Raw genomic sequence first — 55452 nt, 5'->3', positions numbered from 1 at the left:
GACCTCGTCGCGGAACATCTGCTCGGGCCACGCGTCGACCGGGAACAGGGCACGCTCGAGGGCGTGGACGGCGGGCACGTCGGCGTCCGTCATGTCGCGGAGCACGACGCCGGCCGGCAGCCGGGCGGCCATCTCGCCGTTCACAGGGCTCGCTTCCGGGGGCCGGGGACCTGGGCGTCGGACTCGCGCAGGTACAGCGGCGTGGTGTCCAGCAGGGGCGCGCCGGCGGCGAGCCGGGTGGCCGCGACGAGTCCGAGCGAGGCCGCGGTGGGCTGGGCCTGGGCGAAGGCCTCGTCGACGGCTGCCCCGGCGTCCTCGAGCTGCCACCGGTAGAGGCCGGCTCCGGCGCCGTATGCGGGGAGGCTGGGAAGCTGCTGGGGGGCGGTGACGTGCGGGCCGTCCACGAGGGTGCCGTCGGCGGCGTACCGGGCCCAGTAGAGCTCTCGGCGCCGCGCGTCGATCGCCACGGTGAACCCGTCCGCCGGGGCGCCGGCCTGGACGGCGTCCCAGGCGAGGGCGTCGAGGCTCATGACCCCGTCCAGCGGCACGCCCCAGGCGAAGGCGAGCGCGCGGGCCGTCGCGATGCCCGAGCGGAGGCCGGTGAACGGTCCGGGCCCGACCCCCACCACGATCCGGGCGATGTCCGCCCCGGCGAGCTCCTGCTCGGCCAGCAGGGCGCGGACGCCGGGGGCGAGGACCTCGGCGTGGGAGCGGGTGTCCTCGGTGGCGAAGGAGGCCAGCACCGCCGCGCCGGCGGCCTCGGGGGCGAGCGGCTCGTGGCAGCGGATGAGCGCGGCGGAGGCGACCGCCGAGGTATCGATGGCGAGGATGATCACCGGTCCCCCTCCGTGGTGTCGGTCCCTGCCTGGCCGGCGCCGAAGCCGGCGCCGAACTCTGCGTCGCCGACCTGGGCGGGGTCCACGCGCTCGACGGCGGGCCAGTGCACGCCGGGGTGCTGGGCCCAGCGGGGGCCATAGGCGCGGATCACGACGAGGCGGGGCTCGTCGTCGTCCTCCGCCTCGAAGTCGAGGGTGGGCGCGGCACCCACGGCGGGCGCGGCGTGCGGCCGGCGCAGCTCGATGTCGAGGCGGCTGTCGGAGAGGTCCTCGACGAGCCCGCGGCCCCACTCGACGACGGTCACGGCGGAGTCGGCCCAGTTCTCGAGGTCCAGGTCGGTGACCTCGCCGTGGCCGCTGAGCCGGTAGGCGTCGACGTGCACGAGGTCGGGGCCGCCGGGACGGGGGCCGTAGATCAGGTTCGGGTGGATCCGGACGAGCACGAACGTCGGGGAGATGATGCCGGGCCGGACGCCGAGGCCCTCGCCGAGCCCCTGGGTGAAGGTCGTCTTGCCGGCGCCGAGCTCGCCGGTGAGCACCACGAGGTCGCCCGCGCCGAGCAGGCCGCCGAGGGCCGCCCCGAGGGACCGGGTCTCCTCCGCGGAGGCCGGCGCGAACGCGGCCTCCCACTCCGGGGCGCCGCTCATGCGCCCTCCCCCACGTAGACCCGCGGGACGCGCTGGCTGATGCGCGTGACGATCTCGTAGTTGATGGTGCCGGTGGCGCGGGCCCAGTCGTCCGCGGTGGGGCCGCCGTCGGCGCCGGAGCCGAACAGGACGGCCTCGGCGCCGGCGAGCTCGGCCGGGTCGGCGGAGGGGCCCAGGTCCACGACGATCTGGTCCATCGCCACGCGGCCGGCCACGGGGTAGGTGCGCCCGGCGATCCGGACCGGCCCGCGGTCGGAGGTGCGCGGGACGCCGTCGGCATAGCCGAGGGGGACGAGGCCGAGCGCGCCGGCGGACGCGGTGCGGTAGGTCAGCCCGTAGCTCACGCCCTGCTCGGCCGGGACGCGCTTGGCCTGGGAGAGGGTGGCGCGCAGGGTCATGGCCGGGCGGAGGCGCAGGTCCGCGGAGGTCTGCTCGGCGAACGGGGAGAGGCCGTAGATCGAGATGCCGGCGCGCACGAGGTCGAAGTGGGCGTCCGGGCGGGAGAAGATCGCGGGCGAGTTGGCGATGTGGCGGACGTCGAGGTCGCACCCGGCGTCCTCGGCCAGGGCCACGGCCTCGCGGAACGCGTCGAGCTGCGCGTCGGTCTCGGGGCGCTCGGGCTCGTCGGCGACGGCGAGGTGGCTGAAGACCCCGGCCACGCGCAGCAGGCCCTCGTCCTGGTACTCCACGGCCTCGCCGACCACGGCCTCCCACCGGTCCGCGGTGACGCCGTTGCGGCCCAGGCCCGTGTCGATCTTGAGGTGCACGCGGGCGGGGCGCTCCTGCTCGCGGGCCGCGGCCACGATGGCGTCGAGCTCCCAGCCCGAGCAGCCGAGGTCGATCCCGGCGGCGACGGCGGCGGAGAAGTTCGAGTCCGGGGTGTGCAGCCAGGCGAGGATCGGCGCGTCGATGCCCGCCGCCCGCAGCGCGAGGGCCTCGCTGATGTGCGCGACGCCGAGCCACGAGGCCCCTGCCTCGAGCGCCGCGCGGGCCACGGGGACGGCCCCGTGCCCGTAGCCGTCCGCCTTCACCACGGCCATGACCCGGGCCGGCTCCGCGACCTTGCGGATGACCCCCACGTTGTGGCGGATCGCGTCGAGGTCGATCACGGCGGCGCGCTCCGGGAGGCGGGTGCTGGGCATGGCGGAAGGGACGGTGGCGGGCTCGGAGGTCACCCCCCGAGTCTACTCGGGGCGCACGACGGCGCCGGGCCGGCTCGGGCGCTCCGGCCGGGGCCACGTAGCCTAGGGGACGTGCAGCACCGTGACCGCGTGGCGATGATCTCCCTCCACACGTCCCCCCTGGAGCAGCCGGGTGCCGGGGACGCGGGCGGGATGAACGTCTATGTCGCCCAGCTCGCGCGTGCCCTCGCGGCCGGCGGCGTGGGCGTGGACATCTACACCCGGGCCACGGCGCCGGGGCAGCCCGCCGCGGTGGACCTCGTCCCGGGCGTGCGGGTGCACCACCTGGCCGCCGGGCCCGTACGGCGCCTGGCCAAGGAGCAGATGCCTCCGCTCGTGGAGGAGTTCGCCGCGGCGATGCTCGCGAGGATCATGGACGCGGCCGCAGCCGGGGAGCAGCTGCCCCGGATCGTGCACAGCCACTACTGGGTCTCGGGCCTCGCGGGGCTGGAGGTGGCCGGCGCGCTCGGCGTGCCGCTCGTGCACACCATGCACACGATGGCGCGGGTCAAGAACCAGCACCTGGCCGCCGGCGACGTCCCCGAACCGAGCAACCGCGAGCGCGGGGAGCAGCGCCTGGCCGAGGAGGCGGCCCGCTTCACCGCCAACACCGCCGCCGAGCGGGACGAGCTGGTGAGGCACTACGACGTGGACGACGACCGCATCGACGTGGTGTCCCCCGGCGTCGACCTGGCTGTGTTCCGCCCGGCGTTCCGGGGTCGGTCCCGGCGCGGCCGCGGGATCGGCGCCGAGGAGTTCCATGTGCTCTTCGCGGGCAGGATCCAGCGGCTCAAGGGCCCGCAGGTCCTGGTCGCGGCGGCGGCGGAGCTCCGGCGTCGGCGGCCGGACATCCCCCTGCGCGTCACGATCATCGGGGCGCCGAGCGGGTCTGCGGGGCTCGACCTGGACCTGCTCGCGCGCAGCGAGGGGGTCGGGGCTGCGGTCCACCGCCTCCCCCCGGTGCCGGCGGACGAGCTCGCGGAGTGGTACCGCTCCGCCGACGCGGTGGCGATGCCGAGCTTCTCGGAGTCGTTCGGGCTCGTGGCACTCGAGGCGCAGGCGTGCGGCACTCCAGTGGTCGCCGCGCGGGTGGGGGGCCTGACGCGGGCCGTGTGCGACGGCCGGACGGGCTTCCTCGTGGACGGCCACGAGCCGTCGGCGTGGGCCGCGGTCCTCGAGCAGCTGCACGACGACCCGGAGACCCGCGGCGACCTCGGTCGCGCCGCCTCGATCTACGCCGAGCGCTTCGGCTGGGAGCAGACCGCCGAGGGCACCCGCGCCGCCTACCGCACCGCGCTCCACGAGCTGGCGGGGCTCCGCCTCCCCTGACCCCCGAGGTCACCCCGCAGGAGCGCGAGGTCACCCCGCAGGAGTCGCACACTCGTGGGTGCCACGGCCGGCTCCGCTCGGCCGCCGCGCCTGCGGGGTAGGGTGTCGCCATGACCGCTACGGCACCGTCGCCCAGCGCCAGCGCCCAGGGCCCCCACGTCCGCTCCGACCTCGAGATCGCGCGGGCCGCGACGCTCAGGCCCGTCGTCGAGGTCGCCGCACAGGCGGGCATCCCCGAGGACGCCCTCGAGCTCTACGGGCGCCACAAGGCCAAGATCGACCTCTCCCAGCTGGGCGCCGGCGACCGGCACGGCCAGGTCGTCCTGGTCACGGCGATCTCCCCCACCCCGGCCGGCGAGGGCAAGTCCACGCTCACGGTGGGCCTCGCGGACGCCCTCGCCCGCGCCGGGAAGCGGACCATGATCGCCATCCGGGAGCCCAGCCTGGGCCCGATCCTCGGCATGAAGGGCGGTGCGACGGGCGGCGGCCTCTCGCAGGTGCTGCCGATGGAGGACATCAACCTCCACTTCACCGGCGACTTCCACGCCATCACCGCCGCGAACAACGCACTGTGCGCCCTGATCGACAACCACATCTTCCAGGGCAACGCCCTCGACATCGATCCGCGCCGCGTCACGTTCAAGCGCGTCATGGACATGAACGACCGGGCGCTGCGCGGCATCGTGATCGGCCTCGGCGGCCCGGCGCAGGGCGTGCCGCGTGAGGCCGGCTTCGACATCACCGTCGCGTCCGAGGTCATGGCCGTGTTCTGCCTCGCGTCCTCGGCGGCGGACCTCAAGGAGCGGCTGGGCCGCATCACCTTCGGCTACACCTACGGCCGCAGGCCGCTCACGGTCGCGGACCTCGGCGCGGCCGGGGTCATGGCCATGCTCCTGAAGGACGCGATCAAGCCCAACCTCGTCCAGACGATCGCCGGCACCCCCGCGCTGGTCCACGGCGGCCCGTTCGCGAACATCGCCCACGGCTGCAACTCGGCCCTCGCGACGACGACGGCGCGCCGCCTCGCCGACGTGGTGGTCACCGAGGCCGGGTTCGGGGCGGACCTGGGGGCCGAGAAGTTCATGGACATCAAGGCCCGGTACGCGGACGTGGCGCCCTCCGCGGTCGTGGTGGTCGCGACGGTGCGGGCCCTCAAGATGCACGGCGGCGTGCCCAAGGACGCCCTCACCGCGCCGGACGTGGAGGCGCTCGAGCGCGGCTTCGTGAACCTCGCCCGGCATGTGGAGAACGTCCGGAAGTTCGGCCTCGAGCCCGTGGTGGCGGTCAATCGGTTCGGGACGGACGCGCCCGAGGAGCTCGACGCCGTCGTGCGCCTGTGCCGCGGGGCCGGCGTCCGCGTCGCAGTGGCGGACGTGTGGGGCCGCGGCGGCGGGGGCGACGGCGGCGACGACCTCGCGCGCGAGGTGCTCGCCGCGCTCGAGGCGCCGGGGACGCTCAAGCACCTCTACCCGCTCGAGATGGGCGTCGAGGAGAAGATCGCCACGGTGGTGCGCGAGGTCTACCGTGGCGCCGGGGTCGAGTTCTCGGACCAGGCCCGGCGGACGCTGCAGCAGATCCGCGAGAACGGCTGGGAGGACCTGCCGGTGTGCATGGCGAAGACGCAGTACTCGTTCTCCGACGACCCGTCACTGCTCGGCGCGCCCGAGGGCTTCACCGTGCACGTGCGCGAGCTGTGGCCGCGCACCGGTGCCGGGTTCATCGTCGCCGTGACGGGCTCCCTCATGACCATGCCGGGGCTTCCGAAGCAGCCTGCTGCGCTGCGCATGGACCTCGACGACGAGGGCCAGGTCACCGGGCTGTTCTGACACGGCCCGGCGCAACCCGGCGCCGCGGCGCCCCCGCCCCCGTCGGGCGGCGGGGTCAGCTCCGCGAGAACCAGCGCGGACCGAGGAGGTCCTCGAGCCGGGTGCGGCGCTCCGGGCACAGCCGGCCGCCGTGGTCGGCGCGGCGCTGCGCCTCGATCCACGAGCGGAGGCGCGCCTCGTCGGGCTCCTTCGCGGTGCGTTCCGGGACCCGGCCGCGCTCCCCCACGAAGGCCTCGAGCCGCCCGAGCAGTGCGGCGAATTCGCCGTCATCCGGCTGCTTCGGCTCGTCGATCCCTGCGATCTGCCTCGAAAGGCTCCGCCACATCGCGTTGTCCACTTCGCCCCCCATGACGCTGTAGCTTCCCGTATAGACTCATTTTACATGTAAAATACGAGAGCTGGCCATGAATTGTTACTGGGCCCCCGGGTCCGAGGGAGCGCCCCCCATATTCCATAAAACGCTCCCTCGGACCCGCGGGCTCAATTACTCAAAATAGTGGGGTTATGTTCGGAGGCGCCACCAAGAGAGTGGCAGGGCCTGCAGCTATCCAATCCGCCCTCCCCCCCCGGGCGCCCAGGAAGGAGGCCCGATGAAGCTGGCCGAACTCGCCGCGCGGACCGGGACGCCGGCCGCGACGATCAAGTTCTACCTCCGCGAAGGGCTGCTGCCCGCCGGCAGGGCCGTCAACGCCACGCTGGCCGACTACGGGGACCCGCATGTGCGCAGGCTCGGCACGATCCGCGTGCTCCGGAAGGGCCTGGGGCTCAGCGTCGCGACGGTGCGCGCGATCGTGGACCTCATCGACGGCGGCGAGGACCGCATCGAGGTGATGAAGGCCCTCCGGTCCGTGGTCCTGGGGCTCGGGTCGCCGCAGCCGGGGCGCACCGAGGCAGGCACCCGCATCGTCCGCGAACGCGGCTGGCCGGATCTGCCGACAGGGGCGCGCGCGGCCCTGGACGACCATCTGGAGGCCATGGAGCGGCTGGGCGTGCCCGTGGCGGAGAGCGTGCTCAGCGCCTACGCCGAGGCCGCGGACCTCATCGCCGCGGCAGACGTGGCCGACGTGGACGGGGCCGGAGACCTCGAGGACCTCGTCTCCCGCGCCGCCGTCGGGATGCACATGAACCGCCAGCTCATGCTGCGCCTCGTCGCGCTCGCGCAGGCGAGCCGCTCGATCCTGCACTACGGGCCCACCATGTCCGGCCCCAGCCGTCTCTCCCCGCCCGAGCCCGGCCGCGCCACAACCCCGCATCAGGACATGCCGCAAAGACGCCCGCATCACGGCATGTCCTGATGCGGCGTTCGGCAGGGACTCCGAGGCTGTGGATAACTTCGGACGCCTTCCCCGGATCTCGGGCACGATGGCCCCATGCGCACGCCACGCCCGCTCCCCGAGGGCCTGCCCAGCGGACCCTTCACGGTCGATGAGGGCCGCAATGCCGGACTGGCCTACAGGCGACTGCGCGCAGCGGACCTGGACCGCGTGGGCCGAGGGCTGTACGCGGTGCAGGAGGGCGGAACGCACGACGGCGGCCGCCTCCTCGCGCTGGCACGTGCCGTCTGCGCGGCGAGCCCTGGCGCGTGGGTGTCGCACGAGTCAGCGGCCGCACTTCTCGGCCTTCCGGTCCCACCGCATCTGGGGACGGGACTCCCACTGCATATCAGCAAGCCCCGTTCACTTCCGCAGGCCCGGCGCGAGGGCGTCGTGGCACACAACGTGACGGCCTTCCCCGAGGAGATCACCCTGGTGCACGGTGTGCCGGTCGCGACGGCACAGCGGACGTTCTTGGACCTTGCTCGGAAACTCTCCCTCGAAGACCTCGTGGCGCTGGGCGACCACCTCATCCGGCTGCCTCGGCCCGAGCTCGAGGGTCGTTCTGCTCCCCTGACGACCCTCCCAGCGCTCCGGGCGCTGCTGGCGCGCCACAGCAATCTCCAGGGGATCCGGAAGGCCAGGCTGTCCCTCGACCTCATGCGCGTTGGGGCCGACTCAGTGCCGGAGACGAAGCTGCGGCTCGCGCTGGTCGCCGCGGGGCTGCCGGAACCGCAGCTGCAGGTCCCGCTGCGTCCCTGGGACCGCTATTCGCCGAGCGTGGACGCCGCCTATCCAGAATCCCGTGTGGGTGTCCTCTACGAGGGCGAACATCACCTGACGCCGTGGCAGCAGTCCACTGACATGGAGCGGGACGCCCAGTACACCGAGGCCGGCTGGATCCTCATCAAGGCCAACCGGCACGATCTCAGGAACAGGTTCGCACGCACCATCTCGCGGGTTCGCAACGCCTTGGTGAGTCGGGGCGCCGTGCCGGGAAACGGCGTCGTGCGTCCCGCAAACGAAACGCCGCATCAGGACATGCCGTAAAGAACGCTGAATAGCGGCATGTTCTGATGCGGCGTTCGCCGCCGGCGGGGCGCCGAGGGGGCAGCGTGCCTAGCGCTCGAGCTCGCCGCGGATGAACGCCTCGACGTCGGCGCGGGCCAGGTCGTCGGCCTTCTGCACGGGCGGGGACTTCATGAAGTAGGCGCTCGGGGAGGTGAGCGGGCCGCCGATCCCCCGGTCGAGGGCGATCTTCGCAGCGCGCACGGCGTCGATGATCACGCCGGCGGAGTTGGGCGAGTCCCACACCTCGAGCTTGTACTCGAGCGACACGGGCGCGTCGCCGAAGTTGCGGCCCTCGAGGCGCACGAACGCCCACTTGCGGTCGTCGAGCCACTGCACGTAGTCGGACGGGCCGATGTGCACGTCACGCTCGGCGAGCTCGGCCTCGACGTTGGAGGTCACGGCCTGGGTCTTGGAGATCTTCTTGGACTGGAGCCGCTCGCGCTCGAGCATGTTCTTGAAGTCCATGTTGCCGCCCACGTTGAGCTGGTACGTGCGGTCCACGGTGACGCCGCGGTCCTCGAACAGCTTGGCGAGGACGCGGTGGGTGATGGTGGCGCCGATCTGGCTCTTGATGTCGTCGCCCACGATCGGCACGCCGGCCGCGCGGAACTTCTCGGCCCACTCGGGGGTGCCGGCGATGAAGACGGGCAGGGCGTTGACGAAGGCCACGCCCGCGTCGATGGCGCACTGGGCGTAGAACTTCGCGGCCTTCTCCGAGCCCACGGGCAGGTAGCAGACCATGACGTCGACCTGGGCCTCGCGCAGGGCGGCGACCACGTCGACCGGCTCCTCGTGGGACTCCTCGATGGTCTCGAGGTAGTACTTGCCGAGGCCGTCGAGGGTGTGGCCGCGCTGGACGGTCACGCCCGTCGGGGGGACCTCGGCGATCTTGATGGTGTTGTTCTCGCTCGCGCCGATCGCGTCGGCGAGGTCGAACCCGACCTTCTTGCCGTCCACGTCGAACGCCGCGACGAACTCGAGGTCGCTGACGTGGTAGTCGCCGAACGTGACGTGCATGAGGCCGGGGACGGTGCCCGCGGCGTCGGCGTCGCGGTAGTAGTGCACCCCCTGGACGAGGGAGGCGGCGCAGTTGCCCACGCCCACGATGGCTACTCGGATCTTCTTCTCTGGCACGGTACTCCTCATCGCGTAGAACGGCGGAGCCGGTCCACGGGCTCCGCTGCTCGGCTCATCCTATCCGCGTGGCACTCCCCCGCCCGCGGCCCGGTCCCTAGACTGGCGGAATGGGACGCAAGAAGAACAAGAAGAAGTGGTCAGAGCTCAGCGGCGGCCAGCGCTTCGGCGTGGTGCTGGGCGCCCTCGTGCAGTTCGCGCTCCAGGGCGCCGCGCTGCGGGACCTCGCCAAGCGGCCGAAGGACCAGGTCAACGGTCCGAAGGGCGCGTGGGTGGCGGCGAGCTTCATCAACACGATCGGCCCGATCGCGTACTTCCTCCTGGGCCGCAAGCACAGCCCGGCGCCGGCGGCCAAGGGCTCCGGGACGAGCGCGGCGTCCTCGGGCCTGAAGACCTCGATGGGGGTCTCGATCGGCAAGAAGATCGGCTGAGTCGCCCTCTGCAGGCAACGCACGACGCCGGGAGCGCACCTCGCGCTCCCGGCATCGCCGCCCTGGGGGTCACCCGGAGGATCGCATGACCACGCTGTGGGAGGCCAGGAGCGCCCTGAGGGCGCCCGGCTCGATCCGTGACAGGTCGAAGGCGCAGAGGCCGGTGATCAGCGTGGACTGCATGAGCACGTCCACCTGGCCCTCCCAGGCGAGCCACGCCGCGAGCCGGTCCGGACCCTCGACCAGGCGCGTGTTGTCCCCCGCGATGCGCAGGCCCGTGTAGCCGAGGCGCAGGGCGTCGGCGAGCAGGGCCTCCAAGGTGGCGCCCAAGGAGACCGGGTCCACGATCCGCGTGGGGCCGTAGGCCTCGTCGGTGCCCAGTACCACGAGGTCGCCGCTGCGCAGGAGGTCCTGCGGCCACAGCGACCGGCGCGGGTCGTCGGTGATGACGACCTGACGCTCCCCGCGGGCCTGGCCCTCGGCGAGGAAGGACGCCGCGCGCCCCTCGAATTCGGGGCGGCCGGCGTAGGCCCAGAGGAAGTGTCCCAACGGCCAGCGAGCGGCCCGGCGCGGGCGAGGGATGTCCTGGTTCATTTCCGCAATCACTTCCGGGAACAAGATTCCTGCCCCAGAGGATACGGCGCGCCGGCCCGTTGCGCCTAGGCCGGTCAGGCCCCCTGCGGCGCCCGCACGGTGAGCGCGCCCTGGTCGACGCGGACGGTGAAGACCGTGCCTTGGCCGAGGTGGTCGCCGTCGAGCTGGATGTCATGCGCGTGGGCGCTGGTGAGCCGGACGCGCTTGCCCTCGAAGTGCCCGAGGTCCGGCGGCGAGTGGCGGCGGAACCGGCTCAGCAGCGCGCCCACCACCCTGAACCAGCCGCGGAAGCCGCTGGGCGCCACCGCGAGGACGTTCAGGATGCCGTCGTCCACCTTGGCTCCGGGGAAGACCTCGACGTTGCCCTGGATCCGGCCGCAATTGCCGATCATGACTCCCCGCTGGCGCCGCTCCATGGCGAGGCGGCCATCCACGTCGACCCGGATGCGGTGGGACTCCCCCACGATGTTCTGCGCGGCGGAGACCACGTAGGCGAACCAGCCGGCCTTGGCCTTGAGGTCGTCGTCGGTGTTGGCCATGACGGTGGCATCGAGCCCCAGGCCGGCCATGACCACGAAGGCGAGCTCGTCGCCGTCGTCCATCCGGGCCCAGGCCACGTCGATGCGCCGCTCCGCCCCGCCCATGGCGGTGTCCAGTGCCGCCTCGGGGTCGTCGATGGGCAGCCCGAGGTTGCGGGCCAGAAGGTTGCCGGTGCCCAGCGGCACCACCCCGAGCGGGGTGCCCGTGCCGGCGAGCGCCCCGGCGGCGGCACGCACGGTGCCGTCCCCGCCGGCCACCACCACGAGCTGGGCGCCCTTCTCGAGGGCCTCGCGCGCCATGCCGGCGCCCGGGTCCTCCACGGTGGTCTCGAGCACGAGCGGTTCCGCCCCCCGCCCGGCGCAGCGGGCACGGAAGGATTCCACGACCGCCTCCGCGCCCTGCTTGACGGGATTCACGATCAGCGCCTCCACGGGGCCCCCTCATCCTCTGCGTTGCCTGAGGGCCAACGTTACCGAACCGTTCCCCGGTAAAGATGCGGCAACGGCATGCCCGCGCGCCGTGACCCCGCGCGGCGGGCGTGCTACTACAGAGGCAGCTTGGCTTCCACCGCAAGCGAAGAAATCGAACATGGTCGCACCACACAAGGAGTTGACATGGGATTTTTCGGGTTCCTCATCCTCGGACTCATCGCTGGGGCCATCGCCAAGGCCATCCTTCCGGGCAAGCAGGGCGGCGGGTGGCTCGTCACACTCGTCCTCGGCGTCGTGGGCGCCATCCTCGGCGGATGGATCGGCGGGCTGATCTTCGGCAGCAACACGCTCGGCAGCTTCTTCGAGATCCGCACGTGGGTGACCGCGATCGTCGGATCGCTCATCGTCCTGCTCATCTGGGGGGCGCTCGCCAAGCGCCGCGCGTGAGCCCCGCGGCCGGCAGGAGGCCGCAGCGGGGGCGGGGCCGGACCAGTCCGGTCCCGCTCCTCTCGCGTTCCCGGCCGGGTCCTGGGCCATCCCCTCTGCGACGGTGCCCGGCCCAGGCGGAGCCGAATTCGTTGCGCTAGCGCAATAGTCGCCCTACGCTGGCTATTGGTGTGGAGGAGTCCCAGTCCCGAGGAGGAGCCAGCATGAGGATCGCCCGAGGTCTCGTCCTTGCCGCAGCGGCCGCCGCCCTGGCCGGCTGCACCGGCCCGGGCGCCACGCCCTCGGGCACCGGCTCCGCGTCCGCTCCCCCCTCGACCTCGCCCGGCGCCGTCAGCGCCACGGCGCCCTCGGGCGCCGGGCTGGCCGCCGTGCCCAACGTCGTGAAGGAGCTCGAGCCCTCGGTCGTCACCGTCCGCACCCCCATAGGGCTCGGGAGCGGGGTCGTGTACCACGGCGACGGGACGCTCGTCACGGATGCGCACGTGGTCGAGGACCAGCAGAAGCACCCCTACAAGACCGTGCAGGTCCAGTTCGCAGACGGCTCCCAGGACCAGGCGAACGTGGTCGGGGTGGACGACGTCACCGACGTCGCCGTGCTCAAGGCCGGCCGCACCGGGCTTCCCGCGCCCAAGTACGCCGGTTCCCCGCCCGAGATCGGGTCCCTGACCGTGGTGATCGGCAGTCCCCTCGGACTCGACGAGACCGTCACGGCCGGCATCGTCTCCGGCCTCCACCGCAACATGCCCCCCAGCAAGGAGTCACCGCACGGCGCGATCGACCTGCTCCAGACGGACGCTCCGATCTCCCCGGGGAACTCCGGGGGCGCGGTGGCAGACGCCAGCGGCCAGGTGATCGGGCTCTCGGAGGCGTACCTGCCGCCGAGCTCCGGGGCCGTGGCCATCGGCTTCGTCACTCCGGCCTCGACAGTGACCTCCGTCGCCGACCAGCTGCTGGCGAATGGCACCGTCAAGCACGCGGCGCTGGGCGTCGTCCCCGAGGACATCACCGCACAGATCGCCCAGCGCTTCGGCCTCAGCTCCTCGGAGGGGGCCCTCGTGGTCGACGTGACCCCCCAGGGCCCGGCCGACCGGGGCGGCATGAAGCCGGGAGACATCATCACCGGGCTCGCCGGCACCAAGGTCAGCAGCGTCACCGACCTGCTCGCGGCCCTGCGCCAGCAGGAGCCCGGCAAGACGGTCGAGGTGACCGTCCGGCGCGGCAGCACCGACCAGAAGCTCCAGGTCAGCCTCGGCGACCTGGCCCAGCAGCAGTGACCTCCCGGGAGCAGCCCTCCCCCAGGCCGAGAAGAGGAACCATGCACCACTGGCCCGCCAAGCCCGCCCGCCTTGCCCTCGCCGCGGCCGCCGCCGGGACGCTGGCACTGACCGGATGCAGCGCCATCAATCCGCAGGAGACCAAGTCCATCGTGGCGGCGGTCCCCGGCGTCCGGGGAGAGATCGGCCCGCTCCGGGTCGAGGACCTGGTCATCGTCTCGGGAGGCGGCAGTGGATCGGGCACCCTGAGCCCCAACGCCCCCGGCCGTCTGGCGGGCACCATCTTCAACGGCTCCACCTCCCCGGTGTCCGCCGAGTTCTCCACCTCCGCGTCCAGCACGGTCCGGGTCACGGTCCCCCGCAACGGGGAGGTGATGCTCGGTGCCGACCAGGCACTGCCCCCGATCGAGCACACCGGCGGGATCCCGGGCGGGATGACCACGGTGACGATCAGCGCCGGAGGTTCGGCCCTGCAGCTCAAGGTCCCGGTGGTGGACGGCACCCTCGCCCAGTACCGCCCGCTCCTGCCCTCGCCGTCGGCCACGGGCAGCGCCACCCCCGGCCCGACCTCCGGCCGCCCCACGGGCCCCGCCTCTCAGCCCTCCGGCTCGGCAACGCCCACCTCGACCGCGACGGCGTCCGATACCGGCAGACCCTCGCCGTCCCTGGACATCACCCAGCCGGCCGTCAGCCCCTCGTCCCCCTAGGCCCGGCCGGCCGCACAACCGCGGCCGCCCGACGCCGCCCGCCGGTGCAACCCGCCCAGCATCCCGCGGCGCTCCTCAGCCCCGCGCCGCCTTCCCGGGGCGCCCGGCGGATTTGAGGCTGTCCAGCTCGCGCCGCAGCCGCGCGTTCTCGTCCTCGAGCTCGAGCACGAGCCGGATGCCCTCGATGGTGAGCCCCGCCTCGACGAGGCCGGCGATGCGGCCCAGCCGCTCGACGTCGTCCTCGCTGTACCGGCGCGTGCCGCCGTCGGTGCGGGAGGGCATCAGGAGGCCTTTGCGCTCGTACAGGCGCAGGCTCGAGAGGGCCATGCCGGAGAGCTCGGCGGCCACTGAGATCGCGTAGACCCCCTCCGAGGGATGCCGTTCGCGGGCCATCCGATTTCCTTCCGCCAAGGTCTTGATCTCTTCCTTGCCAAATATTATATCTGTGTCTGTAGAGACAGATCGAGGTGGATCGTCCTACCGAGGAATTCTTTGGCAATCCGATATCGAACATCTGGAGGTGGCAGAGATGCTGATGCGAACCGACCCCTTCCGTGAGCTCGACCGCCTGACGGAGCAGGTCTTCGGTACCGCATCCAGGCCCACGACCATGCCCATGGAGGCCTGGCGCGAGGACGGCGAATTCGTGGTCGAGTTCGACCTGCCGGGGGTGGACCCGGAGACGATCGACGTGGACGTCGAGCGCAACGTCCTCGCCGTGCGGGCGGAGCGGAAGTCGCACCGGCCGGAGGGCGCCGAGGCCGTCGCGGCGGAGCGCCCCACGGGCCTGTTCGGCCGCGAGCTGATCCTGGGCGATGCCCTCGACACCGGGAAGGTGACCGCGAGCTACGCCGACGGCGTCCTCACGCTGCGCATCCCCGTGGCCGAGGAGGCGAAGCCGCGCAAGATCGAGGTCTCCACGACGTCGTCGAAGAGGGAGATCGCGGCCTGAGGGACCGCCGGCCCCGGCCGGACCGCAGCCCGGCCGGGGCCCCGGCCTCCACCGTGCGGAGGCTGCCATGCGCGCAAGGGACTTCTACGAGGTGCTCGGAGTGGACCGGACGGCGAGCCGGCAGGAGATCCGCGCGGCGTACCGGCGGCTCGTCCGCGTGCTGCACCCGGACGGCGGCGGCCAGGACGGAACCGGCCAGGGCCGCACCGGCCCCGGAACCGGCCCGGACGCGCGGAGTACCCTCTCCGATCCCGACCGCGAACGGCTCAAGGAGGTGATGGACGCGTACGCCGTGCTCGGCCGCGACGACCGCCGCGCCGCCTACGATGCCGCGCTGGCCCGTGCCGAGACCGTCCTGTGGGCGCAGCCGCCGCCGCGCCGCCCCGTGTGGCTCGCGCCGCGGACGCCGATGGACGAGCCGCTGAGGGAGGAGGACCTGCTGTGGTTCCTCTTCCGTTGGTTCCGCTGACCTGCCGAAGCGGAGCCCATTGATTCGTTGCCCGTGAAGGAGGGGCCGTGAGCCCAGAGCACAGCGGCTGGCGCCGCTACGACACCACGCTGTTCCCCGTGTTCCACGAGAGGTTCGAGGAGAAGTGGGGCGAGGGGACGGCCCCGTTCCTGGACCCCAGCGTGTTCGAGAACGACCAGCCGCGGCCCCGCGCCCAGTGGATCAACGTGGACACGGGCGCGGCGGTCGCCGTCGTGCCGGTGTGGGAGGACGATCCGACGGCGCGCTCGTTCGCCGTGTTCTACCTCCCGCCGGCCGGGGGGATCTGGGTCCTGCGGCCGCCGGGCCTGTCGAGCTACATCGAGGCCGTGGGCAACGGCACCGCCACGAGCCGGGACGCCGCCGCCCTGCGGAACGACTCGTTCCACAAGGCGGTCGCGCACGCCGAGTCCTTCATCTTCGACACCTGATCGGCGCCGCCCGGGCCGGCTCAGGCCCGGCGCTTGTCGTGGACGCCGGGGATGTCGCCGGTCTCCTTGGGCCCCTCGTTGCCCTGGCGCTCGGCGCCGGGGGCGCCCCGGCCCGCGGAGACCTCGCTGGCGCCCTCGCTCGGCTCGTCGTCGACGCCCGCGAGGCCGGCGGATCCGCCGCCCGCGCCGTAGGCCGAGCCGCCCTCGTCGAAGACCGAGCCGGTATCCCCCTTGACGGGGTCGAGGTTCTCGTCCGCGGTCATGAGCCGCCGGCCCCCGGAGCCCGCGGCCGGGGGCTGGGAGCCCGCGACGCCGTAGTGCCGGTAGAGGCGGTCCTCCTCGCCGGGCTCGAGGTGGCCGTGCGGGTCGATGCGCGGCGCGTCCTTGACCTGGTCCTTCGTGCAGGCCACCACGAGGTCGTCGCCGCGCACGCTCGCCTCCTGCAGGGGGACGAGGGACTCCTTCAGGCCGAACAGGCCGGTCTTGACCGTGACCCATGTGGGGCTGTCCGTGTCGTCGTCGACGTACAGCTCGCCGATCCGCCCGATCTTCTCCCCGTCCTGCCCGAGCACGTCCCCGCTGCCGCGCTGGAGCCTCTCGAGCTCGTCGCGTGTGATCATGGCCGTTCCTCCTGAAAGGTCAGTGGACTGTGTGCACGGTCCTTACCCACTGGCGCCGCGGGGGAACGGGTTCAGACGGAGAGGACGACGGCGGCGAGGCCCGGCAGGCGCACCGCGTCGCCGGAGCCGGTGCTCACCACGGCGCAGGCCGGGTCGGTGGCCACGGCCGCGGCGCCGGCGAAGCCCTCGGGCAGCGGCACGTCGACCGGTCCCGGGCCGAAGCCGACGCACACGATGGCCCCGGGCCGGCGCCAGGTGATCCAGCGCGGGCCGCCGTCGCCGGAGCCCTCCTCGCCGGAGCCGTTCCCCCCGCCGGCGAGCACCTCGGTCTCGTCGAGCCGGCCGGACCACAGCCCGGGCAGCTCGGCGCGGACCTCGATGAGGCGCCGGTAGAGCGCGAGGAGGCGGGCGCCGTCGTGCGTCTCCGCCTCGGACCAGTCCAGCATGGACCGCTCCCGGGTCGCGGGGTCCTGCGGGTCGGGGACCTGGTCGGGGTCCCAGCCCATGCGCTCGAACTCGGAGAGCCGGCCCTTCGCGGTGGCCTCGGCGAGCTCCGGCTCGGGGTGGGAGGTGAAGAACTGCCACGGCGTGGTGGCGCCGTACTCCTGGCCCATGAAGAGCATGGGGGTAAAGGGGGTGGCGAGGGCGAGCACGGCCTCGACTGCCTTCGCGTCCCAGCCGAGGGCCGCGGTGGGTCGGTCGCCCACGGCGCGGTTGCCCACCTGGTCGTGGTTCTGGGTGCAGACCACGAGCTGGGAGGGGTGCACGAGGTCGGGGTCGAGAGGCCTGCCGTGGTGCCGGCGGCGGAAGCTCGAGTAGCTGCCGTCGTGGTAGAAGCCGCCCAGGATCACCTTCGCAAGGGCGTTCGGGTCGGCGAAGTCCTCGTAGTAGCCGTCCGCCTCGCCGGTGAGGGCCACGTGGAGGGCGTGGTGCACGTCGTCGTCCCACTGGCCGCCGAGCCCGTAGCCGCCTGCACGGCGCGGGCTGACCAGGCGCGGGTCGTTGAGGTCCGACTCGGCCACCAGCACCTTCCGGCGCCCCGTCTCGCAGCGCACCTCCTCGGCCAGGTCCTCGAGCTCCTCGAGCAGGGTCAGGGCGCGGTGGTCCTGGAAGGCGTGCACGGCGTCGAGCCGGAGCCCATCCACGCGGTAGTCCTCGAGCCACATGCGGGCGTTGCCGAGGATGAACGCGCGGACCTCGTCCGAGCCGGGGCCGTCGAGGTTGACCGCGTCGCCCCACCCGGTCGTCGCCCCGGAGAGCATGTACGGGCCGAACTGGGGCAGGTAGTTGCCGCTGGGGCCGAGGTGGTTGTAGACCACGTCCTGGATCACGCCGATCCCGGCCGCGTGCGCGGCGTCGACGAAGCGCTGGTAGGCCTCGGGGCCGCCGTACTGCTCCTGGACGGCGTACCAGAGCACGCCGTCGTAGCCCCAGTTGTAGGGGCCGTTGAACGCGTTGACGGGCAGGGGCTCCACGAACGCGACGCCGAGCTCGGCGAGGTAGGGCAGGCGGGCCGCGGCGGCGTCCAGCGTCCCCTCGGGGGTGAACGTGCCGAGGTGCAGCTCGTACACCACGGAGCCGGCGAGCTCGCGCCCGGCCCAGCCGTCATCGCTCCACGCGTGGCGGGACGGGTCGAAGCCGGCGGAGAGCTCGTGGACGCCGTCGGGCTGGCGGCGCGAGCGCGGGTCCGGGAACGGGCCGTCGCCGTCCAGGACGTAGCCGTAGCGCTCCCCCGCGGCGAGCGCGGAGGCGACCCTCCCGGCGTCGGCGGACGACGGCGCCCACCACCCGCCGCCCGCGGCCTCCAGGGGCAGCCGCTCCCCGCCCAGGACCAGCTCGACCCGGGACGGGATGGGGGCCCAGACGGAGGCGGGCTTCGACTGCGCTGCGCTCCGCTCGACCACCGGGGACTGCGCTGCTGCGTCGCGGGCGGTCATGCTGCCTCCTCCTCAGGGACGAGGAGCGCCACCGGCAGGGTGCCGAGGACCTCGCCCACCAGTACGTCGCCGGCCTCGAAGGACCGGCCGGTGAAGGCGTCGCGGGCGGCCCGGGCGAGCCGGACCGTCGTGGTGCCCCAGCCGCCGGCGCGCTCGAGCCCGGCGGGGAGCCGGGTGGCGAGGACGGCGGCGCCGCGCTCCCCGCGCCGGAAGCCCACGAGGTGGGCGGCCGCGGGCCCGTCCGCCTCGATCGGGGCGTAGCCGGCGAAGAGCTCGGGCCGGTCGCGGCGCAGCCGCAGGGTGCGGGAGACCACGAGGAGCTTGGCCTCCTCGGCGAGCGGTCCGAGGACGGGCATGCCGGAGTCGAGTGCCGCGAGGGCCTCGGCCCGGGCGGCGAAGTCCACCGCGCGGCGGTTGTCCGGGTCGCAGAGGGAGCGGTCCCAGAACTCGGTGCCCTGGTACACGTCCGGGACGCCGGGCATGGCCAGCTGGAGCAGCTTCGCGGCCAGGGCGTTGGAGGTGCCGAACGGCGCAACCTTGGTGGCGAAGGCGTCGATGACGCCGTGGGCCGGGCTGGCCGGGTCCACGGCGGCGTGCACGAGCCGGCGGACGGCGTCCTCGAAGGCCTCGTCCTGGTCCGTCCAGAGCGTGTGGACGCCGGCCTCGCGGGCGGCCTTCTCCGCGTACTGGACGAGGCGGTCCTCCTCCGCCGGCCAGGCGCCCAGGATGGCCTGCCAGAGCAGGTTCGCGAGGGGCCCGTCCTCGAGCGGGGCGGCCTCGAGCAGGCGCGGGAGCGTCTCGGCCCACTCGTCGGCGAGCTCGGAGAGCACCGTGATGCGGGCGCGGGTGTCCTCGCTGCGCTTGGTGTCGTGCGTGGTGAGCGTGGTCATGGAGCGCGCGAGGTGGCGCTCCCGCTCGGCGAGCTCGGCATGGAACTCGGCGGGGGCCAGGGCGAAGGCCGTGGGGTCGCCGCCGACCTCGGTGAGGGTGCCGAGGCGGGTGTAGCGGTAGAAGGCCGTGTCCTCGACCGCCTTGGCCATGATCATGCCGGTGGTCTGCTGGAAGCGGCGGCACAGCTCCTCGGCCGGGTCCGCGAGCCGGGGTTCGAGGCCCCCGATGGCCGCGGCCAGGTCGGGTCGCTGGGCGGCAGCGGCCCGGCACGCCTCGGCGAGGACGGCGGAGTCGTGCTCCCCGCCTCCCTGCTGAGGGGTCATGTCCCCATGTTGAGGGGTCATGTCCCCGCGTTGAGGGGTCATGTCCCTGAAGTAGGTGCGGTAGACCGGGAAGTGCGCGGCGATCTCGGCGAGGGCGTCGGCGAGGACGTCGAGGGGCTTCGACTCCGCTTCGCTGCGCTCAACCACCGGGGCCGCAGCGAGGCGGGCCAGGCGGAGGATCTCGGCGTGCAGCAGGCCGTCCGCCATCCAGCGCTTGGTCCCGTGGATCATCTCCGCGTAGTCGGCCTCCTCGCCCCGCAGCCGGGTGTCCAGGGCCGTGAGGGGCTCCTCCCCCGCGGGGTCGACGAGGACGCGGTCCACGAGCCCGAGGGCGTCGTAGCCGGTGGTGCCCTCGCATGGGAAGTCCGCGGGGAGCGCCTCGCCGGGCTCGAGGATCTTCTCCACGAGCGTGTAGGCCCCGCGCGAGAGCTCCCGGAGCCGCTCGAGGTACTCGGCCGGGTCGCGGAGCCCGTCCGGGTGGTCGATCCGGAGCCCGTCCACGAGCCCGGCCTCCACCCAGCGGCGCACCTCGGCGTGGCTCTCCTCGAACACCCACGGCACCTCGACCCGCACGCCCGCGAGGGTGTTGACGGCGAAGAAGCGGCGGTAGTTCAGGCGGTCGTCGGCCTCGCGCCAGGGGACGAGCCAGTAGTGCTGGCGCTCGTGCACGGCCTCCGCCGAGTCGCCGTCGGCGTAGGTTCCGGGCGCGAGGGGGTAGGAGTGCTCGTAGTACCAGAGCCGCTCGCCCTCGACCTTGAGCATCCCGAGGTCCTCGGCCGAGCCGAGGACGGGCAGGAGGACCTTCCCGTCCCCGGCGTCCCAGTCGACGTCGAACGCCTCGGCGTAGCGGGAGCCGCGGCCCTCCCGCAGGAGGTCCCACCACCAGGGGGTCTCCTCGGGGACCTCCACGCCGAGGTGGTTCGGCACGATGTCCACGAGGATCCCCATCCCCGCCCCGTGGGCGGCGGCCGCGACCCGCTCGAGGGCCTCGCGCCCGCCCCGCTCCCGGTCCACCCGGGAGGGGTCCGAGACGTCGTAGCCGTGCTCGGAGGCGCCCACCGACTCCAGCAGCGGGGAGAGGTAGAGCCAGTCCACGCCGAGGGAGGACAGGTACGGCACGAGCCGCGCGGCGTCGTCCAGCGTGAACTCGGGGCGGATCTGGAGGCGGTAGGTCGAGGCGGGGGTCTTCACAGGGCTCCTTCGCTGGCCGGGCTGCTCAGCCGGCGGTGCTGATGGACGGCTGGTTCGTGGTCGCGGATCCGGCCTGGGCGGCCAGGGACGCGGCCACCGAGTGGTCCACTTCCTCCTCGTGGTTCTCATGGGCCCGGAGCACGGCGAGGCTCTTGGCGGGCACCGTGAGGATGTCCTCGGCCTTGATCTCCTTCTCCCCCGCGGACTGGCCCGAGGTGTCCAGCAGCACGTCCCAGCCGGGCGCGTACTCCTGCCCGGGGAGGCAGAAGTCCACGTCGGAGTCGTCCGCGTTGAAGTACAGGAGGAAGTGCGAGTCGGTGATGGCGCGCCCGTAGTAGTCCTGGCCGTGGATGCCGTGCCCGTTGAGGAACACGCCCACGCTGCGGCCCAGGGCCTCGTCCCAGTCCTCGGGGACCATGGGCGCGCCCTCGGTCCCGAGCCACTCGATGTCCGGCAGGGGCTGGCCCTCGCCGCGGCGCACCGGCCGGCCGTCGAAGAAGCGGCTGCGGCGGAACGTGGGGTGCTCGGCGCGCAGGCGGGTGACGGCGGCGGTGAACTCCACGAGGGGATTGTCCGCGCTGGCCCAGTCGATCCAGGAGAGCTCGTTGTCCTGGCAGTAGACATTGTTGTTGCCCTGCTGGGTGCGGCCCAGCTCGTCGCCGTGGGCGATCATGGGCACGCCCTGGGAGAGCAGGAGGGTGGCGATGAAGTTGCGCTGCTGGCGGGCGCGCATCTCGAGCACCGCCGGATCGTCCGTGGGGCCCTCGGCGCCGCAGTTCCACGAGCGGTTGTGGCTCTCGCCGTCGTTGTTGTCCTCGCCGTTGGCGTCGTTGTGCTTCTCGTTGTAGGAGACGAGGTCGCGCAGGGTGAAGCCGTCGTGCGCCGTGACGAAGTTGACCGAGGCCACGGGGCGCCGGCCGCTGTTCTCGTACAGGTCCGCGGAGCCGGTGAGCCGGGAGGCGAACTCGCCCAGGGTGGAGGGCTCGCCGCGCCAGAAGTCGCGGACCGTGTCGCGGTACTTGCCGTTCCACTCCGTCCACTGCGGCGGGAAGTTGCCCACCTGGTAGCCGCCCGGGCCCACGTCCCACGGCTCGGCGATCAGCTTGACCTGGGAGACGACCGGGTCCTGCTGGATGAGTTCGAAGAAGGTCGAGAGCTTGTCCACGTCGTAGAACTCGCGGGCCAGGGTCGCGGCGAGGTCGAACCGGAACCCGTCCACGTGCATCTCGGTGACCCAGTAGCGCAGCGAGTCCATGATGAGCTGCAGCGAGTGGGGGTGGCGGACGTTGAGGGAGTTGCCGGTGCCGGTGTAGTCCATGTAGTACTGCAGGTCGTCCTCGACGAGGCGGTAGTAGGCGCCGTTGTCGATGCCGCGGAACGAGAGGGTGGGGCCCAGGTGGTTGCCCTCGGCGGTGTGGTTGTAGACCACGTCGAGGATCACCTCGATGCCCGCGCGGTGCAGGGTGCGCACCATGGCCTTGAACTCCTGCACCTGCTGGCCGGTGTCGCCGCTCGAGGCGTACCCGGCGTGCGGGGCGAAGAAGCCGATCGTGTTGTAGCCCCAGTAGTTGTGCAGGCCCTTGTCCTGGAGCGTGGAGTCGTCCACGAACTGGTGCACGGGCATGAGCTCGAGGGCGGTCACTCCGAGCTTCGTGAGGTGATTGACGACGGCGGGATGCGCCACGCCTGCGTAGGTTCCCCGCAGCTCCTCGGGAACCTCGGGATGCTGCTCGGTGAGCCCCTTGACGTGCGCCTCGTAGACCACGGTGCGGTGGTAGGGCACCCGCAGCTGGGAGTCGCCCTGCCAGTCGAAGAAGGGGCTCGTGACCACGCCGAGCATCATGTGCGGCGCGGAGTCCTCGTCATTGCGGCTGTTCGGGTCGCCGAAGTTGTAGGAGAAGAGCGGCTGGGCCCAGTCGGGCTGGCCCATGACGGCCTTGGCGTAGGGGTCCAGGAGCAGCTTGTTGGGGTTGCAGCGCTGGCCCGTGCCGGGATCGTAGCCGCCGTGGACGCGGTAGCCGTACAGCTGGCCGGGCTGGACGTGCGGCAGGTAGCAGTGCCACACGAACCCGTCCACCTCGGTCAGCTCGAAGCGCTGCTCGTTGCGCTCCTCGTCGAAGAGGCACAGCTCGACCTTGTCGGCGGCTTCGCTGAAGATCGCGAAGTTGGTGCCGGTGCCGTCGAACGTGGCGCCGAGCGGGTAGGCCGTACCCGGCCAGATGTCCTTCTCCATGGTGCAAGCTCCTTGCTGTGCGGCCCGTACGGGCCGGGTGGGGGCATCCCCCGCGAAGTCTAGGTGACCTTTATCCAAGCGGGGTGCCTGTGACACATCTTCAGGCGATGGCCCCGCTGAGGGCCTCCTCGGCGGCACGGCGCCGCACCCGGTCGAGGATCCGGCGCAGGAGCCGGGAGACCTGCATCTGGCTGACCCCGATCACCTTGGCGATCTCGCTCTGGCTCATCTCGTCCACGAAGCGCAGCGCGAGGAGACGCCGCTCCTCGTCGCTGAGGACGGCGAGCAGGCCGCGCAGCTCCTCGCGCGTCTCGACCTGCTCGTAGCCCTCCTCGACCACGGAGAGCACCGACCAGGCGTGGACCGGCTGGCCGTCGTCCGGGTCCGTGGGCTGGATCGGCACGGCGGCGAGCGCGGCGTTGGCGGTCTGGGCCTCGGCGACCCGCTCGGCGCTGGCCCCGGTCTCGCGGGCCAGCTCCTCCGCGGTGGGCTCGTGGCCGAGCTCCTGCGAGAGCCGGCGGCGGGCGGCGTTGACCTCCAGGCGCAGCTCCTGCACCTGACGCGGCGGGCGCACGGCCCAGGAGGTGTCCCGGACGTGGTGCTTGATCACGCCGGTGATGGTGGGCACCGCGAAGGCGGCGAACCCATTGCCGTGGCTCTCCTCGTACCGGTTGGCGGCCATGACGAGCCCCATCCGGGCCACCTGCCGGATGTCCTCCGGGTCGTGGCCCGGGTAGCGGTGGCGGGCCGCGACGGCGTCGGCCACGGAGAGGTGCTCGAGCACGAGGCGGGCCGGGATCACGGGGCCACCGCGCCGGCGTCGTGCGATCCGGAGAACGGGAGCGGCACGAGGCCGGCGTCGAGGCGGAAGCCGCAGCGGCAGCCCCACTCGAGCGGGGTCCCCTCCCCCTGCATCGCGGAGGCGCCGGCGGAGGGGGCGAGCCGCATGGGCTCCTGGCAGTGGACGGGGGCGCCGGACGGGTTGGCCGTCTCAGCGGGGGCAATCGGATCGAGCAGCATGCCGGTCTCCTTTGAAGCTAGGCTCATTGATTAGTAGCTAGCCTAGCTAGTTATATCCCAAGACATGCTTCGCGTCGAGGCGGAGGGGGAAGGGATAGTGACGCTATGATGATTGCTAGATGAACTAGGTATCTCCGGAGGACTCGGATGCAGACGCGCCACGCCACGGGCTATTGGTACGAGCAGGACACTGCGCAGAAGACCCGCGCCGTCCGCGTGCTCAACGCGCTGCGCGACTACAAGGCCGCGGAGTCGGCGATGCGCCGGCGCACCCGGGACTCGATGTCCATGGGCGAGACGGACCTCCTCGCCCTCCGCTACCTCCTCGAGGCGGACTCCCGCGGGCAGCAGCTCAGCCCCAAGGACCTCGCGGTGCGCCTGGGCATCACCTCCGCTTCGATGACGAGCCTCATCGACCGGCTGGTCCGCAGCGGCCACGTGCGCCGCGAGCCCCACCCCACGGACCGCCGCGCCCTCGTGCTCCGGCCCACCCCGGGCTCGGACGAGGAGGTCCGCAAGACCCTCGGCGCGATGCACGAGCGGATGATCGCCGCCGCCGGTGCCCTCAGCGAGGACGAGGCGGAGACGGTGATCGGCTTCCTGGAGGGCATCCGGGCCGCCGTGGACCAGATCGAGCCCGCCAAGCACGCCTGACGCCGGGCGCCCTCGGCGCACGACGCCGGCCCCGTCGCCTCCCGCCCCCCCTCGCCGCCCATGGTGGCCGGGGCCCCGGCCGGAACGCATTGTGACGGACGGCTGGCGCATCGGCAGGGAGTCGACCAGACTCAAGAGTGCGGCCCGGATCCGACAGTCCGGGGCCGTCCGGGTCAAGCAGCGCGCCCTGTCTGAGTTTTCCGACGTGTCGAGGAGGATGCGTCCATGCCCCATCGATGGCCGCGGAAGGCCCAAGAGCTGCTGAGCGACTTCATCGAGCGCGCCCAGGAGCTGCTGCGGGTCCAGGGCCACATGAACAACCTCATGGGCGCGATCGTCTCGATGACGGAGGACCTGAGCCTGCCGTACGTACTCGAGAGCGTGGCGCAGTCCGCGGCGGACATCGTGGGGGCGCGCTCGGCGGCGATCGGCGTGATCGATGACAAGGGCATGCTCAGCGACTTCATCACGGTGGGCCCCGACGAGGACGCCGCCCGCCTGATCGGTCACGGCGCACTGGGCGAGCCGGTCGCAGACGCCGAGCTGCCGCGGCTGCGCGACCTGGGGCGGCACCCGCTCGCGGACGGCATGTCCGAGGACGGGCCGCCGCTGCGCTTCCTCGGCGTCCCGATCCGGATGCGGGACACGGCGCTCGGGAACCTGTACCTCATCGAGAAGGAGGACGGGGAGGAGTTCACTGCCGAGGACGAGGAGCTGGCGTCCACCCTCGCTGCCGCGGCCGGCGTCGCGATCCAGAACGCGCGCCTGTACGAGGAGAGCCGCCGGAGCCAGCGCTGGCTCGAGGCGGGCATCGAGATCTCGGAGTCCCTCATGATGGAGAACTCCCCCAGCTCCACGGACGACCTCGCCCTGGTCGCGGAGCACGCCCTCGAGGCCTCCGACTGCCTCCTCGCCGTCGTCGCCCACTCCGAGGACGGCGCCCTCAAGGTCCGGGCCGCTGTCGGAGCCGCGGCCCTGGCCGCCGGCGAGGGCCTGCGCCTCTCCGGGAGCCTCCGCGCGGCGGTCGAGGAGGGCCGCCCCGCGGTGCTGCGCGAGCCGGAGGAGGTCTTCGGCCCCGGCGCCGCGGAGAAGCTCGGACAGGTCTTGGCCATCCCGCTGGGCCACCGCTCGGCCGAGGAGAACATGCTGCTCCTGCTCGCGCACCAGGCAGGCGGGAGGTCCTTCTCGCAGGCGGACCACCACTACGGGGCCGCCTTCGGCTCCCACGTGGGGCTGGCCCTGGAGCTGAACGTCGCCCACCGCCAGCGCGAGGAGGCGCTGCTCTCGGTCGACCGGGACCGGATCGCGCAGGACCTTCACGACCTGGTCATCCAGCGCCTGTTCGCGGCCGGCCTGAGCGTGCAGAGCCTGCGCCACTTCACCACGGGCCCCGCGGCCGAGGCCCGCATCGACCGGCTGACCGAGGAGCTGGACGACAGCATCCGCGAGCTCCGCTCCACGATCTACTCGCTCCAGGCGCAGCACACCGGCCGGGAGGACCTCGGCCAGGCGCTGTTCAAGGCGGTCCACGAGCCCCTCCGGGACAGCTCCATGACCCCGACCGTCAACGTCGAGGGCCGCCTGAGCACTCTCCCCTCCCCCATCGCGCGGCAGGTCCTGGCCGTGGTGACCGAAGCGGTGAGCAACGCCGCGAAGCACTCCGGCGGCGAGCACGTCACCGTGGCCATCGCCGTGGCCGAGACCGGGGTGAGGGTCGTGATCGAGGACGACGGGCAGGGCTTCGACAGCCCGGAGCGGACCAGCGGACTCGCCAACATCCGCCGCAGGGCAGCGTCCCTGGGCGGCACCAGCAGCATCGAGAGCAGCCCGGGCCACGGAACGAGGGTCATCTGGAGCACCATGCCCGACTAGCCTCCTGACCGGGCGCCGCACCGGCCGTAGCACCGCCCGTAAGGGCCCCGCAAAGAAGCCGGCGCACGCCGTCAGGAAAGGGTCAAGATCCCCTTCCCGGGCCCGGCCGCCGGGTTTCACTGGTGCCGCAGGGCCGCACGGTGCGGCCCGCGGAAGGGCATGGTCATGGCCGATCTGGCCGTCGTGGCGATCTTTCTGGTACTCGCGGGCCTCATGGTGTGGTCCGTGTCCGCCCTGGCGAAGCTGGTGGACAGGGCATGAGCGGCGACCTCGTCTCCTGGACGCTGCTCGGCCTGCTGGCCCTGGGCCTGTGCGTCTACCTCGTGGACCAGCTGTTCCGGCCCGGCGGGAGGTAGGCCGTGCAGTTCAGCATCCTGACCTTCCTCACGCTCGTGGCGGTCCTCGCCGTAGCGCTCGCTGCGGTGCACCGGCCCCTGGGCGCCTACCTCGCCGCGGTCGCGGACAGCCCGCGGCACCTCCGCTTCGAGCGGTGGATCTACCGGGCAGCCGGCGTGGCCCCGGAGAGCGAGCAGACCTGGAGGGCCTACGCGCGCAGCGTCGTCGCCTTCTCCGTGGCGGGCGTGGTCCTGCTCTACGCCGCCCAGCGCCTCCAGCCGCTGCTCTCGGGCGGCCAGCTGCCCGGGGTGGACCCATGGGTCGCCATGAACGCCGCGGTCTCCTTCATCACCAACACGAACTGGCAGGCCTACGTGCCCGAGTCCACGCTCGGGTTCGTGGTGCAGATGGCCTTCCTCGCCGTGCAGAACTTCGTCTCGGCCGCGGTCGGGATCGCGGTCGCCTTCGCCCTCATCCGGGGCTTCGTCCGCAGGGGCACCGACTCGCTGGGGAACTTCTGGGTGGACCTGACGCGGATCACGTTCCGTGTCCTGCTCCCGCTGGCGGCCGTCGCCGCGGTGGTGCTCGTGGTCGCCGGAGTGGTGCAGGACTTCTCGCCCACCCAGGTCCACAACACGCTCACCGGGGCGGCGCAGACCATCCCGGGCGGCCCCGTGGCGAGCCAGGAGGCCATCAAGGAGCTCGGCACCAACGGGGGCGGGTACTTCAACGCCAACTCCGCCCACCCGTTCGAGAATCCCAACGCATTCTCGAACGTCTTCGAGGTCTTCCTGCTCCTCGCCATCCCGTTCTCGCTCCCGTACACGTTCGGCCGCCTCGTCGGGAGCCGGCGGCAGGGCTACACGATCCTGACGGTGATGGGCTCGCTGTGGCTCCTGGCGACAGGGCTCATGGCCTGGGCCGTCGCCGCCTGGCCCACCCTCGGCGAGGGCCTCGAGCAGCGCTTCGGACCGGCCGCGAGCGGGATCTTCGCGACGGCGACGACGCTCACCTCGACCGGCGCGGTCGACGCCGCGCATGACTCGCTCCCGCCCCTGGCCGGCGGCATGGCCATGTTCGACATGATGCTCGGCGAGGTTGCCCCCGGCGGGGTGGGCTCGGGCCTGTACGGCATGCTCGTCCTCGCCGTCGTCGCGGTCTTCCTGGGCGGCCTCATGGTGGGGCGGACGCCGGAGTACCTGGGCAAGAAGGTCCAGGCCCGGCACATGACGCTCGCGGCCCTGTACCTGCTCGTCACGCCGGTCCTCGTGCTCGTCCTCGCCGGGGCCGCGGTGCTCATCCCGTCCGCGGTGGCGGACGCCCCCGCGCAGGGCCCGCACCAGTTCAGCGAGCTGCTGTACGCGTTCACCTCGGGGGCGAACAACAACGGCTCGGCGTTCGCCGGACTCGCCGCCTCGGATCCGCTCGTCTCCACGCTCATGGACGTGGCCATGTGGGTGGGGCGAGTGCTGCCCATGGTGCTGGTCCTCGCCCTCGCCGGGAGCTTCGCGACGCAGGAGCCCATCCCGCCCTCCCCCGGCACCCTGGCCACCTACGGGCCGCTGTTCGCCGGCCTCCTCGGCACCGTGACCGTCCTGTTCACGGCCCTGAACTACTTCCCGGCGCTCGCGCTCGGGCCCATCGCAGAGGGAACCATCCGATGACCACCACCCAGACCCCGGCCCACACGCCCGCGCCCCGGGTCACGGAGCTCTCCGGCCACGCCTACAAGCGCCGCAGGGCCTTCGACCGGCGCCTGATCCTCGCGGCGGTCCCCGAGTCCTTCGCCAAGCTGGACCCTCGGCAGATGCGCCAGTCTCCGGTCATGTTCACCGTGCTCGTCGGCACCGCGGCCTCCGCCGTCGCGTGCGTCGTGCAGCTCGTCCAGGCGAGCCCGGACGCCGTGTTCAGCCTGGTCATCACCGGGTGGCTGCTGCTGACCGTGCTGTTCGCCAACTTCTCGGAGGCCCTCGCCGAGGGCCGCGGCAAGGCGCAGGCGGACAGCCTACGGGCCGGGCGGCAGGGGCTCGTGGCCCGGCGCCTGCGCGACAACCAGGAGGAGGAAGTCCCCGCGCCCGACCTCCGCAAGGGCGACCGCGTGGTCTGCGAGGCGGGGGACGTGATCCCCTCGGACGGGGAGATCGTCGAGGGGCTGGCCATGGTGGACGAGTCCGCGATCACGGGCGAGTCGGCGCCGGTGGTCCGCGAGTCCGGCGGCGACCGCTCGGCCGTCACGGGTGGGACCAAGGTCATCTCCGACCGGATCGTGGTCCGGATCACGGCGGACCCGGGGCAGACCTTCATCGACCGGATGATCGCCCTCGTCGAGGGCGCGGAGCGGCAGAAGACGCCGAACGAGATCGCCCTGCACGTGCTCCTCGTGGCCCTGACCATCATCTTCCTCGTCGTGACCGTGGCCCTCGTGCCGTTCGCGGCCCTCGCCGGCGCGGTCCCCTCCCCCGTGGTCCTCGTGGCCCTCCTCGTGTGCCTGATCCCCACGACGATCGGCGCGCTCGTGCCGGCGATCGGCATCGCGGGGATGGACCGGCTGGTCCGCCACAACGTGCTCGCCACGAGCGGCCGGGCGGTGGAGACCGCCGGGGACATCACCACGCTCCTGCTGGACAAGACCGGCACCATCACGTTCGGCAACCGCCGCGCCGTGGACTTCCTCCCCGCCCCCGGCGTGCCCGAGGGCGAGTTCGTCGAGGCCGCCCGGCTCTCCTCCCTCGCGGACGAGACCCCGGAGGGGCGCTCGATCGTGGACCTCGCCGGCGAGCGCGGCGCGGACGGACCGGGCCTGGACGAGCTCTACCGGCTGCGCGACGGCCAGGTGACCGCCGTGGAGTTCACGGCCATGACCCGCATGAGCGGCCTCGACGACGGCCAGCGCCGCTACCGCAAGGGCGCCGCCTCCGCCGTGGCGCACTGGGTCCGCGAGCTCGGCGGCGACGTCCCGCCCGGGGTGCGCGACGATGTCGACTCGATCGCGGGCGGCGGCGGCACACCCCTGGTGGTGGCGACGGACGACGGCGGGCGCCCCCGCGTGCTGGGCACCGTCCACCTCGCCGACGTGGTCAAGCCGGGCATCGCCGACCGCTTCGCCGCCCTGCGCCGGATGGGCATCCGCACCGTCATGATCACCGGCGACAACCGGCTCACCGCGGCCGCCATCGCCCGGGAGGCCGGCGTGGACGACTACCTCGCCGAGGCCACGCCCGAGGACAAGCTCACCCGCATCCGGGCCGAGCAGAAGGCGGGGCAGCTCGTGGCCATGACCGGCGACGGTACCAACGACGCCCCGGCCCTCGCGGCCGCGGACGTGGGCGTCGCGATGAACTCGGGCACGCAGGCGGCGAAGGAGGCCGCCAACATGGTGGACCTCGACTCGGACCCGACCAAACTCATCGACGTCGTGGCGATCGGCAAGCAGCTGCTCATCACGCGCGGCTCGCTCACCACGTTCTCGGTGGCGAACGACGTCGCGAAGTACTTCGCGATCATCCCAGCCCTGTTCGTGGCGGTCTTCCCCGGGCTGGGCGTGCTGAACATCATGGGCCTGACCAGCCCGAAGAGCGCCATCCTCGCCGCGGTCGTCTTCAACGCGATCATCATCGTGCTGCTCGTGCCGCTGGCCCTGCGCGGGGTGCGCTACCGGGCGGTGAGCGCCCAGCAGGCCCTGCGCCGGAACCTGCTCGTCTACGGCGTGGGCGGCATCATCGCCCCGTTCATCGGCATCAAGATCATCGACCTGGTCCTGGCCGTCGTGCCGGGGCTCCACTAGGAGGGCCAACGTGAACGCCTACCTCAGACAGCTCGGCACCTCCTTCCGGTTCCTGGCCGTGGCCACCGTGCTGCTCGGCGTGCTCTACCCGCTCGTGGTGTTCGGCGTGGGCCAGGCGGTCGCACCGGCGCAGGCGAACGGCTCGATCGCCCAGCTCGGCGGCCGGCCGGCGGCCTCGGCGCTCCTCGCCCAGGCGGTGCCGGAGAAGGAGAGCAGGCTCTTCTTCCCCCGGCCCTCTGCCGTCACGTGGGACCCGCCGTCCTCGGGCGCCTCGAACCTCGGCCCCTCTGATCCGGCCCTGGCGAAGGCAGAAGCCCAGTCCCGCGCCGCGGTCGCCGCACGCGAGGGGGTGCCGGCGTCGGCCGTCCCGCTCGACGCCGTCACCGCCTCGGCGAGCGGGCTGGACCCGGACATCTCCCCGGCCTACGCCCAGCTGCAGCTCCCCCGGGTGGCGCGCTCCACCGGGCTCAGCCCGGCGGAGGTGCAGCAGCTGGTCGCGGCCGCCACCACGGGCCCGGCCCTCGGGCTGCTCGGCCAGCCGGCCGTGAACACCACTACGCTCAATCTCGCCCTCGCCGCGCGGCTCAGATAGCAGGATGCGGCGGCGGGACGGGACGGCGTAGAAGAATCGGGAGCATGGACCGCGGCAGCCTCCGCATCTTCCTCGGCGCGGCGCCCGGGGTCGGCAAGACGTACGCGATGCTCGAGGAGGCCCACCGCCTCGCCGCCGCCGGCACCGACGTGGTGGTGGGGGTGGTGATGGACCACGGCCGGGCCCAGACCGCGGCCCTCACCGAGGGGCTCGAGCAGGTGCCGCTGCGGCTGGTGGAGTACCGGGGCGCGAGCCTGCCGGAGATGGACGTGGCCGCCGTCCTCGCCCGCGGCCCGCACACCGTCCTCGTGGACGAGTACGCCCACACCAATGCACCCGGCAGCCGGCACGCGAAGCGGTGGGAGGACGTGGACGATCTGCTCGAGGCGGGGATCAACGTCCTCACCACGGTCAATGTCCAGCACCTGGCCTCGCTCAACGACGTGGTCGCGTCGATCACGGGCACCCGCCAGCAGGAGGTCATCCCGGACGCGATCGTGCGGGCCGCGGACCAGATCGAGCTCGTGGACATCCCGCCGGAGCTGCTGCGCCAGCGGCTGGGCTCCGGCCTCGTCTACGCCCCGGACAAGATCGACGCGGCCCTGGCGAACTACTTCCGGCTCGGCAACCTCGCGGCCCTGCGGGAGATCGCGCTCATCTGGCTCGCCGACCGCGTCGAGGAGGGCCTGGCGGCCTACCGCGAGCGGCACCACATCGAGGACACCTGGCCGGCGCGGGAGCGGGTCGTCGTCGCCCTGACCGGGGGCCCGGAGGGCGAGGCGCTCATCCGGCGCGCGGCCCGGATCCTTTCCCGGGTGAGCGGCGGCGACCTCCTCGCCGTCCATGTGAGGACCCCGGACGGGCTCACGGAGGGGTCCGAGCAGCCCCTCGCCGCGCAGCGGGCGCTCGTCGGCGACCTCGGCGGCAGCTACCAGCAGCTCGCCGGGGACGACATCGCCGCGAGCCTGCTCGACTTCGCCCGCAGCGTCAACGCGACCCAGATCGTGGTGGGGGTCTCCCGCCACACCCGGCTCCAGCAGCTGCTCGGCCGCGGAGGGGTGGGGACCGCCGTCGTGCGCGACTCCGGCGAGATCGACGTGCACATGGTGACCCACGCGCTCGCGGGGCGGGCGCCGCGGCGCCGGCTGACCCCGCTGTTGGGGCGGCCCCGCACGGTCGCGGGGTACGTGCTCGCGTTCGCCGCGCCGGTGGCGATGACCGCGGCGCTCGCGCCGTTCCCGCAGATCAACCTGACCACGCAGGCCCTCGCCCACCTGTGCGCAGTGGTGCTCGTGGCGTTCATCGGCGGGCTGTGGCCGGCGGCGGTCGCCGCGGTCTTCGACTCGCTCCTGCTGAACTACTTCGTCACCCCGCCGGTGGGGAACCTCACGATCGCCGATCCGCAGAACTTCTTCGCCCTGGCCGTGTTCCTCGCGGTCGCCGTCGCGTTCTCGCTCGTGGTCGGGGTCTCCTCGCGGCGCTCGCGGGACGCGGCCGTGGCGCGGGCGGAGGCTGGCACCCTCAGCGAGCTCGCGCGCGGCTCGCTGGCGCGGGACCAGGGCCCGGCGGAGTTCCTCGGGCAGCTGCGGCACGAGTTCCAGCTCGCCGCAGTGAGCCTGCTGGCGGCGAACGACGGCGGGTGGACGGTCCGCGCGGAGGCCGGCACGGGTGCCCCGGCAGACCCGGACGGGGCCGACGGGGCGGACCGGATCGGGCCCGGGCTCACCCTCGCGTGGCGGGGGCGGCCGCTCAGCGGCGGCGAGCGGCGCCTGCTGGCCGCGTTCGAGGCGCACCTGGCGGCGCTGCTGGAACGGCAGGAGCTCGCCACGAGCCTGCGGGAGACCGTCCGGCTCGGCGAGGCCAACCGGATCCGCACCTCGATCCTGCGGGCCGTCTCGCACGATCTGCGCACCCCGCTCGCGGGGATCCGCCTCGCGGTCACGGCCCTCGAACGGCAGCCGGGGTCGATGAGCGCCGAGGAGCGCGCGGAGATGCTCGCGGCCATCGATTCCTACGCCGGCCGGCTCGACAGCCTCGTGGCGAACCTGCTGGACATGTCCCGGATCGACAGCGCGGCGCTGTCCGTGCTGCACGAGCCGGTGGCGTGGCGCGAGGTGGTCGCGGAGGTGCTGGCGGAGTTCCCCGCCGGGGCGGTGCGGGTGGACCTCGCCCCGAACCTCCCCGCGATCGACGCCGACCGCGGCCTCCTCGAGCGTGCCCTCGCGAACGTCGTGCAGAACGCCCTCAAGTACGCCCCGGGCAGCGACGTCGTGGTGGTCGCGACGGCCGGCGGCCTGCTCGCCCCGGGCATCGGGGACCGGCCCGTGAGCGAGCTGCGCGTGGTGGACCACGGCACGGGCGTCCCGCCGGAGCGGGTCGTGGCCATGTTCCAGCCGTTCCAGCGGCTCGGCGACGAGGGGAAGGGGCCCGGGATCGGGCTGGGGCTCGCGGTTGCGAAGGGCTTCGTGGAGGCGATGGGCGGGGTGCTCGCCGCGGAGCCGACCCCGGGCGGGGGCCTGACGATGGTGATCCGGATGCCCCTCTATGCGGGCCCCCGGGACGAGGAAGGGGACTGACGTGAAGAGGGTGCTCGTGGTCGACGACGAGCCGCAGCTGCTGCGTGCCCTGCAGATCAACCTGCGCGCCGAGGGCTACAGCGTGACGGTCGCGGCGAACGGGACCGAGGCCCTGCGCCTGGCCGCCTCGCGGCCGCCGGACGTGCTGGTGCTGGACCTGGGCCTGCCGGACCTGGACGGGTCGGAGGTGATCCGCGGGATCCGCGGGTGGTCGGACATGCCGATCGTGGTCCTCTCGGCCCGGCACGGGTCCGCGGACAAGGTGGAGGCGCTGGACGCCGGGGCGGACGACTACGTGACGAAGCCGTTCGGGCTCGACGAGCTGCTCGCCCGGCTGCGCGCCGTCGAGCGCCGCTCGGTGCACCCCTCCCCCGGCGGGGTGGTCGACGCCGGGGACCTCGTGGTCGACCTCGGCGCCGCCACGGTCACCCGGGCCGGCGAGCGCGTGCACCTGACCCCGCGGGAGTGGGGCGTCCTGCAGATGCTCGTGGCCAACCGGGGCCGGCTCGTGACCCAGCGCCAGCTGCTCCAGACGGTGTGGGGGCCGGCGTACACGGAGGAGACCCAGTACCTGCGGGTGTACATGGGCCAGCTGCGCCGCAAGCTCGAGGCCGACCCCGCGCATCCCCGGCACCTCATCACCGAGGCCGGGCGCGGGTATCGGTTCGAGGACCCGGCGGCGGGGGCGCGGCCGTCCGACGGCCGGTGAGGCTACGGTTGGCTCCATGGAGATGCGCCTCGAAGTCGTGCAGGTACCGGTGGCGGACGTGGAGCGGGCGAAGGCGTTCTACACGGAGAAGCTGGGGTTCGTCCTCGACCACGATGTGGAGCACATCCCGGGGATGCGGGTCGTGCAGCTGACCCCGCCCGGCTCGGCGGCCTCGATCGTGATCGGCACGGGCATGACCGGCATGGCCCCGGGCAGCCTCGAGGGCCTGCAGCTCGTGGTGCCGGACCTGCCCGCCGTCCGCGAGGAGCTCCTCCGGCGCGGGGCGGAGGTCAGCGAGGCGCTGGACCTGGGCGGGGTGCTGTTCGCCCATGTGGCCGATCCGGACGGCAACCGCTGGGTCCTCCAGGGCGCCACCCCTCCCGCGGTGAAGGCCGCCCGCCTGGGGTGATCCCGGCCCGGGGCCGGGCTGGGCGCCTCCCCCAGCGGGGGCCTGTACTATGACGGGGCCCTGATCCGAGAAGGAGTGCCCGTGCCCAAGCCGTTCGGCGAGCTGTTCGAATTCGCCGGCCCCGGCGCCTTCCGCATCCGCGGCGCGGGCAAGGGCCCCGGCGAGTTCGTCCTGGTCCACGGCATCGGCGCCTCCGCCGCCTACTTCCGGCCGCTGGCCGAGCGGCTCTCCGCCGCCGGCAGGGTCCACGTGATCGAGCTGCCCGGCCACGGCAAGAAGCTCGAGCCCAAGCGTCCCCTGTCCATGGGCGAGTTCGCCCGCGCCACCTGGAGGGTCCTCGAGAGCGTGTGCGGCGAGAGCCCCGTGCTCGTGGGCCACTCGATGGGCACCCAGGTGGTGGTGGAGATGGCGCTCCAGCGGCCCAGCGTCAGCAAGGCCGCGCTCCTGGCCCCCACCGTCAACGAACGCGAGCGCACGGTCCCCCGCCAGGCGCTGCGCCTGCTCCAGGACGGGCTCATCGAGCCGTGGGCCCTCAAGGCGATCCTCGCCCGGGACTACGCCCTCTGCGGCCCGCGGTGGTGGGCCCTGACCCTGGGCGAGATGATGGACCATCGCATGGAGGAACGCATCCGCCACGTCGAGGCTGACCTGCTCCTCATCGCCGGCGAGAAGGACCCCACCTCCCCGCCCTCGTGGTCGCGCCAGCTCGAGCACGCCGCCCCGCACGCTCGCACCGCGGTGATCAAGGGCGCCCCGCACTCGCTCATGTACCGGGATGCCGACGAGGTGGCCCGGCTGCTGCTCGGGCACGCGGGCGCGCCGGTCCGGTAGGCGCCCGGCGTCAGGGCGCGAGCGCGAGCCGGCGGCTGAGCCAGTCGAGGGCCGGGCCGAGCGCGGCAGCAGGCACCCTCCACGAATGGCCCACGGCAGGGACCCCCTCGGCCCGGACCGTCATCCCCGCGCGGGCCGCCGCTGAAGCGACGGTGTGCATGCACGCCGTGAACTCTGCGTCCTCGGCGCCTGCGGCGAAGTAGGCCCAGGAGTGGTGGTAGTGCCGCTTCTTGAACTGGTGGAGGGGCGTGAGGGCCTCGAACGCCGCGGTGTCCCCAGCGAAGGACTGCTGGATGGTGGCGGCCCGGCTGGGGCCGAGGGCGGGCTCGGCTTCACCGCTGAAGACGAGGGCATTGCGGAAGGTGCCCGGGTGGAGGGCTGCCATCTGCATGGCGCAGGTGCCGCCGAAGGAGAAGCCGCCGATCGCCCACCGGGTGTGGTCGGTCGCAGGATCGAGCGTGGCGGCGATCCAGGCGGGCACGTCGGTGGCGAGGTAGGTGTCGGCGCGGGCGATGCGCGAGTCCATGCACATGGTGTTGGCGGTGAGCGCGCCGTTGGGGTCTACGACCACCGTGATGGGGGCCAGGCCCCGGTGCGCCGCCGCGAAGGCGTCGAGCACGTGCTCGAGGCGCCCCGCGGTGAGCCAGTCGGCCGGCGATCCCGGCTGGCCGGCGACCAGGACGAGGACGGGCAGCGCCGGGTGCCGCGGGACGGCGTGCGCCGGCGGGAGGTAGACGTAGGCGCGGCGCGCGGTGAAGCCGGAGACCGTGCCCGGGATGCGGGCAGACCGCACCTGCCCGTGGTCGGGCATGTCCGCCGGCGGCACCCAGCCGGACAGGGGCACGGGCTGCGGCGCGGCGGCAGGGGCCTTCCCGGAGGCGGCGGTCAGCGGGGCGATGTCGGCCGTACTCGCCCCGGCGAGGTCCCCCACGGTGCGGTAGAAGCCGTAGTAGGCGTTGATCTGGAGCGCTGCCGCGGCCACGATGAGGACCGCGGCGACCGGGCCGAGGACGCGGCGGAGCCACCGGCCGCGGTAGATGCCGCCGGCCGCGAGGATGAGGGCGCCGGCCGCCGCAGCGATCCAGCCCAGGACCGGCAGGGGCAGCGGGTGCGTGCTCAGGCCCGAGGACATGGCCCACTCCCCTGCCCCGTAGGCGATCCCCGCCGCGAGCGCAGCAGCGAGAAGCGGGAACAGCGCGCCCCGGCGCCACCTGCGGATCAGCAGGAAGGCCGCAGCGGGAAGGGCGAGCAGGGCAGCCGTCGTCGCCAGGGGGCCCTGGACGAGGTCCAACGCAATGAGCGGTCCCATGGCTGCCCTTCCGTCGTGGGCGCGTCGGTGGGCACGAGTGAAGCCGAAGGCACGTTGCCCGGCCGTTACCGGGACCATTCGGCGGCCCCGCGCCCCCGGCGGAGGAGGGACTGTAACGCACGGGCAACGGGGCGCCCGCTCTACTGCCCCTAGGAGTCCCGGGTCAGAGGGGAGAAGGACGCCATGCGCCGTTCGCTCCCGCCGCCTCTGTCCCACCTCGGATCGGCGCTGCGGGGGGCCCCGGTCACGGTGTTCCTGACCGCCGTCTTCCTGGCCGCGGGAGCAGTCCGGGCGCTGGGGTGGGCCGACGCGCACGGGATCGCCGTGACGCCGCACTCGTTCCCGGATCGGTGGTGGGCGGTGCTTGCCAGCGCCCTGTGGCCGCAGAACGTGCCCGTGGTCCTCCTCGGCGCAGTGCTCCTGCTGGCCGCCGGCGCCCTCGCCGAGCGGCGTCTGGGGCCACGGCGCTTCGCAGCCGCCGCCCTCGGCACCCACGCGGCCGCGGTGCTCGCCGGCGCGGCGCTGGCCCACGGGCTGCGCGCCGCCGGTGGGGCCTGGTCATCCCAGCTGCTCAGGCATTCCTTCGCGGGCCCCAGCGCGATGGCACTCGGAGCGCTGATGGCCGCCACCGCGGGCATGGCGCCGCTGTGGCGGCGCAGGATCCGGCTGGTGGTGCTGGCGCTCACGTCCCTGCTCCTGCTGTACGGCGGCTCCCTGGCAGACCTCATCAGGTTCCTCGCCGCCACTGCCGGGCTGGTCCTCGGACCGGCCCTGCACCGTCACAGACCCCGGCTGTGGCCCGCAGCAATCTCGCGCCGGGAGTCGCGCACCCTGATCGCGGTCGCGGTGGGCGCTGCCGCGGTGGGCCCGGTCATCGCCGGGATGCAGCCGCATGCCGCCGGCCCGCTCGCGGTCCTGCACCTGGTGTTCACCGGGCTCCAGCCGGTGGACCCCGACGCGGTGCAGGCCCTGTGCTCGGACCCCTCCGCGGCCAGACGCTGCGCCGCGGCCCTCCTGCAGCAGCGCGCAGGCGCCGGGGCGGTGTTCATGGCCGTGCTGCCCACCGTCCTGCTGCTGGTCCTCGCCGAGGGGATCCGCCGCGGCCGGCGCGCGGCCTGGGCCGTGGCCGTGGCCGTGGAGTGCGCCCTGGCCGCCATCGCGATCGTGGACATCGTGGCCGCCCTGGCCCCTGCCGGTTCGGGAAGCGCGGCGGCGCAGGGCCTCGGCGCGGTGCACGTGGGAACGTTCCGCAACAAGCTCGCCCTGGTGCTGCCCCTGCTCACCCCCGCCGTCCTCGCCGGGCTCCTCGCGGCGACGCGGGCCCAGTTCGCGGTCCGCGCGCCCCGCGGGACCTACCGGAGGCTCGCCGCCCAGCTCGCCGGCACGGCGGCAGCCTTGGCTCTGCTCTACCTCGGGGCCGGCCTGCCCCTGGCCAGCGACTTCTCCGACCCGCCGCGGCCGCTTGATCTCCTCGCGGACCTGCCCGACCGGTTCCTCCCGTTGGGCTACCTCACGGACACCCCGCCGGCGTTCGTCCCCGAGACCTTCCCGGCCACCGTGCTCTACGAGGGCGTCGGGATACTCTTCTGGGCCGCCGCCGGCACCCTCGCCCTGGGCACCTTCCTCAGGTCCGCCGTCCGCGCCCCGGCCGGCGACCGGGAGCGCGCCGCACTCCTGCTGGCGGCGGCCGGCGGGACGTGCAGCCTGCAGTGGATGACCACGTGGGCCGGGAACCGGTACTGGTTCACCTCGGACGGCGCCGGGTACATCGCCTACCGCCCCTACGCGGGTGTTGCCCTCGCCCTCGGCCCTCCGGTGTGCCCGCCCGGGAAGGAGCAGGAAGAGCTCGCAGCCTTCGCGGTGTACGCCGCCGCCAATGGCTGGACCCCCTGCCTCTACGCCGTCCCCGAGCACACCAGGGGCACAGCCGCCGCTCTGGGCTGGGCCACGGTGCAGATCGCCGAGGACGCGGTCCTGGACCTGGACGCCCTCGACTTCACCGGCCGGAGGCACCAGAACACCCGCACAGCCCTCAACCGCGCCCACCGCGAGGGCATCCGCGCCCACTGGACCACCTACGCGGACGCCACCCCGGACGAGCGCGAGCAGATCGAGGCGATCTCCTCCGCATGGATCGCGGAGAAGGGCCTGCCCGAGATGGGGTTCACCCTGGGCGGGGCCGAGGAGATGAAGGACCCCGCCGTGCGCCTCCTGCTCGCCCTCGACGCCGCCGGCACGGTCCACGCCATCTCCTCCTGGCTGCCCATCCACGCCGGCGGCGCCGTCACGGGCTGGACCCTGGACCTCATGCGCCGCCGCAGCACCGGCTTCCGGCCCGCCATCGAGTTCCTCATCGCCTCCGCGGCGCTGGACCTGAAGGAGCAGGGCTTCCACACCCTCAGCCTCTCCGGCGCGCCGCTGGCCCGCAGCGGACCCGTCCCCGCACCGGGCTCCGCCCTCGACGGCGTCCTCCGCTGGCTCGGCAGCCTCCTCGAGCCTGCCTACGGCTTCCGCACGCTGCACGCCTTCAAGGCCAGATTCCACCCACGCTGGGAGGCCCTGCACTTGGCGTACCCGGATCCCGCGGCGCTCCCGGCCATCGCGACCGCCCTCACCCACGCCTACCTGCCCCACCCGAGCCCGACCCAGCAGCTCGGCCTCGCGCGCCGCCTCGCCGTGGGCCTCCTCCGCAGCCCCGCCGCGTCGGGGCTGTCCCGCCGGCCGCGCGGGGCCTAGCCTGTGGCATATGTCCGCACCTCCCGTGCCCTATGTCCTGTTCCCCGGCAACGCCCGCGAGGCCCTCGGCTTCTACCACGGCGTCTTCGGCGGGGACCTCGCCCTCTACACGCGCGCGCAGTTCGGGCGCGCCGACGGACCCGGGGACGCGATCGCCCACGGCGAGCTGACCGGCGTCGTGCACCTCTGCGGTGCCGACGCCGACGCCGGGGGCCCGGGCGTGCGGACCGAGCGGCTCATGCTCTCGCTCCTGGGGACGGCGGACGAGCCGACGCTGCGGGCCTGGTTCGACGGCCTGGCCGACGGCGGCCGCGTCGTCGACGCGCTCCAGGAGCGGCCGTGGGGCGCCTCGGACGGGCAGGTCGTGGACCGGTTCGGGCTCCACTGGCTGATCGGCTTCGAGCCCTCGTAGGGTGACCCGTGGCGTGGGTGCTGCCGCTCGGCGATGAGGCCGCCGACCTCGCGTCGGCCGGCGGGAAGGGCGCCTCGCTGGCCCGCATGGTCCGGGCCGGGCTCCCGGTGCCCGGCGGCTTCTGCGTGACCACGGCGGCGTACGGGGCGTTCGTCGCCGGATTCCGCGACCAGATCGACCCCCGCGACCCGGTCCGAACGGCCGCGCTGTTCGCCGGCCACGGGCTGCCCGCCGGGCTCGCGGAGGAGATCCTGGCCGCCTACGCCGGCCTCGGGGAGGACGTCCCGGTTGCCGTGCGCTCCTCCGCCACCGCGGAGGACCTGCCGGGGATGTCCTTCGCCGGGCAGCAGGACTCCTATCTCAACGTCCGCGGCAGCGGCCTGCTCGAGGCCGTGCGGAAGTGCTGGGCGTCCCTGTGGAACCCGCGCGCGGTCGCCTACCGCGACCAGCACGGGGTGCCGCACGAGTCGGTGGCGCTGGCCGTCGTGGTGCAGGAGCTGGTCGACGCCGACGCGTCCGGGGTGCTGTTCACCGCGGACCCGGTGACCGGCAGCGAGGACCAGACGGTCATCAACGCCGCGTGGGGGCTGGGCGAGTCGGTGGTCGGCGGGCGGGTGATCCCGGATGGCGTCGTCGTCCGCCGCGGCGCCGTGGCGAGCACCACCGTGGGCGACAAGGCGGTCATGACCGTCCGCACCGCGGACGGGACCGAGGAGCGGCCCGTGCCCGGGGAGCGCCGCCGCGAACCCGTCCTCGCTCCCGCTGAGGCGCTCGAGCTGGCTGCGCTCGGCGCGCGGGTGGGGGACCTGTACGGGGTGCCGGTCGACATCGAGTGGGCCCGGAGCCGGGGGCGGTTCGCGATCGTGCAGGCGCGGCCGATCACCGTGCTCGGACCGGAGCTCGGGGAATGGAACGACACGGCCAAGGGCGTGTACCTGTGGACCAGCGGGAACCTCGGGGAGGCCATCCCGGATGTGATGACCCCGATCACGTGGTCCTTCGTGAAGCTGTTCATCCACGAGGCCATGTCCGCCTCGGCCATCCCCGGCTTCGACCTCGTGGGCAACATCGGCGGCCGCTTCTACCTCAACCTCACCCCCATCTACTCCATGGTCAGGTCCCTCCACGTGAAGGGCTGGGCCAGCACGGTCGCCAACGTGTTCGGCCGCATCCCCGAGGGCCTCGACGTGCCGACCGTGAAGGTCCTCGACTGGGCCACGCTCAAGCGCATGGTGCCCGGGGCGGTCCACGTGCGGCGCCGGGCCCGGGCGAACCTCGCCCAGATGCGCCCCTTCCTGGCCGAGTCCCGCAGCCGCTGCGCCGACCTCCGCGCCCGCATCACGGCCACCGGCTCGCCCGCGGAGCTCGCCGCGCTCTACCGGCGGGAGATCGGGCCGCTCTTCGTCACGGCCGCCCGCATGCTCGAGGCCGCGGGCCGGCAGGGCGGCGGGACGCTGCTCTACACCCGGGAGAAGCTGCGCAGGCTCATGGGCAGCACCGACGCCGAGGCGATGCTCACCGGGGTGAACGCCGACGGCGGGCTGGCCAGCCTCGGCCCGCTGGTGGGCCTGGGCCGGCTGGCCCGCGGCGAGATCACCCGGGACGGGTTCGCCCGCGAGTACGGCCACCGCGGCCCGCACGAGTGCGAGCTCTCCGCGCCGCGTCCCGGCGAGGACCCCGGCTGGATCGACGCCCAGCTCGCCGGCCTCCACGACCTCCAGCTCGGCACGGAGGCCCTGCTCGCCCGCCAGCGGCAGGCCCGGGAGGCGGCCTGGGGACGCTTCGCCGCCCGCTACCCGCGCCGGGAGGCCGCGATGCGCGAGCAGGTGCGCCGCTGGAACGGGATTGTCCGCGACCGCGAGGACACGCGCTCGGAGTCGGTGCGGACGTTCTGGGTGGTGCGCGAGTTCGTGCTGCGCGCCGGCGAGCTCACCGGCCGCGACGACCTCTGGTACCTCTACCTCGAGGAGCTCCTCGACGTGCTCGAGGGCAGGCCGGCGGCGCTCGCGCGGGTGCCCGCCCGGCGCGCCGCCTACCAGCGGTACACCGCACTGCCGCCGTACCCCAGGCTGATCGTGGGCCGGTTCGACCCCGTGCGCTGGGCCGCGGACCCGCACCGGCGCACCGACCTCTACGACTCCCGCGGCGCCACCGTGCCCGTCGAGGAGGCCGTCACCGGCTTCCCGGGCGCGCCGGGCGTGGTGGAGGGCACCGCCCGGGTGATCGCACGCCCCGAGGACGGCGCCAGGCTCAACGCCGGCGAGATCCTCGTGACCACCCTGACCAACGTGGGCTGGACGCCCATGTTCCCGCGCGCCGCCGCCGTGGTCACCGACCTGGGCGCGCCGCTCTCGCACGCCTCGATCGTGGCCCGCGAGCTCGGCATCCCGGCCGTGGTCGGCACCGGCAACGCGACCATGCTGATTCACGACGGCGACCGCCTCCGCGTGGACGGCGAGCGCGGCACCGTCGAGGTGCTGCAGTGAGCGGGCGGGCGGCCCCCAATGGTCGACATCGAGCTGGGAATCAGCACCGCCTCGCGGCTGGCCCTGTGACGGCTTGTCCGTCCTCGGCCCCGTGGCGACACTGGTGGAGTGAGGCAGCCGCGGTGCCCTGTGGTGATCGGCCGCCAGGCTGAGCTGGACGCGCTCCGGGACGCGCTGGAAGCAGCGCTGCGGGGCGACGGACGGTGCGCAGTGCTGCGCGGGGAGCCCGGCGTGGGGAAGTCGCGGCTGGCCGGGGAGGTCGTGCAATGGGCGGCGGCCCTGGGTGCGCCGACGGCAACCGGACGCGCCCTGCCGGGGTCGGGGTCGTCCGCCTACCGCCCGTTCACCGAGGCCCTCATGCAGCTGTCGCGCTCCCGGCCTCTGCCCGAGGACGGCTCCCTCCGGCCGTGGCTCGCCCTGCTGCGGCCCCTCCTGCCGTCGCCTCGGGATGCCTCGCGGCCGGGCGTGGAGGTGCCGCCCGATCTTCGCGCCGAGGCCCTGCTGAGGGTCTTGGAGCGGGCCAGCGCCCCCGGTCTGGTCCTGGTCCTGGAAGACCTCCACTGGGCAGATCCCGAGACTGTTGCGGCCGTCGAGTACCTGGCCGGCAATCTCGCCGGCCAGCGGCTCCTGCTGGTGCTGACCCTGAGGGACACCCAGGCCTCGGCTGCCCTGGACCTGGCCTCAAGGCTGAGGGGCAGTGCGGAGTCTGTATCCCTGACGCTGGAGCGTCTGAGCGAGGACGAGTCCGCCGAGATGGTCCGGGCATGCCGCCCGGACGCCGATCCCGACACGGTGGCGCGGGTGCAGGTGGCGTCGGAGGGGATCCCGCTGCTGGTGGAGGACCTGCTCGCTTCTCCGGGCGTGCCCGCCGGGTTCGCCGCCACCGTCGAGGCCCGCCTCGGTGGCCTGGCCCCGGCCGAGCGGGAGGTTGTCGAGGCCGCAGCCGTCCTCGGACGGCACGTCGACTGGGATCTGCTCCCGGCCATGACGGGCCAGCCCGAGGCTGCGGTGGCCCGAGCGCTCGAGGCGGCGGTGGACAGCCTGCTCATGGCGGCGGAGGGCCAGTCGATGGTGTTCCGGCACGCGCTCACGCGTGAAGCCGTGCTGGACCGGGTCATCCCGCCCCGCCAGCGGGAACTGGCACGGTCAGCCCTGGCAGCCCTCGACGGGGAGGAAGGGCTGAGGCCGGGGCGGTGTGAGCTTGCCACGGAGCTGGCGCTGCGCGCCGGAGACCGCCCTCGGGCAGGGATCCTGCTGGCCGGTACCGGGCGGGAGGCGCTCGGCTGGGGAGCGCTGTCCACCGCTGCCACAGCGCTGCGGCGGGCCGCGGACCTGCTCGGCGGGTCGCCCGAGGGGACCCGGGCCGAGCTGGACCTCGTGGAGGCCCTGGCCTTGGCAGGCCGGGTCGACGAGGCGGCCCGGGCAGGCGGCCGGCTCCTCACCCGCCTCGGGACGGACCCGCGCGCCGCGGGCCTCCGGGTCGAGGTCCATCTTCGGCTGGCCCAGGCCGGCGTATCGGCCTCACGGTGGCAGATGGCCCGGTACCACCTCGATCTGGCGGCACGCGACCTCGGGCCTGAGCAGGAGCTGGGCCCAGGAGCGAGGGCGGCGGTGCTCGAAGCGGACCTCGCGATGGGATCGGGTGACTACGGGGCGGCTCTGGGGCTGGCCGAGCGCGCCCTCGTCACCGAGGGGGTTCCGCCGGCCGTCTCGTGCCACGCGCACGAGATCGTCGGGCGCGCCCGCCGCTCGGCGGATCTGCTGGCGGCCCGCGCAGCGTTCGAGGCCGCACTGCTGACCGCGGAGGCTGCCGACCTTCCACTGTGGCGCCTCCGCGCCCTGCACGAGCTCGGCACCATCGACCTCTTCGACCATGCAGGCGTCGACCTGCTGCTCCAGGCCCGCCGGGCCGCCGACGACATGGGCGCGGTCAGCACCGCCGCGGTCCTGGACCTGCAGCTCTCTGCTGCCTTCACCTGCCGGTGGGACCTCGACTCGTGTGACCGCCACGCATCCTCGGCGATTTCGATCGCCGAGGCCTTGGGGCTCGTGCAGGTGCGTGCCAAGGGGCTGGCCATGCTCGCCGGGAGCTCGAGCATGCGGGCGGACCCTGAGGCCACTGAGAGGTACGCGTCCCTGACCAGGGCCGCCGCGCCCCAGGATGCGATGCTGGAGGGCTTCGGCTGGGGTGCGCGCGGCATGGCGCTGCTCCTCGGCGGGGACGATCGGGAGGCCTTGGGCCCTTGGGGGCACGGGATCGAAGTCCTGGCCGGCCTGCCGCACGCGGAGCCCGCCTCGATGCGTGCGCTCTGGCCTCTCGTGCTCGCCGCCTGCGGGGACCGGCGCGCCGAGGAGGCCGCACAGGAGGCACGCCGGCTCGGCGTGGCGTCCTTCGGCCTCAACCGAGCCCTCATCGGCTATGCGGAGGCCGTGCTGGCCGGGCGTCGGGGGAAGACGCGCCTGGCGCAGGAGCTGGCTGCAGCGGCGGACATGGAGTGGACCCATTGCGAAGGGTGGGCCGACCTCGCCCGGCTCCTCGCCGCTCCGAGCGCCAGGGCCGATGGGTGGGGGGACCCCGTTCGGTGGCTCCGGGACGCGCCCGAACGCTTCGAGGCCCGCGGGCTCGAGGAGATGGGCCGCCGCTGCCGAGAACTCCTCAAGGCCTCCGCACCGAACCCCTGGGCGGACGCTGGGGTGAGCCCGCGGGAAGCCGACGTCTTCCGGCTCATCTCGTTGGGCCTGGCAAACAGGGACATCGCCGAGCAACTGGGCCTCTCACCGAGGACAGTCGAGAAGCACGTGGAGTCGCTCCTGCGCAAGGCCGAGGCCAGGTCGCGCACCGAACTCGTTGCGCGCCTGGGCCCCGGCGGTCACCGGCCGTCGGGGGACACGTAGCGGGGCCCCGCCGCTACGTGGTCCTCCCGATGCGGGCAGGGACCCGCGCGGCGCACGCTGGATGCATCCACCGGCAGTTCAGCGAGAAAGGATCCGGAGATGAGCATCCAGACGGCCTTCGAAGCGAAGAGCCTCGAATCCCCCGACGAGACGCACACCATGCAGCACGGCACGCTCGAGGTCGTGAACCTGCAGGGGGCCACCATCGCCCGGGCCGTGTTCCAGCCGGGATGGACCTGGTCCGGCGACATCGGCCCGACCGTGGGCACCACCTCGTGCCAGGTCTCCCACACCGGCTACGTCGTCTCCGGACGCTTCCATGTGCGCATGGACGACGGACGCGAATACGACTTCGGCCCGGGGGACGCCCACGTCGTCGCCCCCGGCCACGACGCCTGGGTGGTCGGCGACGAACCCTGCACCATCATCGACTTCGCCGCGACCGGCGCCCCCGCGGCCGGCTACGTCGGGCGCTGCCCCTGCGGTGTCGAGTTCCGCGTGGCGGGGACCGACCAGCTCGACCATCTGGTGGCCGCCGTGCGCGAGCACGCCCGCAGCACGCACGACCACGAGCTCACCGCCGAGGAGGTCCTGGCCGACATCTCTGCAGCCTGACCGGCCGGCTGACCGTGGTCGGCACCGGGAACGGCACCCTGCTGATTCACGACGGCGACCGCCTCGCTCTGGGCGGCGAGCGCGGCACCGTCGAGGTGCTGCAGCGAGGCGAGGCCCCGGGAGGCCCTAATGCTCTGGGCGGCGGCCCTGCACGCGCCCTACCTTCATAAGTGTGCTGGCCTGCCGCCTTCGCAGGATGGGAAGCCGGCACGCGGCACCCCGTCCTGGTGGCCCCCCAACCTCGGGCGGGGTGTCCGCCTGAGTACCACCCTCCGTGCCCCCGCCTTGACGCCCGGCCACCCGCGAATATCATGCAATCCATATGCGGGTTAATGGCGACGGGGGGGTGCAATGAGGACGTACAGGGTCGGCCCTCCGGAGCGGGTGGACTTCCTTGACCTGCTGATCACGAGCGACACCCTGCCCGGCTTCCTCCGGGGAGCAGCCGAGGAAGCCGCCGCACGCCTCTCGGCCGAGGGAGAGCCGGTCCACTGCGGCATCCTCGTGGTGCGGGAGCGGGCCAAAGACCTCTTCGCAGGCAGCGCTGAGGCTGTGGTGGCGCTCGACGAGGCCCAGGGCCGGATCGCCGGCGGACCCTGCAGGGAGGCGGCGCTCCGCCAAGAACGGGTCCGCGCCGGCGGCCCTCCCCTCCACGGGGAATACGCCGACCATCTGGCCCGCATGGCGGCCGCGGGCTTCCGCTGCGCCCTCGCCGTGCCCATCCCCCTGCCAGCACCGCTCGGAGCCGCCGCACTCGGTGCCTACGCGGCCGAACCGGACGCCCTCACCGGCGCCGGCGCGCCCGCGGTCACACGGCTGGCCGGCAAGGTGTCGCGCCCGCTGGCGCTGGCACTGCGGCTCGCCGAGGCCTGGGACCGGGCAGCAGACCTGGCCGCCGCCATGGAGTCACGCACAGCGATCGACCTCGCCGCCGGGGTCATCATGGCCCAGTCCAGCTGCACCCAGTCTGAGGCCGTCGACCTGCTCAAGAGCGCCTCCGTCAGCCGCAACACCAAGCTGCGCGACGTTGCGGAGCAGATCGTCTGCCGCTTCGACCCTGCAGGGCCCACCACCGCCTTCAACTAGGCAGCGTCGGCCCTCCGGTGCCTGAGGCGGGAGCACAGCTCAAGGCCTGTGGTGGACTGGGTGCCGATGTTCCCGCCCGCCGCCGTCACGCGGACTTGAAGACCTTGGCGACGGCGTCGCGCACCCGGGCGACGTCGACCCCGCCGGCGGTCTCCTGGGTGAGCAGCTTGGCGAGCCGCTTCGGTGAGATGACGTGGATGCCGCGGGTCGAGAAGAAGCCGCCGATTAATGGCCAGTCGGCCTCGACGAAGCAGAGCGCTCCGGTGATGGGCAGGCCAGGGACGTGGGGGCGCAGGACTTCGATCTGCTTGAGGACCCCGTCCACGAGCTTCGTGCAGTCGCGGCGACCCACGACGAGCGTCTCGGTACGCGGCCGCAGGAGGCCGCCCTCGACCTTGAGCTCGGGGCGGCCCTTGTAGCGCTTGGCGTCGATCACCCAGATCCCGCCTGGGGTGATGGCGATGTGGTCGATGTTGGCCTTCGAGCCCGGGATGCGCCGGTCGTGGAGGGCGGCGATTCCCTGGCCGGCGAGGGAGTCGAGCCGGGCGCCGAGGCGTTCCTCGCCGAGGGCGCCGGTCTCCCAGGCCTTGGTGCTCTGCCGCTCGTCGGAGAGGGCGACGGCGAGGCCGCCGAATCGGCCCCACTTCTCGCGGAGCCGCTGCTCGTCCCTTGCCTTGCGGCGCTCGTACTCGCGACGGGCCGACGCGCCGGCCGTTCCGGGCTCGACGGAGGGGGCTTCAGCCGCAGGGACCTCTTCTGGGGGTGGGCCGGGGTCCGGTGACGCCTTGGGTACTCCGGCCTCGGTGTCCCCCAAGCGGTGGACCGCCTCTGAATTGCCCCGTCGAATACGCGCCACAGTCCCCCCCTAGTCTGATCAGCGTCAGCCTAGCGTTCCCCAACCGGATCTGCGTGGCTCTGAACTGGGCTTTGGCTGCTTCGCTGGAAGCTCGCGAAGCCGGAGGCATGCAGGCCCCCTCATCCCGTCGCCGAACCCCTCTTGACAATGCAAAACGGTTTGCCCCAGACTGTGATGCACAACATACAAAACGTTTTGGAAGCGAGGTGGAAGCGATGGCCAAGGTCGGAATCCGCGACGTCTCGAGGGCAGCTGGCGTGTCCGTCACGACCGTCTCGCATGCGCTCAGCGAAACCCACCAGGCGCGCGTGAACCCTGAAACCCGCGAGCACGTCCAGCAGGTTGCGGCACGCCTGGGCTATGCGCCGAACCGGATCGCCGTCGCCCTGCGCAACCAGCGGTCCCAGCTGCTGGGCTTCGTCAGCGACGAGATCGCGAGCACCCCCTTCGCAGGGGAACTGGTTCTGGGCGCCCAGGATGCCGCCTACGAGCGGGGATGGCTCCTCATGCTCGTCGACAGCGGCCGGAACCCGGAGCTGGAGGAGAAGCAGGTCAACACCCTGCTCCAGCACCAGGTGGACGGAATTGTCATCGCGAAGATGTACCACCAGGAGGCCAGTGTTCCCGCCGCCGTGGCGGGGATTCCGGCGGTGCTGCTGGATGCCTTCGACCCCGGAGGCATGCTCTCGTCGGTCGTGCCCGACGAAGTCGGCGCGGCACGCACCGCCGTGCAGGAGCTGATCGACGCCGGCCACCGGCGGATCGGCTTCATCAACAACAGCGACGACATCCCGGCGGCATTCGGACGCCTCGAAGGGTACCGCGCGACGCTCGCCGCCGCCGGGATCGACTTCGACCCGGATCTCGTGACGCGCCAGGCCCCCGCGGTGCCCGGCGGCCGGGCCGGGGCCGAGAAGCTTCTCGGGCTAGCAGAACCGCCGACCGCGCTGTTCTGCTTCCACGACCGGCAGGCCTTCGGCGCCTACGAAGTCGCAGCCCGGCTGGGACTGCGGATCCCGGACGACCTCTCGGTAGTCAGCATCGACAACTTCGAGATCATCGCCGACGGCCTGTGGCCGGGCCTGACGTCGGTGGCCCTCCCCCACTACGAGATGGGACGCTGGGCCGTCACCCGCCTCCTGGACGAGATCGAGCATCCCGAGGAGGCCGGCGAGCCGGTCCATCTCGACTTCGAATGCCCGATTGTCCGGCGAGGGTCGGTGGCCCCGCCCCGCTCGAACCCGCCCGGCCCCGAGGTCTCCCCCTAGGTCCAAGCCGGTGCACCCAGTCGGGGGTGCAGCTGCTGCAACAGCTGCACCCCCGTCGGAACCATCCATCCCCTTCCCATCCATCCACGGAATCGAAAAGGACAAAGCGCATGAAGACAGCGCTCAGGCGGCTCCTCGCTGCCAGTGTAGCGGCGGCCGCGATCGGCGGAAGCCTAGCCGCGTGCGGCAAGAGCACCACCGGCTCCGGCGATGGAGCCAACGGCACGCTCACCCTGTGGACCCACAACGCGGGCAATGCTGCCGAACTCGCGGCCGACCAGTCAATCGTCGATGCATTCAACAAGAGCCAGAGCAAGGTCCAGATCAAGGTCCAGGCGTTCCCCCAGGACTCCTACAACAACTCGGTGGTGGCTGCCGCCGCTGCCCACAAGCTGCCCTGCCTTCTGGACATTGACGAGCCCAACGTCCCCAACTGGGCCTGGTCGAAGTACCTCCAGCCGCTCAGCCTGAGCGCCGACCTGTCCAAGAACCTGCCGTCGACCGTCGGAAAGTGGAGCGGGCAGACCTACTCGGTGGGCCTGTACGACGTCTCGCTCGCAATGCTCGCCCGCGCCTCGGACCTCAAGGCCGCCGGAGTGCGCGTCCCGACAACGGACAAGCCCTGGACCAAGGACGAGTTCACCTCGGCACTCGCCTCGCTGAAGAAGCTCGGCAAGTGGGACCACCCGCTCGACCTCGGCACCGGAGGCACCGGCGAGTGGCTCCCCTACGCCTACTCGCCGTTGCTCCAGTCGTTCGGAGGCGACCTCGTCAACCGCACCGACTACCAGAGCGCGGACGGCGCCCTGAACGGCGACAAGGCGGTCGCGTGGGCCCAATGGTTCCACGGCCTTGTCAGCAGTGGCTACATGGCACAGAAGAGCGGCCAGGACCCCACGAAGGACTTCCTCAACGGCAAGAGCGCAATTCTCTATACCGGTTCGTGGGCTGCCGATCAGGCGCGCAAGGCCCTCGGGAAGGACCTCGTGGTGCTCCCGCCGCCGGATCTCGGCACGGGCCCGAAGGTGGGCGGCGGTTCCTGGCAGTGGGGCGTCACGGCCGGCTGCCAGAACTCGCAGGCCGCGATGGACTTCCTGTCCTTCATGCTCAAGCCCGAGAACATCGCCAAGGTCGCCCAGGCCACCGGGACCATCCCCGCTACCGAGGAAGCCTCGGCGCTCGATCCGGCGTACGCGCCGGGCGGGGAAGACAGCGTCTTCCGCCAGTTCTCCAAGAACTACGCCGTCATGCGCCCCGAGACGCCGGCCTACCCGTACATCGCGACGGAGTTCGGCAAGAGCGTCCAGGACATCCTCTCCGGCGGTGACCCCAAGTCCGCCCTGGACAAGGCCACCAAGGACATCAACGACAACATCAAGTCCAACAACGGCTACAAGAGCTGACCACCGGGGGCGCCGCCCACGGCGGCGCCCCTGGGCCCTCCTGCTCGCACTTCGTCACGACTGGAACTCCCATGACTGCCAACCACATTCTCGACCGCGTCCCTCTCCGGTCCGGATCCCGCAAGCCTTCCCCGCCTGGACAGGTCCAGGACGCCAGGGCCCGCTCCCGCAGCATCGCCCGCAGCCGCCGCCGGGAGGAGCGCGTCGGATGGGCCATGCTGGGGCCCGCCGTCCTCCTCCTGATCGTCTTCGTCTTCGTCCCGGCGCTGCTCGCCTTCGGGCTCGCCTTCACGAACGCGCGGCTCCTGGCGCCGTACGCGCCATCGTTCGTGGGCCTGGACAACTTCGTGCGACTCTTCCAGGACGAGACGTTCTGGCACTCGCTGGCCAACGTCGCCTATTTCGCGGTCGTCGTCGTGCCGGTGCAGTCCGGTCTCGCCCTCGCGATGGCGCTCCTGGTCAATGTGAAGGTGCGCGGCGTCAACTTCTTCCGCACCCTGTACTTCCTGCCCGTGGTGACCTCGATGGTCGTCGTCTCGCTCCTGTGGCTCTTCATCTACCGCCAGGACGGCCTGCTGAACGAGATCATCGACAGGGCAACCTTCGGGCTGGTCCACGGCCCGGACTGGCTCAACAACACCGCCACGGCCATGCCCGCCATCATCCTGATGTCGGTCTGGCAGGCCGCCGGCTTCCATATGATCATCTGGCTCTCAGGCCTGCAGACCATCCCGGCGGACCTCTACGAGGCCGCGGCGATCGACGGCGTGGGCGGATGGCAGCGCTTCCGGTACATCACCTGGCCCAGCCTGCGCCCCACGCGGAACCTGATCCTCATCACCATCACGATCCAGGCGCTCAGCCTCTTCACCCAGGTCAACGTCATGACCCAGGGCGGGCCCCTGGAATCGACGAGCACCATCGTCTACCAGGCCGTCCAGACCGGGTTCCAGCAGCAGGAGACGTCCTACGCCTCGGCGATCTCGCTCGTCTTCTTCGTCCTGGTGCTCCTCGTCTCCGGCGTCCAGCGCTACCTCACCCGAGAGAAGTCCTGACCATGGCCACCGTCCAGCCCCCTGCCCGCTCCCCGCTGGCCGCCCTCCGCCTCCGCAAGCCCGCACCCCGCGGGCTGCGGCCTGGAACAGGCCTCGGCGGGTGGATCCTCCGCATCGCCCTCGGCATCCTCTTCAGCTTCCCGCTGCTGTTCATGTTCGTTTCGTCGCTCAAACCCGACCAGCAGATCTTCGGCGACCTGTCCTCCATCGCGGCGTTCCTGCCTGTCGGCCACCTGTCGCTCGACAACTACTCGGCAGTCTTCGACCGCGTCCCCGCCGCGCGTTTCCTCGTCAACTCGGTAGGCATCTCCGTGGTGACGGTGGTGCTCGGGGTGATCATCAACTCGATGGCCGCGTTCGCGCTCTCCCGCATGCGGGTCCGCGGAAAGGCGATCATCCTCACCCTCATCATCGCGACGCTCATCGTGCCCTTCGAAACCCTCGCCCTGCCGCTCGTGTGGTGGGTCAACCAACTCCCCTGGCTCCAGCTCGACGGATTCAACCTCACCCTCACCACCGGCTGGCTCGACACCTACCGCGTGCAGATCCTCCCCTTCGTCGCCAACGCCTTCTCCATCTACCTCTTCCACCAGTACTTCGAGTCCATCCCGAAGGAGCTCGACGAGGCGGCCCGCATGGACGGCGCAGGCTGGTTCACGATCTACCGCCGGGTGGTCATGCCGCTCTCCGGGCCGGCGATCGCCACGGTCGCGATCCTGACGTTCCTCCCGGCGTGGAACTCGTACCTGTGGCCCCTCATGGTGGTGCAGAGCGAGGAGCTCCGCCCGGTCATGATCGGGGTGCAGTACTTCTTCCAGCTCAACGTGTCGTGGGGCCAGGTCATGGCGTACACATCGATCATCACGCTCCCGGTGGTGGCGCTGTTCGTGGCCTTCCAGCGCGCCTTCGTGAACAGCATTGCCACCAGCGGGGTCAAGGGATGAACGTCCTTGTCATCGGGGAGAGCCTCGTCGACATCATCCACACGCCCTCGGGCACCGAGGAGCACCCCGGCGGTTCGCCGGCGAACGTCGCCCTGGGCCTTGCACGGCTCGGAGTCCGGACATCGTTCTTGACGACGCTGGGTGCGGATTCGCGCGGGCACGCCGTCGCGGATCACCTCGCCCGGTCGGGAGTAGCGGTCCTTGCCGAGTCCTGGTCAGCCCCCGCCACCTCGACGGCCGCGGCGCACATCTCGGACGACGGCGCCGCCCGCTACTCGTTCGACCTCGCCTGGGCGCTCCCTGAGGATCTTCAGCTTCCCGCCGCCGACCACGTCCACATCGGTTCCGTGGCGGCATTCCTCGCACCGGGGGCCGACAGGGTCGAGGAGATCGTCAGGGCGCTTCCCGCCGGCACCACGGTGAGCTTCGATCCCAACGTCCGTCCCGGGCTCGTCGGCGATCAGCGCGCGGCCCAGGAGCGCTTCGAACGGCTTGCAGCCCGCGCAGACATCGTGAAGCTCAGCGACGACGACGCCGAGTTCCTGTACCCGGGGCGCCCGGCCCGCGAGGCCGTGGGCACCATCGCCGCACTCGGGCCACGAGTGGTCGCGCTCACCGCCGGCGCCGCCGGTTCGCTTCTGGCTTCACCGCGGGGCACGGCCAACGCCGCTGCGGTGCCCGCCACGGTCGCGGATACCGTCGGCGCGGGCGACAGCTACATGGCGGCCCTTCTCTTCGCCCTGCTCGGACCGGGGCGCGCCCTTCTCGACTCGCTCAACGACACCGCGCTCGCCTCGGCCGGAGCCTTCGCCGCCCGCGCCGCCGCGATCACGGTCTCTCGCACCGGTGCCGAGCCACCACGGCTCGCCGAGATGGCCGCCGGCTCCGTGTCCCCGTCGCACACCCTGCTACAGAACTGACCCATCATGACTTCGATTGCCTCCGCGCCCACGCGCGACCGCTACCGTCCGCGTCTGCACTACACGCCGGCCAGGAACTGGATGAACGATCCGAACGGCCTCGTCTTCCACCGCGGCGTCTACCACCTCTTCTACCAGCACAATCCCTTCGGTGTGGACTGGGGCAACATGTCCTGGGGCCACGCGACCTCGACCGACCTGCACACCTGGACCGAGCAGCCCGTTGCGATCCCCTGCGACGACGACGAAGCCGTCTTCTCCGGAAGCGCTGTGGTGGATGAACGCAACACGTCAGGATTCGGCAACGGGTCCGCCGCACCCATGGTCGCCGTCTATACCAGCGCCTATGCCAAGGAGTCGTCCCGCCCCGGCATCCAGGCGCAGTCCCTCGCCTACAGCCTTGACGAGGGCCGGACCTGGACCAAGTACGCCGGCAACCCGGTGCTTGACCGGGGCTCCTCGGACTTCCGCGACCCCAAAGTCTTCTGGTACGACGGCCCTGCCGGGGCCTACTGGGTCATGGCCGCCGTCGAGGCCGCAGAGCAGCGCGTGCTCCTCCACAAGTCGGCCGACCTCATCCACTGGGAGTACCTCAGCGACTTCGCAGCAGACGGCCCTCCGGACAGCGTCTGGGAATGCCCCGACCTGTTCGAACTGCCCCTTGACGGCGACCCCGCCCGCACCCTGTGGGTGCTCATCGTCAGCGTCAATCCAGGCGGGGTGGCCGGCGGCTCCGGCACCCGCTACTTCCTTGGGTCCTTTGACGGCGTGCGCTTCACGGAAGAGTCCACGCGGCCATCCACGGCACCTCCCCGGGAGCCATCGCTGAGGGGCTCCTGGCTCGACTGGGGCCGCGACTACTACGCGGCCGTCTCCTTTGACGGCCTCGCGCAGCGCCGAATCATGATGGGCTGGATGAACAACTGGGACTACGCGGCCGCGACGCCCACAGGCACCTGGCGGAGCGCCATGTCGCTTCCCCGGGAGATCACGGTGCGGACGGTCAATGGGCGTCCCCGCCTCGTCCAGACCCCCATCGTCCCGCCAGCAGCCAGCACCACTGATGCCAGCGAGGTCCTCGGCGCCGCCTCCGGATCGGGCCGACGCGCTGTCCTCGCAACGACAGCCCCCGGGAAGGTCCACCGCGTGGGCATCAGCGGGTCTGCCCCAGCTGCCGCAACGTTCGGACTGCGGATCGGCGCCCCCGGCACTGACGGCGCGCGACTGACCGTGGACCCCGCGGCCGGCGAAATCCGGCTCGATCGCCGGCACTCCGGGCGGGTGGACTTCCACGAGCACTTCCCCTCCATCGAACGCGCTCCGCTCGAGGCTGGAGAGCGGATAGACCTCGAGGTCTACATCGACGCCTGCTCCCTCGAGGTGTTCGTCCAGGGCGGCCTGGCGACCATCACGGACCTCGTCTTCCCCCACGGGCCGGACACCGAAATCGAGGTCTTCGCGGACCCCTCAGTCGTCCTGTCCACGGTGGAGGTCGCGGTCCTGGGCTGACACAGGGGGACCGCGACGCCGCGCCTCGTCCCTTCTGCCCCTCCCAGGCTCAGCGGACGATCTTGAAGTTGAACGCCGGCCCGCCCAGGGCGCCCCAGAGCCGCAGCCAGACCGGGAGCATCATCTCGGTGCCACGGGCGGCCGTGATGTCGCCGAGGTCGATCACGTCGCGGTGGCCCAGCTCGGCCAGCAGGCCGGTGACGGTGGCCTTCGCCTCGTCGTCGTTGCCGGCGACGAAGACGGTGCCGGGCTCGGGCAGCTGCTCGGGGTGGGCCATGAGCATGGCGTTGACGGTGTTGAGCGTCTTCACCACCCGTGACTTGGGGTAGGCGCGCTGGATCTGCTCGCC

The 55452-nt window shown here is 72.7% G+C and carries 51 protein-coding genes (2 of these 51 running past the window's edge); 33 read left to right on the top strand and 18 right to left on the bottom strand.

Annotation, left to right across the window (positions count from 1 at the left end; genetic code table 11):
- The 4 genes in view from rimI to alr are tightly spaced (at most 8 nt apart) and all read right to left on the bottom strand, a layout consistent with a single transcriptional unit that may run on beyond the window.
- On the bottom strand, nt 1–132 hold the beginning of the coding sequence (gene rimI, locus ACYVKZ_RS03860) for a ribosomal protein S18-alanine N-acetyltransferase (RefSeq protein ID WP_460990962.1). Its footprint begins 384 nt before the window's first position; the window shows 132 of its 516 coding nt (coding positions 1–132); its start codon is at nt 130–132; its stop codon lies off the left edge, out of view.
- 8 nt (nt 133–140) lie between these two features.
- On the bottom strand, nt 141–836 hold the full coding sequence (gene tsaB / locus ACYVKZ_RS03855; protein ID WP_460990704.1) for a tRNA (adenosine(37)-N6)-threonylcarbamoyltransferase complex dimerization subunit type 1 TsaB: 696 nt from the start codon (nt 834–836) through the stop codon (nt 141–143).
- Nucleotides 833–1483, bottom strand: coding sequence for a tRNA (adenosine(37)-N6)-threonylcarbamoyltransferase complex ATPase subunit type 1 TsaE (gene tsaE, locus ACYVKZ_RS03850; protein ID WP_460990703.1), 651 nt, complete (start codon nt 1481–1483; stop codon nt 833–835). Before tsaE ends, tsaB begins: the two co-directional genes overlap by 4 nt.
- Nucleotides 1480–2625 carry an alanine racemase gene (alr, locus tag ACYVKZ_RS03845; protein WP_460990961.1) on the bottom strand — a complete coding sequence of 382 codons (1146 nt, stop codon included), beginning with the start codon at nt 2623–2625 and terminating at the stop codon, nt 1480–1482. Before alr ends, tsaE begins: the two co-directional genes overlap by 4 nt.
- 135 nt (nt 2626–2760) lie before the next feature.
- Here alr and mshA point away from each other — a divergent pair, with 135 nt between their 5' ends.
- Together mshA and ACYVKZ_RS03835 are read left to right on the top strand one after the other, a co-directional pair.
- Nucleotides 2761–3993: a D-inositol-3-phosphate glycosyltransferase gene (mshA, locus tag ACYVKZ_RS03840; protein ID WP_460990960.1), complete on the top strand. Its 1233-nt coding sequence runs from the start codon at nt 2761–2763 to the stop codon at nt 3991–3993.
- A 110-nt stretch (nt 3994–4103) separates the two neighbouring features.
- Nucleotides 4104–5819: a formate--tetrahydrofolate ligase gene (locus ACYVKZ_RS03835; RefSeq protein WP_460990701.1), complete on the top strand. Its 1716-nt coding sequence runs from the start codon at nt 4104–4106 to the stop codon at nt 5817–5819.
- A gap of 55 nt (nt 5820–5874) precedes the next feature.
- Here ACYVKZ_RS03835 and ACYVKZ_RS03830 read toward each other — a convergent pair whose 3' ends face one another.
- Nucleotides 5875–6156, bottom strand: coding sequence for a helicase associated domain-containing protein (locus ACYVKZ_RS03830; RefSeq protein ID WP_460990700.1), 282 nt, complete (start codon nt 6154–6156; stop codon nt 5875–5877).
- Between the two features lie 253 nt (nt 6157–6409).
- On the opposite strand from ACYVKZ_RS03830, the gene ACYVKZ_RS03825 reads away from it, so the two are divergent.
- Together ACYVKZ_RS03825 and ACYVKZ_RS03820 are read left to right on the top strand one after the other, a co-directional pair.
- Nucleotides 6410–7114 carry a MerR family transcriptional regulator gene (locus ACYVKZ_RS03825; protein ID WP_460990699.1) on the top strand — a complete coding sequence of 235 codons (705 nt, stop codon included), beginning with the start codon at nt 6410–6412 and terminating at the stop codon, nt 7112–7114.
- 75 nt (nt 7115–7189) lie between these two features.
- Complete coding sequence (locus ACYVKZ_RS03820) at nt 7190–8182, top strand: hypothetical protein (protein WP_460990697.1); 993 nt, start codon at nt 7190–7192, stop codon at nt 8180–8182.
- Between the two features lie 69 nt (nt 8183–8251).
- On the opposite strand, the gene ACYVKZ_RS03815 is transcribed toward ACYVKZ_RS03820, so the two are convergent.
- The gene (locus tag ACYVKZ_RS03815; protein WP_460990696.1) at nt 8252–9349 is read right to left on the bottom strand and encodes an inositol-3-phosphate synthase; all 1098 of its coding nucleotides are present in this window, start codon (nt 9347–9349) and stop codon (nt 8252–8254) included.
- A 98-nt stretch (nt 9350–9447) separates the two neighbouring features.
- Between ACYVKZ_RS03815 and ACYVKZ_RS03810 the strand changes: the two genes are divergently transcribed.
- Complete coding sequence (locus ACYVKZ_RS03810; RefSeq protein WP_307004205.1) at nt 9448–9768, top strand: PLD nuclease N-terminal domain-containing protein; 321 nt, start codon at nt 9448–9450, stop codon at nt 9766–9768.
- A gap of 69 nt (nt 9769–9837) precedes the next feature.
- On the opposite strand, the gene ACYVKZ_RS03805 is transcribed toward ACYVKZ_RS03810, so the two are convergent.
- Both ACYVKZ_RS03805 and ACYVKZ_RS03800 read right to left on the bottom strand, forming a co-directional pair.
- On the bottom strand, nt 9838–10362 hold the full coding sequence (locus ACYVKZ_RS03805) for an MEDS domain-containing protein (RefSeq protein WP_460990695.1): 525 nt from the start codon (nt 10360–10362) through the stop codon (nt 9838–9840).
- A 74-nt stretch (nt 10363–10436) separates the two neighbouring features.
- Nucleotides 10437–11333, bottom strand: coding sequence for a diacylglycerol/lipid kinase family protein (locus tag ACYVKZ_RS03800; protein ID WP_460990694.1), 897 nt, complete (start codon nt 11331–11333; stop codon nt 10437–10439).
- A 183-nt stretch (nt 11334–11516) separates the two neighbouring features.
- Here ACYVKZ_RS03800 and ACYVKZ_RS03795 point away from each other — a divergent pair, with 183 nt between their 5' ends.
- The 3 genes from ACYVKZ_RS03795 to ACYVKZ_RS03785 all read left to right on the top strand — a co-directional run bounded on the left by ACYVKZ_RS03795 (nt 11517) and on the right by ACYVKZ_RS03785 (nt 13761).
- Complete coding sequence (locus ACYVKZ_RS03795) at nt 11517–11780, top strand: GlsB/YeaQ/YmgE family stress response membrane protein (protein WP_460990693.1); 264 nt, start codon at nt 11517–11519, stop codon at nt 11778–11780.
- 203 nt (nt 11781–11983) lie between these two features.
- The gene (locus ACYVKZ_RS03790; protein ID WP_460990692.1) at nt 11984–13054 is read left to right on the top strand and encodes a S1C family serine protease; all 1071 of its coding nucleotides are present in this window, start codon (nt 11984–11986) and stop codon (nt 13052–13054) included.
- Between the two features lie 41 nt (nt 13055–13095).
- The gene (locus ACYVKZ_RS03785) at nt 13096–13761 is read left to right on the top strand and encodes a hypothetical protein (protein WP_460990691.1); all 666 of its coding nucleotides are present in this window, start codon (nt 13096–13098) and stop codon (nt 13759–13761) included.
- A 75-nt stretch (nt 13762–13836) separates the two neighbouring features.
- On the opposite strand, the gene ACYVKZ_RS03780 is transcribed toward ACYVKZ_RS03785, so the two are convergent.
- Nucleotides 13837–14154, bottom strand: coding sequence for a MerR family transcriptional regulator (locus tag ACYVKZ_RS03780; protein ID WP_460990690.1), 318 nt, complete (start codon nt 14152–14154; stop codon nt 13837–13839).
- A gap of 136 nt (nt 14155–14290) precedes the next feature.
- Here ACYVKZ_RS03780 and ACYVKZ_RS03775 point away from each other — a divergent pair, with 136 nt between their 5' ends.
- From ACYVKZ_RS03775 to ACYVKZ_RS03765, 3 genes are all read left to right on the top strand, one after another.
- A complete protein-coding gene (locus ACYVKZ_RS03775; RefSeq protein ID WP_460990689.1) occupies nt 14291–14713 on the top strand; it encodes an Hsp20/alpha crystallin family protein in 423 nt (140 codons plus the stop codon).
- A 67-nt stretch (nt 14714–14780) separates the two neighbouring features.
- Nucleotides 14781–15182, top strand: a complete 402-nt coding sequence (locus tag ACYVKZ_RS03770) for a DnaJ domain-containing protein (RefSeq protein ID WP_460990688.1) — start codon at nt 14781–14783, stop codon at nt 15180–15182.
- Nucleotides 15183–15229: 47 nt separating this feature from the next.
- Nucleotides 15230–15631 carry a hypothetical protein gene (locus ACYVKZ_RS03765; protein ID WP_460990687.1) on the top strand — a complete coding sequence of 134 codons (402 nt, stop codon included), beginning with the start codon at nt 15230–15232 and terminating at the stop codon, nt 15629–15631.
- 20 nt (nt 15632–15651) lie between these two features.
- On the opposite strand, the gene ACYVKZ_RS03760 is transcribed toward ACYVKZ_RS03765, so the two are convergent.
- The 6 genes from ACYVKZ_RS03760 to ACYVKZ_RS03735 all read right to left on the bottom strand — a co-directional run bounded on the left by ACYVKZ_RS03760 (nt 15652) and on the right by ACYVKZ_RS03735 (nt 23846).
- Nucleotides 15652–16251 (bottom strand): PRC-barrel domain-containing protein, encoded by a 600-nt coding sequence (locus ACYVKZ_RS03760; RefSeq protein ID WP_460990686.1) that lies wholly within the window; start codon nt 16249–16251, stop codon nt 15652–15654.
- 71 nt (nt 16252–16322) lie between these two features.
- The gene (gene treZ, locus ACYVKZ_RS03755; protein WP_460990685.1) at nt 16323–18188 is read right to left on the bottom strand and encodes a malto-oligosyltrehalose trehalohydrolase; all 1866 of its coding nucleotides are present in this window, start codon (nt 18186–18188) and stop codon (nt 16323–16325) included.
- A complete protein-coding gene (treY, locus tag ACYVKZ_RS03750) occupies nt 18185–20593 on the bottom strand; it encodes a malto-oligosyltrehalose synthase (protein ID WP_460990683.1) in 2409 nt (802 codons plus the stop codon). The genes treZ and treY overlap by 4 nt, the downstream gene beginning before the upstream one ends.
- A gap of 25 nt (nt 20594–20618) precedes the next feature.
- On the bottom strand, nt 20619–22826 hold the full coding sequence (gene glgX / locus ACYVKZ_RS03745; protein WP_460990682.1) for a glycogen debranching protein GlgX: 2208 nt from the start codon (nt 22824–22826) through the stop codon (nt 20619–20621).
- A gap of 100 nt (nt 22827–22926) precedes the next feature.
- On the bottom strand, nt 22927–23628 hold the full coding sequence (locus ACYVKZ_RS03740) for a sigma-70 family RNA polymerase sigma factor (protein ID WP_460990681.1): 702 nt from the start codon (nt 23626–23628) through the stop codon (nt 22927–22929).
- On the bottom strand, nt 23625–23846 hold the full coding sequence (locus ACYVKZ_RS03735) for a hypothetical protein (RefSeq protein WP_460990680.1): 222 nt from the start codon (nt 23844–23846) through the stop codon (nt 23625–23627). The genes ACYVKZ_RS03740 and ACYVKZ_RS03735 overlap by 4 nt, the downstream gene beginning before the upstream one ends.
- Before the next feature lie 147 nt (nt 23847–23993).
- Between ACYVKZ_RS03735 and ACYVKZ_RS03730 the strand changes: the two genes are divergently transcribed.
- The 10 genes from ACYVKZ_RS03730 (at nt 23994) to ACYVKZ_RS03685 (ending at nt 35609) form a co-directional block, all read left to right on the top strand.
- A complete protein-coding gene (locus tag ACYVKZ_RS03730) occupies nt 23994–24500 on the top strand; it encodes a MarR family winged helix-turn-helix transcriptional regulator (RefSeq protein ID WP_460990679.1) in 507 nt (168 codons plus the stop codon).
- A gap of 225 nt (nt 24501–24725) precedes the next feature.
- Nucleotides 24726–26372: a GAF domain-containing sensor histidine kinase gene (locus ACYVKZ_RS03725; RefSeq protein ID WP_460990678.1), complete on the top strand. Its 1647-nt coding sequence runs from the start codon at nt 24726–24728 to the stop codon at nt 26370–26372.
- Between the two features lie 257 nt (nt 26373–26629).
- Nucleotides 26630–26728 (top strand): potassium-transporting ATPase subunit F, encoded by a 99-nt coding sequence (locus ACYVKZ_RS03720; RefSeq protein WP_460990677.1) that lies wholly within the window; start codon nt 26630–26632, stop codon nt 26726–26728.
- 3 nt (nt 26729–26731) lie between these two features.
- Nucleotides 26732–28372 (top strand): potassium-transporting ATPase subunit KdpA, encoded by a 1641-nt coding sequence (kdpA, locus tag ACYVKZ_RS03715; protein ID WP_460990676.1) that lies wholly within the window; start codon nt 26732–26734, stop codon nt 28370–28372.
- Nucleotides 28369–30492, top strand: a complete 2124-nt coding sequence (gene kdpB / locus ACYVKZ_RS03710) for a potassium-transporting ATPase subunit KdpB (RefSeq protein WP_460990675.1) — start codon at nt 28369–28371, stop codon at nt 30490–30492. Before kdpA ends, kdpB begins: the two co-directional genes overlap by 4 nt.
- A gap of 10 nt (nt 30493–30502) precedes the next feature.
- The gene (kdpC, locus tag ACYVKZ_RS03705; protein WP_460990674.1) at nt 30503–31084 is read left to right on the top strand and encodes a K(+)-transporting ATPase subunit C; all 582 of its coding nucleotides are present in this window, start codon (nt 30503–30505) and stop codon (nt 31082–31084) included.
- Nucleotides 31085–31128: 44 nt separating this feature from the next.
- The gene (locus tag ACYVKZ_RS03700) at nt 31129–33660 is read left to right on the top strand and encodes a DUF4118 domain-containing protein (protein ID WP_460990673.1); all 2532 of its coding nucleotides are present in this window, start codon (nt 31129–31131) and stop codon (nt 33658–33660) included.
- A gap of 1 nt (nt 33661) precedes the next feature.
- Nucleotides 33662–34369, top strand: coding sequence for a response regulator (locus ACYVKZ_RS03695; protein ID WP_460990672.1), 708 nt, complete (start codon nt 33662–33664; stop codon nt 34367–34369).
- A gap of 16 nt (nt 34370–34385) precedes the next feature.
- Complete coding sequence (locus ACYVKZ_RS03690) at nt 34386–34778, top strand: VOC family protein (RefSeq protein WP_460990671.1); 393 nt, start codon at nt 34386–34388, stop codon at nt 34776–34778.
- 81 nt (nt 34779–34859) lie between these two features.
- Nucleotides 34860–35609 (top strand): alpha/beta fold hydrolase, encoded by a 750-nt coding sequence (locus ACYVKZ_RS03685; RefSeq protein ID WP_460990670.1) that lies wholly within the window; start codon nt 34860–34862, stop codon nt 35607–35609.
- Nucleotides 35610–35619: 10 nt separating this feature from the next.
- Here ACYVKZ_RS03685 and ACYVKZ_RS03680 read toward each other — a convergent pair whose 3' ends face one another.
- Entirely contained in the window at nt 35620–36918 is a 1299-nt protein-coding gene (locus tag ACYVKZ_RS03680) for an alpha/beta hydrolase (protein ID WP_460990669.1), read from the bottom strand.
- A 183-nt stretch (nt 36919–37101) separates the two neighbouring features.
- On the opposite strand from ACYVKZ_RS03680, the gene ACYVKZ_RS03675 reads away from it, so the two are divergent.
- The 6 genes from ACYVKZ_RS03675 (at nt 37102) to ACYVKZ_RS03650 (ending at nt 47148) form a co-directional block, all read left to right on the top strand.
- Nucleotides 37102–39654: a bifunctional lysylphosphatidylglycerol flippase/synthetase MprF gene (locus ACYVKZ_RS03675; RefSeq protein ID WP_460990668.1), complete on the top strand. Its 2553-nt coding sequence runs from the start codon at nt 37102–37104 to the stop codon at nt 39652–39654.
- A 10-nt stretch (nt 39655–39664) separates the two neighbouring features.
- Complete coding sequence (locus ACYVKZ_RS03670; RefSeq protein ID WP_460990667.1) at nt 39665–40066, top strand: VOC family protein; 402 nt, start codon at nt 39665–39667, stop codon at nt 40064–40066.
- An 8-nt stretch (nt 40067–40074) separates the two neighbouring features.
- Nucleotides 40075–42552 carry a PEP/pyruvate-binding domain-containing protein gene (locus tag ACYVKZ_RS03665; RefSeq protein WP_460990666.1) on the top strand — a complete coding sequence of 826 codons (2478 nt, stop codon included), beginning with the start codon at nt 40075–40077 and terminating at the stop codon, nt 42550–42552.
- 108 nt (nt 42553–42660) lie between these two features.
- Complete coding sequence (locus tag ACYVKZ_RS03660; RefSeq protein WP_460990664.1) at nt 42661–45447, top strand: ATP-binding protein; 2787 nt, start codon at nt 42661–42663, stop codon at nt 45445–45447.
- Between the two features lie 99 nt (nt 45448–45546).
- Nucleotides 45547–46062 (top strand): cupin domain-containing protein, encoded by a 516-nt coding sequence (locus tag ACYVKZ_RS03655; protein WP_460990663.1) that lies wholly within the window; start codon nt 45547–45549, stop codon nt 46060–46062.
- A gap of 351 nt (nt 46063–46413) precedes the next feature.
- Complete coding sequence (locus ACYVKZ_RS03650; protein WP_460990662.1) at nt 46414–47148, top strand: ANTAR domain-containing protein; 735 nt, start codon at nt 46414–46416, stop codon at nt 47146–47148.
- A gap of 85 nt (nt 47149–47233) precedes the next feature.
- Here ACYVKZ_RS03650 and ACYVKZ_RS03645 read toward each other — a convergent pair whose 3' ends face one another.
- A complete protein-coding gene (locus ACYVKZ_RS03645) occupies nt 47234–47962 on the bottom strand; it encodes a nuclease-related domain-containing protein (RefSeq protein ID WP_460990661.1) in 729 nt (242 codons plus the stop codon).
- A 257-nt stretch (nt 47963–48219) separates the two neighbouring features.
- On the opposite strand from ACYVKZ_RS03645, the gene ACYVKZ_RS03640 reads away from it, so the two are divergent.
- The 6 genes from ACYVKZ_RS03640 to ACYVKZ_RS03615 all read left to right on the top strand — a co-directional run bounded on the left by ACYVKZ_RS03640 (nt 48220) and on the right by ACYVKZ_RS03615 (nt 55103).
- Nucleotides 48220–49272, top strand: coding sequence for a LacI family DNA-binding transcriptional regulator (locus ACYVKZ_RS03640; protein WP_460990660.1), 1053 nt, complete (start codon nt 48220–48222; stop codon nt 49270–49272).
- Nucleotides 49273–49382: 110 nt separating this feature from the next.
- Entirely contained in the window at nt 49383–50675 is a 1293-nt protein-coding gene (locus ACYVKZ_RS03635; RefSeq protein ID WP_460990659.1) for a sugar ABC transporter substrate-binding protein, read from the top strand.
- A gap of 71 nt (nt 50676–50746) precedes the next feature.
- Nucleotides 50747–51730 carry a carbohydrate ABC transporter permease gene (locus ACYVKZ_RS03630; protein ID WP_460990658.1) on the top strand — a complete coding sequence of 328 codons (984 nt, stop codon included), beginning with the start codon at nt 50747–50749 and terminating at the stop codon, nt 51728–51730.
- Nucleotides 51731–51882: 152 nt separating this feature from the next.
- A complete protein-coding gene (locus tag ACYVKZ_RS03625) occupies nt 51883–52674 on the top strand; it encodes a carbohydrate ABC transporter permease (RefSeq protein ID WP_460990959.1) in 792 nt (263 codons plus the stop codon).
- Nucleotides 52671–53594 (top strand): PfkB family carbohydrate kinase, encoded by a 924-nt coding sequence (locus tag ACYVKZ_RS03620; RefSeq protein WP_460990656.1) that lies wholly within the window; start codon nt 52671–52673, stop codon nt 53592–53594. Before ACYVKZ_RS03625 ends, ACYVKZ_RS03620 begins: the two co-directional genes overlap by 4 nt.
- 6 nt (nt 53595–53600) lie before the next feature.
- Nucleotides 53601–55103, top strand: a complete 1503-nt coding sequence (locus tag ACYVKZ_RS03615) for a glycoside hydrolase family 32 protein (RefSeq protein ID WP_460990655.1) — start codon at nt 53601–53603, stop codon at nt 55101–55103.
- A 49-nt stretch (nt 55104–55152) separates the two neighbouring features.
- Here ACYVKZ_RS03615 and ACYVKZ_RS03610 read toward each other — a convergent pair whose 3' ends face one another.
- Nucleotides 55153–55452, bottom strand: partial view of an NADPH-dependent F420 reductase gene (locus ACYVKZ_RS03610; protein WP_460990653.1) — the 3' portion only. Its footprint extends 363 nt past the window's final position; the window shows 300 of its 663 coding nt (coding positions 364–663); its start codon lies beyond the right edge, outside the window; its stop codon occupies nt 55153–55155.

The sequence above is a fragment of the Sinomonas soli genome (assembly GCF_054782415.1).
The sequence above is the reverse complement of the archived record's forward strand: the minus strand, read 5'-3'. Positions and strand labels throughout refer to the sequence as shown.

Excerpts from the sequence above, each read along its gene's own strand:
- tsaE (WP_460990703.1), bottom strand. The coding sequence starts at position 1,483 with ATGAGCGGCGCCCCGGAGTGGGAGGCCGCGTTCGCGCCGGCCTCCGCG.
- alr (WP_460990961.1), bottom strand. The coding sequence starts at position 2,625 with ATGCCCAGCACCCGCCTCCCGGAGCGCGCCGCCGTGATCGACCTCGAC.
- mshA (WP_460990960.1), top strand. The coding sequence starts at position 2,761 with ATGATCTCCCTCCACACGTCCCCCCTGGAGCAGCCGGGTGCCGGGGAC.
- ACYVKZ_RS03835 (WP_460990701.1), top strand. The coding sequence starts at position 4,104 with ATGACCGCTACGGCACCGTCGCCCAGCGCCAGCGCCCAGGGCCCCCAC.
- ACYVKZ_RS03825 (WP_460990699.1), top strand. The coding sequence starts at position 6,410 with ATGAAGCTGGCCGAACTCGCCGCGCGGACCGGGACGCCGGCCGCGACG.
- ACYVKZ_RS03820 (WP_460990697.1), top strand. The coding sequence starts at position 7,190 with ATGCGCACGCCACGCCCGCTCCCCGAGGGCCTGCCCAGCGGACCCTTC.
- ACYVKZ_RS03815 (WP_460990696.1), bottom strand. The coding sequence starts at position 9,349 with ATGAGGAGTACCGTGCCAGAGAAGAAGATCCGAGTAGCCATCGTGGGC.
- ACYVKZ_RS03810 (WP_307004205.1), top strand. The coding sequence starts at position 9,448 with ATGGGACGCAAGAAGAACAAGAAGAAGTGGTCAGAGCTCAGCGGCGGC.
- ACYVKZ_RS03805 (WP_460990695.1), bottom strand. The coding sequence starts at position 10,362 with ATGAACCAGGACATCCCTCGCCCGCGCCGGGCCGCTCGCTGGCCGTTG.
- ACYVKZ_RS03795 (WP_460990693.1), top strand. The coding sequence starts at position 11,517 with ATGGGATTTTTCGGGTTCCTCATCCTCGGACTCATCGCTGGGGCCATC.
- ACYVKZ_RS03790 (WP_460990692.1), top strand. The coding sequence starts at position 11,984 with ATGAGGATCGCCCGAGGTCTCGTCCTTGCCGCAGCGGCCGCCGCCCTG.
- ACYVKZ_RS03785 (WP_460990691.1), top strand. The coding sequence starts at position 13,096 with ATGCACCACTGGCCCGCCAAGCCCGCCCGCCTTGCCCTCGCCGCGGCC.
- ACYVKZ_RS03780 (WP_460990690.1), bottom strand. The coding sequence starts at position 14,154 with ATGGCCCGCGAACGGCATCCCTCGGAGGGGGTCTACGCGATCTCAGTG.
- ACYVKZ_RS03775 (WP_460990689.1), top strand. The coding sequence starts at position 14,291 with ATGCTGATGCGAACCGACCCCTTCCGTGAGCTCGACCGCCTGACGGAG.
- ACYVKZ_RS03770 (WP_460990688.1), top strand. The coding sequence starts at position 14,781 with ATGCGCGCAAGGGACTTCTACGAGGTGCTCGGAGTGGACCGGACGGCG.
- ACYVKZ_RS03760 (WP_460990686.1), bottom strand. The coding sequence starts at position 16,251 with ATGATCACACGCGACGAGCTCGAGAGGCTCCAGCGCGGCAGCGGGGAC.
- treZ (WP_460990685.1), bottom strand. The coding sequence starts at position 18,188 with ATGACCGCCCGCGACGCAGCAGCGCAGTCCCCGGTGGTCGAGCGGAGC.
- glgX (WP_460990682.1), bottom strand. The coding sequence starts at position 22,826 with ATGGAGAAGGACATCTGGCCGGGTACGGCCTACCCGCTCGGCGCCACG.
- ACYVKZ_RS03735 (WP_460990680.1), bottom strand. The coding sequence starts at position 23,846 with ATGCTGCTCGATCCGATTGCCCCCGCTGAGACGGCCAACCCGTCCGGC.
- ACYVKZ_RS03730 (WP_460990679.1), top strand. The coding sequence starts at position 23,994 with ATGCAGACGCGCCACGCCACGGGCTATTGGTACGAGCAGGACACTGCG.
- ACYVKZ_RS03725 (WP_460990678.1), top strand. The coding sequence starts at position 24,726 with ATGCCCCATCGATGGCCGCGGAAGGCCCAAGAGCTGCTGAGCGACTTC.
- ACYVKZ_RS03720 (WP_460990677.1), top strand. The coding sequence starts at position 26,630 with ATGAGCGGCGACCTCGTCTCCTGGACGCTGCTCGGCCTGCTGGCCCTG.
- kdpB (WP_460990675.1), top strand. The coding sequence starts at position 28,369 with ATGACCACCACCCAGACCCCGGCCCACACGCCCGCGCCCCGGGTCACG.
- ACYVKZ_RS03700 (WP_460990673.1), top strand. The coding sequence starts at position 31,129 with ATGGACCGCGGCAGCCTCCGCATCTTCCTCGGCGCGGCGCCCGGGGTC.
- ACYVKZ_RS03690 (WP_460990671.1), top strand. The coding sequence starts at position 34,386 with ATGGAGATGCGCCTCGAAGTCGTGCAGGTACCGGTGGCGGACGTGGAG.
- ACYVKZ_RS03680 (WP_460990669.1), bottom strand. The coding sequence starts at position 36,918 with ATGGGACCGCTCATTGCGTTGGACCTCGTCCAGGGCCCCCTGGCGACG.
- ACYVKZ_RS03675 (WP_460990668.1), top strand. The coding sequence starts at position 37,102 with ATGCGCCGTTCGCTCCCGCCGCCTCTGTCCCACCTCGGATCGGCGCTG.
- ACYVKZ_RS03670 (WP_460990667.1), top strand. The coding sequence starts at position 39,665 with ATGTCCGCACCTCCCGTGCCCTATGTCCTGTTCCCCGGCAACGCCCGC.
- ACYVKZ_RS03655 (WP_460990663.1), top strand. The coding sequence starts at position 45,547 with ATGAGCATCCAGACGGCCTTCGAAGCGAAGAGCCTCGAATCCCCCGAC.
- ACYVKZ_RS03650 (WP_460990662.1), top strand. The coding sequence starts at position 46,414 with ATGAGGACGTACAGGGTCGGCCCTCCGGAGCGGGTGGACTTCCTTGAC.
- ACYVKZ_RS03640 (WP_460990660.1), top strand. The coding sequence starts at position 48,220 with ATGGCCAAGGTCGGAATCCGCGACGTCTCGAGGGCAGCTGGCGTGTCC.
- ACYVKZ_RS03635 (WP_460990659.1), top strand. The coding sequence starts at position 49,383 with ATGAAGACAGCGCTCAGGCGGCTCCTCGCTGCCAGTGTAGCGGCGGCC.
- ACYVKZ_RS03630 (WP_460990658.1), top strand. The coding sequence starts at position 50,747 with ATGACTGCCAACCACATTCTCGACCGCGTCCCTCTCCGGTCCGGATCC.
- ACYVKZ_RS03625 (WP_460990959.1), top strand. The coding sequence starts at position 51,883 with ATGTTCGTTTCGTCGCTCAAACCCGACCAGCAGATCTTCGGCGACCTG.
- ACYVKZ_RS03620 (WP_460990656.1), top strand. The coding sequence starts at position 52,671 with ATGAACGTCCTTGTCATCGGGGAGAGCCTCGTCGACATCATCCACACG.
- ACYVKZ_RS03615 (WP_460990655.1), top strand. The coding sequence starts at position 53,601 with ATGACTTCGATTGCCTCCGCGCCCACGCGCGACCGCTACCGTCCGCGT.